The organism is Marimonas lutisalis (genome assembly GCF_005434965.1).
GTDB classification, from domain to species: domain Bacteria; phylum Pseudomonadota; class Alphaproteobacteria; order Rhodobacterales; family Rhodobacteraceae; genus Marimonas_A; species Marimonas_A lutisalis.
Genome location: NZ_SKCI01000001.1, coordinates 56281 through 113951 on the forward strand (window position 1 = coordinate 56281; position 57671 = coordinate 113951).

51 protein-coding genes, 2 tRNA genes and 2 pseudogenes (2 of these 55 only partly in view) are annotated in these 57671 nt (G+C 63.2%); 25 read left to right on the plus strand and 30 right to left on the minus strand.

Going from position 1 to position 57671, the window contains the following annotated elements; translation table 11 throughout:
• The 4 genes from hisD to E0501_RS21245 form a co-directional block, all read right to left on the minus strand.
• Positions 1-730, minus strand: the 5' portion of a protein-coding gene (hisD, locus tag E0501_RS00270; protein ID WP_137699365.1) for a histidinol dehydrogenase. It extends 575 nt beyond the left edge of the window; 730 of the gene's 1305 nt are visible here — the first part of the coding sequence; it begins with the start codon at positions 728-730; its stop codon lies off the left edge, out of view.
• Between the two features lie 314 nt (positions 731-1044).
• Complete coding sequence (locus E0501_RS00275) at positions 1045-1515, minus strand: DUF2948 family protein (protein ID WP_137699366.1); 471 nt, start codon at positions 1513-1515, stop codon at positions 1045-1047.
• On the minus strand, positions 1512-2780 hold the full coding sequence (gene murA / locus E0501_RS00280) for a UDP-N-acetylglucosamine 1-carboxyvinyltransferase (RefSeq protein WP_137699367.1): 1269 nt from the start codon (positions 2778-2780) through the stop codon (positions 1512-1514). Before murA ends, E0501_RS00275 begins: the two co-directional genes overlap by 4 nt.
• Before the next feature lies 1 nt (position 2781).
• On the minus strand, positions 2782-2940 hold the full coding sequence (locus E0501_RS21245; protein ID WP_170222757.1) for a hypothetical protein: 159 nt from the start codon (positions 2938-2940) through the stop codon (positions 2782-2784).
• A gap of 99 nt (positions 2941-3039) precedes the next feature.
• Between E0501_RS21245 and E0501_RS00285 the strand changes: the two genes are divergently transcribed.
• Positions 3040-3114 (plus strand) — tRNA-Thr (locus E0501_RS00285).
• Between the two features lie 132 nt (positions 3115-3246).
• Here the strand turns inward: E0501_RS00285 and E0501_RS00290 are convergent.
• Positions 3247-6468 (minus strand): efflux RND transporter permease subunit, encoded by a 3222-nt coding sequence (locus tag E0501_RS00290; RefSeq protein ID WP_137699368.1) that lies wholly within the window; start codon positions 6466-6468, stop codon positions 3247-3249.
• Between the two features lies 1 nt (position 6469).
• A complete protein-coding gene (locus tag E0501_RS00295) occupies positions 6470-7474 on the minus strand; it encodes an efflux RND transporter periplasmic adaptor subunit (protein WP_137699369.1) in 1005 nt (334 codons plus the stop codon).
• Between the two features lie 293 nt (positions 7475-7767).
• Here E0501_RS00295 and maiA point away from each other — a divergent pair, with 293 nt between their 5' ends.
• The 8 genes from maiA to E0501_RS00335 all read left to right on the plus strand — a co-directional run bounded on the left by maiA (position 7768) and on the right by E0501_RS00335 (position 16013).
• The gene (gene maiA, locus E0501_RS00300) at positions 7768-8415 is read left to right on the plus strand and encodes a maleylacetoacetate isomerase (RefSeq protein ID WP_137699370.1); all 648 of its coding nucleotides are present in this window, start codon (positions 7768-7770) and stop codon (positions 8413-8415) included.
• A 39-nt stretch (positions 8416-8454) separates the two neighbouring features.
• Complete coding sequence (locus tag E0501_RS00305) at positions 8455-9492, plus strand: TRAP transporter substrate-binding protein (protein WP_137699371.1); 1038 nt, start codon at positions 8455-8457, stop codon at positions 9490-9492.
• Positions 9493-9535: 43 nt separating this feature from the next.
• Positions 9536-10570 carry a TRAP transporter substrate-binding protein gene (locus E0501_RS00310; RefSeq protein WP_137699372.1) on the plus strand — a complete coding sequence of 345 codons (1035 nt, stop codon included), beginning with the start codon at positions 9536-9538 and terminating at the stop codon, positions 10568-10570.
• Positions 10571-10678: 108 nt separating this feature from the next.
• Positions 10679-11248, plus strand: a complete 570-nt coding sequence (locus tag E0501_RS00315) for a TRAP transporter small permease (protein ID WP_235857711.1) — start codon at positions 10679-10681, stop codon at positions 11246-11248.
• Entirely contained in the window at positions 11245-12567 is a 1323-nt protein-coding gene (locus E0501_RS00320; RefSeq protein ID WP_137699373.1) for a TRAP transporter large permease, read from the plus strand. The genes E0501_RS00315 and E0501_RS00320 overlap by 4 nt, the downstream gene beginning before the upstream one ends.
• A 128-nt stretch (positions 12568-12695) precedes the next feature.
• Positions 12696-13670: an SLAC1 anion channel family protein gene (locus E0501_RS00325; RefSeq protein WP_235857712.1), complete on the plus strand. Its 975-nt coding sequence runs from the start codon at positions 12696-12698 to the stop codon at positions 13668-13670.
• A gap of 41 nt (positions 13671-13711) precedes the next feature.
• Positions 13712-14773 (plus strand): dipeptidase, encoded by a 1062-nt coding sequence (locus E0501_RS00330; protein ID WP_137699374.1) that lies wholly within the window; start codon positions 13712-13714, stop codon positions 14771-14773.
• A 58-nt stretch (positions 14774-14831) separates the two neighbouring features.
• Positions 14832-16013 carry an amidohydrolase family protein gene (locus E0501_RS00335; protein WP_137699375.1) on the plus strand — a complete coding sequence of 394 codons (1182 nt, stop codon included), beginning with the start codon at positions 14832-14834 and terminating at the stop codon, positions 16011-16013.
• 426 nt (positions 16014-16439) lie between these two features.
• Here the strand turns inward: E0501_RS00335 and E0501_RS00340 are convergent, their stop codons facing one another.
• The 5 genes from E0501_RS00340 to E0501_RS00360 all read right to left on the minus strand — a co-directional run bounded on the left by E0501_RS00340 (position 16440) and on the right by E0501_RS00360 (position 21761).
• A complete protein-coding gene (locus tag E0501_RS00340) occupies positions 16440-17738 on the minus strand; it encodes a TRAP transporter large permease (RefSeq protein ID WP_137699376.1) in 1299 nt (432 codons plus the stop codon).
• 3 nt (positions 17739-17741) lie between these two features.
• Complete coding sequence (locus tag E0501_RS00345) at positions 17742-18275, minus strand: TRAP transporter small permease (RefSeq protein WP_193555864.1); 534 nt, start codon at positions 18273-18275, stop codon at positions 17742-17744.
• Between the two features lie 72 nt (positions 18276-18347).
• A complete protein-coding gene (locus tag E0501_RS00350) occupies positions 18348-19325 on the minus strand; it encodes a TRAP transporter substrate-binding protein (RefSeq protein WP_137699377.1) in 978 nt (325 codons plus the stop codon).
• 46 nt (positions 19326-19371) lie between these two features.
• Positions 19372-20637 carry an NAD(P)/FAD-dependent oxidoreductase gene (locus tag E0501_RS00355; protein WP_137699378.1) on the minus strand — a complete coding sequence of 422 codons (1266 nt, stop codon included), beginning with the start codon at positions 20635-20637 and terminating at the stop codon, positions 19372-19374.
• A complete protein-coding gene (locus E0501_RS00360; protein WP_137699379.1) occupies positions 20634-21761 on the minus strand; it encodes an enolase C-terminal domain-like protein in 1128 nt (375 codons plus the stop codon). The genes E0501_RS00355 and E0501_RS00360 overlap by 4 nt, the downstream gene beginning before the upstream one ends.
• 102 nt (positions 21762-21863) lie before the next feature.
• Here E0501_RS00360 and E0501_RS00365 point away from each other — a divergent pair, with 102 nt between their 5' ends.
• Entirely contained in the window at positions 21864-22757 is an 894-nt protein-coding gene (locus E0501_RS00365) for a LysR family transcriptional regulator (RefSeq protein WP_137699380.1), read from the plus strand.
• On the opposite strand, the gene E0501_RS00370 is transcribed toward E0501_RS00365, so the two are convergent.
• A complete protein-coding gene (locus E0501_RS00370; protein WP_193555865.1) occupies positions 22754-24451 on the minus strand; it encodes a thiamine pyrophosphate-binding protein in 1698 nt (565 codons plus the stop codon). The genes E0501_RS00365 and E0501_RS00370 overlap by 4 nt on opposite strands.
• 106 nt (positions 24452-24557) lie before the next feature.
• Here E0501_RS00370 and E0501_RS00375 point away from each other — a divergent pair, with 106 nt between their 5' ends.
• Both E0501_RS00375 and E0501_RS00380 read left to right on the plus strand, forming a co-directional pair.
• Positions 24558-25259, plus strand: coding sequence for a GntR family transcriptional regulator (locus E0501_RS00375; RefSeq protein ID WP_137699381.1), 702 nt, complete (start codon positions 24558-24560; stop codon positions 25257-25259).
• A complete protein-coding gene (locus tag E0501_RS00380) occupies positions 25256-25975 on the plus strand; it encodes an aspartate/glutamate racemase family protein (RefSeq protein ID WP_137699382.1) in 720 nt (239 codons plus the stop codon). Before E0501_RS00375 ends, E0501_RS00380 begins: the two co-directional genes overlap by 4 nt.
• A 53-nt stretch (positions 25976-26028) precedes the next feature.
• On the opposite strand, the gene E0501_RS00385 is transcribed toward E0501_RS00380, so the two are convergent.
• The 3 genes from E0501_RS00385 to E0501_RS00395 all read right to left on the minus strand — a co-directional run bounded on the left by E0501_RS00385 (position 26029) and on the right by E0501_RS00395 (position 29924).
• Positions 26029-27351 carry a DUF3326 domain-containing protein gene (locus E0501_RS00385; protein ID WP_161594515.1) on the minus strand — a complete coding sequence of 441 codons (1323 nt, stop codon included), beginning with the start codon at positions 27349-27351 and terminating at the stop codon, positions 26029-26031.
• A 4-nt stretch (positions 27352-27355) separates the two neighbouring features.
• Positions 27356-28543, minus strand: coding sequence for a type III PLP-dependent enzyme domain-containing protein (locus E0501_RS00390; protein WP_137699384.1), 1188 nt, complete (start codon positions 28541-28543; stop codon positions 27356-27358).
• Positions 28544-28967: 424 nt separating this feature from the next.
• On the minus strand, positions 28968-29924 hold the full coding sequence (locus tag E0501_RS00395; protein WP_137699385.1) for a LysR substrate-binding domain-containing protein: 957 nt from the start codon (positions 29922-29924) through the stop codon (positions 28968-28970).
• 130 nt (positions 29925-30054) lie between these two features.
• Here E0501_RS00395 and E0501_RS00400 point away from each other — a divergent pair, with 130 nt between their 5' ends.
• Complete coding sequence (locus tag E0501_RS00400; protein ID WP_137699386.1) at positions 30055-30687, plus strand: glutathione S-transferase family protein; 633 nt, start codon at positions 30055-30057, stop codon at positions 30685-30687.
• Between the two features lie 121 nt (positions 30688-30808).
• On the opposite strand, the gene E0501_RS00405 is transcribed toward E0501_RS00400, so the two are convergent.
• The 4 genes from E0501_RS00405 to E0501_RS00420 all read right to left on the minus strand — a co-directional run bounded on the left by E0501_RS00405 (position 30809) and on the right by E0501_RS00420 (position 34002).
• On the minus strand, positions 30809-31300 hold the full coding sequence (locus tag E0501_RS00405; protein ID WP_137699387.1) for a deiodinase-like protein: 492 nt from the start codon (positions 31298-31300) through the stop codon (positions 30809-30811).
• Positions 31297-31479 carry a hypothetical protein gene (locus tag E0501_RS00410; RefSeq protein WP_137699388.1) on the minus strand — a complete coding sequence of 61 codons (183 nt, stop codon included), beginning with the start codon at positions 31477-31479 and terminating at the stop codon, positions 31297-31299. The genes E0501_RS00405 and E0501_RS00410 overlap by 4 nt, the downstream gene beginning before the upstream one ends.
• A gap of 153 nt (positions 31480-31632) precedes the next feature.
• On the minus strand, positions 31633-32631 hold the full coding sequence (locus tag E0501_RS00415) for a homocysteine S-methyltransferase family protein (protein ID WP_137699389.1): 999 nt from the start codon (positions 32629-32631) through the stop codon (positions 31633-31635).
• Between the two features lie 87 nt (positions 32632-32718).
• Positions 32719-34002 (minus strand): FAD-binding oxidoreductase, encoded by a 1284-nt coding sequence (locus E0501_RS00420; RefSeq protein WP_161594516.1) that lies wholly within the window; start codon positions 34000-34002, stop codon positions 32719-32721.
• 129 nt (positions 34003-34131) lie between these two features.
• Here E0501_RS00420 and E0501_RS00425 point away from each other — a divergent pair, with 129 nt between their 5' ends.
• From E0501_RS00425 to E0501_RS00435, 3 genes are all read left to right on the plus strand, one after another.
• Complete coding sequence (locus E0501_RS00425; protein WP_137699391.1) at positions 34132-35316, plus strand: GlxA family transcriptional regulator; 1185 nt, start codon at positions 34132-34134, stop codon at positions 35314-35316.
• A 280-nt stretch (positions 35317-35596) separates the two neighbouring features.
• A complete protein-coding gene (locus E0501_RS00430; protein WP_161594518.1) occupies positions 35597-37507 on the plus strand; it encodes a BTAD domain-containing putative transcriptional regulator in 1911 nt (636 codons plus the stop codon).
• An 89-nt stretch (positions 37508-37596) separates the two neighbouring features.
• Positions 37597-37965, plus strand: a complete 369-nt coding sequence (locus E0501_RS00435; RefSeq protein ID WP_137699393.1) for a nuclear transport factor 2 family protein — start codon at positions 37597-37599, stop codon at positions 37963-37965.
• Between the two features lie 273 nt (positions 37966-38238).
• On the opposite strand, the gene E0501_RS00440 is transcribed toward E0501_RS00435, so the two are convergent.
• Positions 38239-38511 (minus strand): hypothetical protein, encoded by a 273-nt coding sequence (locus E0501_RS00440; protein ID WP_137699394.1) that lies wholly within the window; start codon positions 38509-38511, stop codon positions 38239-38241.
• A gap of 164 nt (positions 38512-38675) precedes the next feature.
• Between E0501_RS00440 and E0501_RS21790 the strand changes: the two are divergent.
• Positions 38676-39026, plus strand: a pseudogene (locus tag E0501_RS21790) (gamma-glutamylcyclotransferase); the annotation flags it as partial.
• A gap of 50 nt (positions 39027-39076) precedes the next feature.
• Here E0501_RS21790 and E0501_RS00450 read toward each other — a convergent pair.
• From E0501_RS00450 to E0501_RS00480, 8 genes and pseudogenes are all read right to left on the minus strand, one after another.
• Positions 39077-39201 (minus strand): annotated as a pseudogene (locus E0501_RS00450) (IS3 family transposase); the annotation flags it as partial.
• Positions 39198-39314 carry a DUF6538 domain-containing protein gene (locus E0501_RS21730; RefSeq protein ID WP_328591462.1) on the minus strand — a complete coding sequence of 39 codons (117 nt, stop codon included), beginning with the start codon at positions 39312-39314 and terminating at the stop codon, positions 39198-39200. The pseudogene E0501_RS00450 and the gene E0501_RS21730, both read right to left, overlap by 4 nt.
• Before the next feature lie 61 nt (positions 39315-39375).
• Positions 39376-39450 (minus strand) — tRNA-Phe (locus tag E0501_RS00455).
• Positions 39451-39528: 78 nt separating this feature from the next.
• Complete coding sequence (locus E0501_RS00460) at positions 39529-39723, minus strand: DNA gyrase inhibitor YacG (RefSeq protein WP_137699395.1); 195 nt, start codon at positions 39721-39723, stop codon at positions 39529-39531.
• The gene (locus E0501_RS00465) at positions 39720-40742 is read right to left on the minus strand and encodes a ribonuclease E/G (RefSeq protein WP_137699396.1); all 1023 of its coding nucleotides are present in this window, start codon (positions 40740-40742) and stop codon (positions 39720-39722) included. Before E0501_RS00465 ends, E0501_RS00460 begins: the two co-directional genes overlap by 4 nt.
• Positions 40739-41314 (minus strand): Maf family protein, encoded by a 576-nt coding sequence (locus tag E0501_RS00470; protein ID WP_137700794.1) that lies wholly within the window; start codon positions 41312-41314, stop codon positions 40739-40741. The genes E0501_RS00465 and E0501_RS00470 overlap by 4 nt, the downstream gene beginning before the upstream one ends.
• Before the next feature lie 68 nt (positions 41315-41382).
• Positions 41383-41601, minus strand: a complete 219-nt coding sequence (infA, locus tag E0501_RS00475) for a translation initiation factor IF-1 (protein WP_008186030.1) — start codon at positions 41599-41601, stop codon at positions 41383-41385.
• 82 nt (positions 41602-41683) lie between these two features.
• Positions 41684-42565, minus strand: coding sequence for a carbon-nitrogen hydrolase family protein (locus E0501_RS00480; protein ID WP_137699397.1), 882 nt, complete (start codon positions 42563-42565; stop codon positions 41684-41686).
• Positions 42566-42819: 254 nt separating this feature from the next.
• Between E0501_RS00480 and E0501_RS00485 the strand changes: the two genes are divergently transcribed.
• The 4 genes from E0501_RS00485 (at position 42820) to E0501_RS00500 (ending at position 48256) form a co-directional block, all read left to right on the plus strand.
• Positions 42820-44700 carry an acyl-CoA synthetase gene (locus tag E0501_RS00485; protein WP_137699398.1) on the plus strand — a complete coding sequence of 627 codons (1881 nt, stop codon included), beginning with the start codon at positions 42820-42822 and terminating at the stop codon, positions 44698-44700.
• A gap of 21 nt (positions 44701-44721) precedes the next feature.
• Positions 44722-45252: a CoxG family protein gene (locus E0501_RS00490; RefSeq protein ID WP_137699399.1), complete on the plus strand. Its 531-nt coding sequence runs from the start codon at positions 44722-44724 to the stop codon at positions 45250-45252.
• A gap of 182 nt (positions 45253-45434) precedes the next feature.
• The gene (locus E0501_RS00495) at positions 45435-47105 is read left to right on the plus strand and encodes a sulfatase-like hydrolase/transferase (RefSeq protein WP_137699400.1); all 1671 of its coding nucleotides are present in this window, start codon (positions 45435-45437) and stop codon (positions 47103-47105) included.
• Positions 47105-48256 carry a DSD1 family PLP-dependent enzyme gene (locus tag E0501_RS00500; protein WP_137699401.1) on the plus strand — a complete coding sequence of 384 codons (1152 nt, stop codon included), beginning with the start codon at positions 47105-47107 and terminating at the stop codon, positions 48254-48256. Before E0501_RS00495 ends, E0501_RS00500 begins: the two co-directional genes overlap by 1 nt.
• 27 nt (positions 48257-48283) lie before the next feature.
• On the opposite strand, the gene cueR is transcribed toward E0501_RS00500, so the two are convergent.
• Both cueR and E0501_RS00510 read right to left on the minus strand, forming a co-directional pair.
• Positions 48284-48679 carry a Cu(I)-responsive transcriptional regulator gene (cueR, locus tag E0501_RS00505; RefSeq protein WP_137699402.1) on the minus strand — a complete coding sequence of 132 codons (396 nt, stop codon included), beginning with the start codon at positions 48677-48679 and terminating at the stop codon, positions 48284-48286.
• A complete protein-coding gene (locus E0501_RS00510; protein ID WP_137700795.1) occupies positions 48676-51147 on the minus strand; it encodes a heavy metal translocating P-type ATPase in 2472 nt (823 codons plus the stop codon). The genes cueR and E0501_RS00510 overlap by 4 nt, the downstream gene beginning before the upstream one ends.
• 137 nt (positions 51148-51284) lie before the next feature.
• On the opposite strand from E0501_RS00510, the gene E0501_RS00515 reads away from it, so the two are divergent.
• From E0501_RS00515 to E0501_RS00530, 4 genes are all read left to right on the plus strand, one after another.
• Entirely contained in the window at positions 51285-51482 is a 198-nt protein-coding gene (locus E0501_RS00515; protein WP_137699403.1) for a heavy-metal-associated domain-containing protein, read from the plus strand.
• A 122-nt stretch (positions 51483-51604) separates the two neighbouring features.
• Positions 51605-54007, plus strand: coding sequence for a GcvT family protein (locus E0501_RS00520; protein ID WP_137699404.1), 2403 nt, complete (start codon positions 51605-51607; stop codon positions 54005-54007).
• Between the two features lie 344 nt (positions 54008-54351).
• Positions 54352-56205, plus strand: a complete 1854-nt coding sequence (locus E0501_RS00525; RefSeq protein WP_137699405.1) for an ABC transporter ATP-binding protein — start codon at positions 54352-54354, stop codon at positions 56203-56205.
• Positions 56202-57671 carry the 5' portion of an ABC transporter ATP-binding protein gene (locus E0501_RS00530; RefSeq protein WP_137699406.1) on the plus strand. Its footprint extends 375 nt past the window's final position, so the window shows 1470 of its 1845 coding nt (coding positions 1-1470); the start codon lies at positions 56202-56204; its stop codon lies beyond the right edge, outside the window. Before E0501_RS00525 ends, E0501_RS00530 begins: the two co-directional genes overlap by 4 nt.

The following is a 57671-nucleotide window of genomic DNA, read 5'->3' on the forward strand; positions in this document are numbered from 1 at the left end:
CGGCGATGACGAGGATTTCCGACGGGCCCGCGATCATGTCGATGCCGACGCGGCCGAAAACCCGGCGCTTGGCGGCAGCGACGAAGGCGTTGCCGGGGCCGGTGATCTTGTCGACGGGGCGGATGGTTTCGGTGCCGTAGGCCAGCGCGGCGATGGCCTGTGCGCCGCCGACGCGATAGATCTCATCGACGCCGGCCAGCCGTGCGGCCAGGATGACGAGCGGGTTCACCTGCCCGTCCGGCGTGGGGCAGGTGATGGCCAGCCGCCCGACGCCCGCGACCTTGGCGGGAATGGCGTTCATCAGCACCGAAGACGGATAGGAGGCGAGCCCGCCGGGCACGTAGAGACCCGCGGCGCTGACCGGGGTGAAGCGCCAGCCAAGCGTGGCGCCGGCTGCGTCCTGCCAGAGCGCGTCTTCGGGCATCTGACGGGTGTGATAGGCGCGGATGCGTTCGGCGGCGAGCTCCAGCGCCTCGGCTTCATGGGCGGGAACTTCGGCGCAGTACATCTCGATCTCGGCCTCGGAAAAGCGCATCGTGTCGGGGGTCAGCGCCAGTCGGTCGAATTTCGCCGTCAGGTCAATGAGCGCCTGGTCGCCGCGGGCACGCACATCGGCGATGATCCCGGCCACGATTTCATCGACATCGGCGCTGTCTTCGCGCTTGGCCGACAGGAGCGCGGCGAAAGCAGGTTCGAAATCGGCGGCGGTGGCATCGAGAAAGACGGGCATGGCGGGCACTCCTTGGATCGCGGTGAGTCATAGGCGGCGGCGCGGGCAGGCTCAAGGTACAAACCCCGCCCCCTTGTCGGCGCGCCCACCCGCCTACCCCGCGCCGGCAAGGGGGTGGGAGCCGGTCGCGCCCGCCCACGCAAGGGCACCGGGGCGCGTGGCGCGAGGGCATATGCCGTTCTTTCTTGGCAAAAATACTCATTGCCCCGGTCGTGCCGGGCTCCGCGCATAGGGGCGGGCGGCAGATTGCGGTCTGGCCTGGGCCGCGGCGCGAGCCGCGGCCCCGCCGCGACGCGCTTGCGCGGCGCAATACCTCAGTCTTCGGGATGCTGCGGCGCGTTGTGCGAGACGGCGCGGTAAGGTCGGGTGACATCCTTGAGACGGACTTCGAGCGCTTCGGCTTCGAGCCGCAGCGCACCGTCTCCGGCAAGGGTCAGCAGCACCGCGCCCGTGCCGTCCTCGCCGGGCGCCCAGTCGACCGACAGGAGCGACAGGATCAGGTCCTTGTCCGAGCGGTCGACGCCCTGGCTCAGCACCCTTTGCACGCCCTCGACCACCAGCAGGGATTGCACCCGCTCGGGTCCATGCCTGTCGCGGCCGCCGTCTTCCCAGCGGAAGCGGTTGAGAAGAATGGCAAAGCGCCGCTGGCGCGGCTGCCAGAGCATTTCGGTGATCGGGAACACGGCATCCTGCACCAGCGAGGATATCACCCGCAGGTCATCCGCATCCAGCGCGCCGAGATCCAGCGGCGCCTCGCGTCCGTCTTCGAAACTTGCGTCGCTCACTCGGCCTTCACCCTTTCGATCTTTGCGCCCACGCCTTCGAGCTTGCGCACCACATGCTCATATCCGCGGTCGAGATGGTAGACGCGGCTGACCACGGTTTCGCCCTCGGCCGCCAGCCCGGCGAGGATCAGCGACACGCTGGCGCGCAGGTCGGTGGCCATCACCGGCGCGCCCTTCAGGCGCTCGACGCCATGCACGGTGGCGGTGCCGCCATGCACTTCGATCTGCGCGCCCATGCGCATCAGTTCGGGTGCATGCATGAAGCGGTTTTCAAAGATTTTCTCTTCCAGCACCGAGGTGCCCTCGGCGGTGCAAAGCAGCGCCATCATCTGCGCCTGCAGGTCGGTGGGAAACCCCGGGAAGGGTTCGGTTGTCACGTCCACGGCGGCAACGCGGCCATTGCGGCGGCGCACCTTGAGGCCACGGTCGGTCTCGGTCACGTCGATTCCGGCCTGGTCGAGCTTCTCGACGAAGCTTTCGACGAGATGCAGCTTGCCGCCGAGGCATTCGACCTCGCCGCCGGCGATGGCGGGGGCCAGCATGTAGGTGCCCAGTTCGATCCGGTCGGTCACCACCGGGTGGGTGGCGCCCGACAGGCGGTCGACGCCTTCAATCGTGATCGTCGAGGTGCCATCGCCCTCGATCCGGGCGCCCATCTTGCGCAGGCAGGTGGCGAGATCGACGATCTCGGGTTCGCGCGCGGCGTTTTTCAGCACCGTCGTGCCCTTGGCCAGCGTCGCCGCCATCAGCACGTTTTCGGTGGCCCCGACCGAGGCGAAGGAAAACTCGACCGTGGCGCCCTTGAGCCCGCCCGGCGCCTTGGCATGCAGGTACCCGTCGCGCAGTTCGATCTCGGCGCCGAGCGCTTCGAGGCCGTGGATGTGCAGGTCCATCGGGCGGGCGCCGATGGCGCAACCACCGGGCAGCGACACCACCGCCTGCCCAAGCCGCGCCAGCATCGGGCCCAGCACCAGGTTCGAGGCGCGCATCTTGCGCACGATGTCATAGTCAGCGACGTGGTTCGTCAGGTCATGGCTGGACATCGCCAGAACCTGGCCGTCCTGCAGCGAGGTGACCTCGGCGCCAAGCGATTGCAGCAGGGTGGACATGGTGCGGATGTCCGAAAGCCGCGGCGCGTTGGTCAGCGTCAGCGGTTCTTCGCTGAGCAGCGTTGCGGGCATGAGCGTGAGGCAGGCGTTCTTGGCCCCGGCGATGGGAATTTCTCCGCTGAGTTCGCCGTTGCCGGTGACGATGATCTGGTCCATTTCAACTGCCCTCGTTCTTGCTGCCGCTGGTTTTTTCCCCATTGCGCGCACGGGCCTGGGCCTTGCGCCGGGCCATGTTGGCCTTGAGCGCGGCCTTGAGCCGGTCGTCGCGGCTTTCTTTCGGCGGCGTGCCTTTGGGGGGCGGTGATTTACCTGTCATGCAGACCTCATAAAGGAGGTGCGAAAAACAGTCCAGATTGGCCTTGCACAAGGGGCGATTTGCGTCTAATGACCGCCCACGCGTTCAGACGCCCAAGGCGCTGCTGTAGCTCAGAGGTAGAGCACTCCCTTGGTAAGGGAGAGGTCGAGAGTTCAATTCTCTCCAGCAGCACCATTTCTTTTCCCGCATAGAAAGCACCCCGGCGGCGTATCTTGGACCGCGCGGTTTCCGGTGATTTGCAAAGACGTAAACGCAAACGGCCCCGCTCGGCAGGGGCGAGGTCGTGGAGCGATTATTCTGCCGCGCTCAGGTCTTGAAGACGCGGTAGATCGCCGGGATTACCAGCACCGTCAGCAAGGTGGAGCTGAGCAGCCCGAACAGGAGCGAGATGGCGAGGCCCTGGAAGATCGGGTCTGCCAGGATCACCGCGGCGCCGATCATTGCCGCGATCGCCGTCAGCAGGATCGGCTTGAAGCGGATCGCACCTGCTTCGAGGATGATCTCGGTCATCGGTTTGTCCGCGGGGTCTTCGTGGCGGATGAAATCGACCAGCAGGATCGAGTTGCGCACGATGATGCCGGCGAGCGCAATGAAGCCGATCATCGAGGTGGCCGAGAAGGGTGCCGACAGGAGCCAGTGACCGCCGATGATCCCGAGGAAAGTGAGCGGGATCGGCGTAAGGATCACCAGCGGCAGGCGGAAGCTGCCGAACTGGGCGACAACGAGGATGTAGATGCCCAGAAGCGCCACGGCAAAGGCCGCGCCCATGTCGCGGAAGGTGATCCAGGTGACCTCCCATTCGCCGTCCCACAGAAGCGTCACGGCGCGGTCATCCTCGGGCTGGCCATTGAGGCGGATCGTGGGCTTGGTGCCCTCGTCCCACTCCATCTTGTCGATTTCCTCGGCCACGGCGAGCATGCCGTAGAGCGGCGCCTCGAACTCACCCGCCAGTTCGGCCATGACCATTTCGGCATAGCGGCCGTTGTGGCGGAAGATCGGGTGCGAGGCCTTTTCTTCGCGGATCTCGATCACATCGCCGAGTTCGACCACCCCGCGCGCGCCGGGCAGCACGTTGGCGGGGATGGGCGTAGACAGGAAGCGTTCGTCGACCACGCGGTCCGAGCGGTCGCGCTCGACCCGGATGGGGATCGGGCGGCGGCCGTCTTCGCGATGCGAATAGCCCACCGTCGCGCCGCCGTTGAGGATAGCGAGCGTATCGAACACATCCTGTTCCTGCACCTGGTGAAATTCGAGCTGGTCGCTTGAAATCGTCGCGCGCAGGCGGCGGGGCTGGGTGCCGAAGCTGTCGTCGACATCGACGATATAGGGCACGGCCTCGAACGCTTGGCGGACCTTGCTGGCCACCTCGCGGCGGGTTTCGCCGTCGGGGCCATAGACCTCGGCCAGCAGGGTGGCGATCACCGGCGGGCCGGGGGGCGGCTCGACCGTTTTCAGAACGGTGCCGTCGGGCACGTCAAGCTTCAGGATGCGTTCGCGGATTTCCAGCGCGATATCGTGGCTGGTGCGCTCGCGGTGGTGCTTGGCCGCGAGGTTGATCTGCACGTCACCCATCTGCGGCTGGTTGCGCAGGTAGTAGTGGCGCACCAGGCCATTGAAGTTGAACGGTGCGGCCGAGCCGGCATGGGTCTGGGTCGAGATCACCTCGGGGAGTTGCAGCACTTCGGCGGCGACGGCCTGCGCGACGGCGTCTGTCTCTTCGACGGACGAGCCTTCGGGCAGGTCGATCACGACACTGAGTTCGGACTTGTTGTCGAACGGCAGGAGCTTGACCGTCACGCCCTTGGTGTAGAGCAGGCCGAGCGAGCCGAAAGAGGCCGCCGCGGTGATCAACAGGAACATGAGCGCGCCGGTCTTGGTTTTCAGGACTGGGCGGGCCACGGCCGCGTAGAGCCGGCCGAGCGTGCCACCGGGGTGGCCGCCGAATTCGTCGTCATGGGCGTGGGCCGACATATCGGCCTTGCCTGCGAATTTCAGCATCAGCCAGGGCGTGATCATCACCGCAACGAAGAAGGAGAAGATCATTGCGGCCGAGGCGTTTGCCGGGATCGGCGACATGTAGGGGCCCATCAGGCCCGAGACGAAGAGCATCGGCAGAAGCGCCGCCACCACGGTGAGCGTGGCGACGATGGTAGGGTTGCCCACCTCGGCCACGGCGCGGATCGCCTTTTCGACGCGGCTGGCCTTGTCCTTCATCGCCCAGTGGCGGGCGATGTTCTCGATCACCACGATGGCGTCATCGACGAGGATACCGATCGAGAAGATGAGCGCGAAGAGAGACACCCGGTTGAGCGTGTAGCCCATGACGTAGGCGGCAAAGAGGGTGAGCAGGATGGTGACCGGGATCACCACCGCCACGACAATGGATTCGCGCCAGCCGATCGAGATGAGCACGAGGACCACGATCGACACGGTGGCAAGGCCAAGGTGGAACAACAGTTCGTTGGCCTTTTCGTTGGCGGTTTCGCCATAGTCGCGCGTCACTTCGAGCTGGATGGTCGAGGGGATCATCTCGGATTTGAGCATCTCGACGCGGTGCAGGATTTCCTCGGCCACGACGACGGCGTTGGCGCCGGCACGTTTCGCGATGGCAAGCGTCACCGCGGGGGTGCGGTGGATGTTGCCGTTCGCGTCCTTGATGACGTTGGCGACCATGTTGTCGGAGGTGTCGGGCACGTAGGAGACATCGGCCACGTCGCGGACATAGACCGGGCGGTTGTCGCGCGAGGTCAGCAGCAGGTTGCCGATTTCGGCCGGCGCCTGCAGCGTTTCACCGGCGACAAGCGCGATCTGGTCACCGTTGTCGCGGACATTGCCGGTGGAAAACGCCTTGTTGGCCATCTGCACCTTGCCGGCGAGCTGTTGCAGCGTCACGCCGTAGAGCGCCAGGCGCTCGGGGTCGGGGGCGATGCGGATTGCCTCGGGGCTGTCACCGACAAGGTAGGTGAGGCCCACGTTGTCGATCTTGGCGACCTCGACCTGCAATTCGCGGGCGATGCGGGTGATATCGTTGGCGTTCACGCCGGTTTCGCCGGGCTTCCCGGACAGCGTTAGCGAGACGATGGCCACGTCGTCGATGCCGCGGCCGACGATCAGGGGTTCGTCGATGCCGACCGGGATGCGGTCCATGTTCGAGCGGACCTTGTCATGCACGCGCAGGATGGCGGTGTCGGCCGAGGTGCCGACAAGGAAGCGCGCTGTGACCATGGCGTAATCGTCCATCGAGGACGAGTAGACATGTTCCACGCCGTTGATGCCCTGAACGATGGTTTCCATCGGTTCGGTCACCAGTTTCACCGCGTCTTCGGCGCGCAGGCCGGGGGCCTGGATATGGATATCGACCAGCGGCACGGAGATCTGCGGCTCTTCCTCGCGCGGGAGCGAAATGAGCGCGACGAGGCCCACCGCGAGCGCGGCGAGGATCATCAGGGGTGTCAGCGGAGACTGGATAAAGCCGCGGGTCAGCCCCCCGGCAATGCCGAGCGGTTTGGATTCGGGTGCGTCGCTCATCTCAGTGGCCCTCGCTCGGTGTGTATTCGGCCTCGACCGTGGGGACGATCACTTCGCCGGCCGAAAGGCCCGAAAGCACATCGACCATGTCGCGGCCGTCGATCACGTGATGTTCGCCCGGCACGATGGTACGCAGCGCGGTGTGATCGCCGGATTTTACGGTGACGAAATCGAGCCCCATGCGGGTGGCGACCATGTCGGCGGGCACGAGGAGCGCGCGGGTTTCGCCGACCGGAAGGCGGACGAGCACGCGCGCATCGACATAGCGCGCGCTCATACCCTCGACCTCGACATCGGAAATGACGCGGCCGTTTTCGATCTGCGGATAGACCTTGGCGAGCCGCCCGGTGCGGGTTTCGCCGGCCTCTTCGATCTGGATGTCGGCGCCTTCTTTCAGGAACGCGGCGTGGCGCTCGGGCACGGCAAGGCGCAGGAAGAAGCCGCCGCCGCCGATGATCGCCACAGGCTCGCCCGGCATGACAACCGAGCCAGTGGTGACAGGCACGTTGAGGACGCGGCCCGAGATGGGGGCGAGAACCGCGCCTTCGGCGGCGCGTTCCTCGACCACGCGTTTTTCGGCTTCGGTCGCCTCGATCTGGTTTTCCAGAACGTCGACCTGGGTGCGCAGGGCATCAAGCCGCTGCACGGTGGTGACGCCGCGCGCGAGCAGGTCTTCGCCGCGGGTCAGTTCGGTCTGGGCATTTTCAAGCTGGGATTTGAGGGCGCCGATCTGGGCCTCGATCGATTCGAGCTGAAGGGCGAGCTTGGCATCGTAGATCGTGGCGATCTGCTGGCCCTCGGTCACGTCGGTGCCCTCGGAAACGCTGATTTCGGTCAGGGTGCCGCCGATACGCGAGCGGGCCGGCACATTGTCGCGTGCCTCGACCTTGCCGAAGACGGCCTTCCATTCGGTGACGGTGGCCTGAACGACGGCCTCTTCGCCGTGGGCAGGGGTGATGAAGGGCAGCAGAGCCCCAATGACGGCGGCGAAAACGTTCATGCGCATGTGATCATGTCCCCGGTTGCGTGCGTGATGGCTAACATATGCAATTTTTGATATGTATTGCAAGCCCTGGTGTTGGATTGCTTGACCGACCGGTCGGTTTTATGTTTGATTAAATAATGCATGCTCAGTCGGGATGGCAGATTCGCAGAGTGTGTGGCCGAGGTAGTGTGCCACTTTTTTCATGGCGTTTACAAACACCGCCGAAAAATATATGTATGCTTACTAATATGCATCAGGGGAGGAGAGATGCGTAAGTCAGTTGGCACAGCGTGCGCGCGGGCAGGATTGCCCGCATGATGACATTTCACGGATATTTCCGCAGCTCTTCGGCCTATCGCTGCCGGATCGCCTTCAATCTCAAGGGCGTCGAGTATGAATTCCGGCCCGTGCACCTGAAGTCAGGCGCGCAGAAAGGCGAGACATACAAGGCGCTCAATCCACAGATGCTGGTGCCGACGCTGGAAACAGAAGGTGGTGACACACTGATCCAGTCGCTGGCGATCATGGAGTGGCTGGATGAAACCCACCCCGAGCCGCCGCTTTTGTCGCGCGATCCGATCACGCGGGCGAAGGAGCGCGGATTCTCGCAGGTGATCGCCTGCGAAATCCATCCGTTGCAGAACCTGCGGGTGCTGAAATACCTGGCCGAGGAACTGGATGCGGACGAAGACGCCAAGAATGCCTGGCTGAGTCGCTGGCTGACCGATGGGCTGGAGGCCTGCGAAGGCCTGCTGGCGCAGCGTGAGACGGCAACGCCGTTCTGTTACGGCGACGCCCCTGGCATGGCCGATATCTGCCTGGTGCCGCAGGTGTTTTCGGCCCAGCGGTTCAACATGGATATCAGCCACTTGTCGTTGGTGAACGAGATATATGCCAACTGCGCCGCGCTGGACGCGTTCGAGAAGGCGCATCCGAAAAACCAGCCGGATTTCGAAGCCTGACCTGTCAGAGTTTCAACGTCGCGCAAGGGAGGAGCCGACATGACCTTTTTGAAGAGTGTAATCCGCGGGGCCGCAATCGCCGCCGCATTGGGTATGAGTGGCCTTGCCGCGCAGGCGCAGGAGGTGACGTTGAAGCTGCACCAGTTCCTGCCGCCGCAGGCCAACGTACCGAAGCTGGTGCTGGATGTCTGGGCCGACAAGGTCGAGGCCGATTCGAACGGGCGCATCAAGATCGACCGCTATGCGGCGATGGCGCTGGGTGGCAAGCCGCCCGAACTGATCGACCAGGCGATCGACGGCGTGGCCGATGTCGTCTGGGCGGTCAATGGGTTTACCCCGGGCCGGTTCCCGCGCACCGAAGTGTTCGAGCTGCCTTTCATGATCACGGATGCACGCGCGGCATCGTCGGCCTATTGGCAGATGTTCGAAAAGCACATGAAGGACACCGATTTCCGGGATGTGAAGATCCTGGGCACCTGGGTGCACGGGCCTGGTATGCTGCATACCAAGCGCCCGGTGGAAAAGCCCGAGGATCTGAACGGGATGAAGATCCGCGGCGGATCGCGCATGGTCAACCAGCTTCTGGAACTGCTGGGGGCGACGCCCATCGGCATGCCGGTGACGGCGATTCCCGAGGGCCTGTCGAAGGGTGTTCTGGATGGCACGACGATCCCTTGGGAAGTGACGACGGCGCTGAAAGTCTCGGAGCTTGTCGGCAATCACACCGAGTTCGATGGTCCGGCGATCTACGACCTGACCTTCGTTCTGGCGATGAACAAGGCGAAGTATGACAGCCTGCCGGATGACCTGAAACAGGTGATCGACGCCAATTCGGGGCTGGAGTTTTCGATCTTTGCCGGTGGCGTGATGCAGGACAGCGACGGCCCGGCGCGACAGATTGCCGTGGACCGCGGCAACAACATCGTCACCATCAGCGCCGAAGAGGCGAAGAAATGGGAGGAGCTGGCGAAACCGGTCTATGAGAAGTGGATCGCAGACGTTAAGGAAAAAGGTATCGACGGTCTGGCGCTGATTGACGAGGCGCGGACCCTGATGGACGCCTACAAGGCGCAATAAACAGTAAGAAACGATAACCAACTGACAAAAGGGAGATGTCAGAATGATCACGAAACGTAAACTGATGGGCCTGGTGGCCAGCTCGGCCATGGCGATGGCCATGGGCACGGCGGCGATGGCGCAGGAGGTGACGCTGAAGTTTCACCAGTTCCTGCCGGCACAGGCCAACGTGCCGAAACTGGTGCTGACGCCCTGGGCCGAGCGCGTGGAGGAAGCCAGCGGCGGCAAGATCAAGATCGATCACTACCCGTCGATGCAGCTGGGTGGCAAGCCGCCTGAACTGTATGGTCAGGTGACCGATGGCGTCGCCGACATCGTGTGGACCGTTCTGGGCTACAGCCCGGGCCGTTTCCCGCAGTCGGAAGTGTTCGAGCTGCCGTTCATGATGACCAATGCCGAAGACACCAGCCGCGCCTACTGGAAATATGCCGTGGCCAACATGATGGACAAGGACTTCAAGGACGTGAAGGTTCTTGCCGTGCATGTCCATGGTCCGGGCCTGATCCACTCGAAGGAGCCGATCAAATCGGTCAAGGACCTGAACGGCGTGAAACTGCGCGCACCGACCCGTGTGACCAACAAGCTTTTCACCGCGCTGGGCGCCACGCCCGTCGGCATGCCGGTGCCGGCCGTGCCGGAAGGCCTGTCGAAAGGCGTGATCGACGCGACCGTCATCCCGTGGGAAGTGACCGGCGCGCTGAAAGTGCCCGAGCTGGTGAAGAACCACACCGAGTTCGGCGACGAGTCGCTTTATACGACCGCGTTTGTCATCGCGATGAACAAGGAAAAGTATGAAAGCCTTCCGCAGGAGCTCAAGGATGCGATCGACAGCCAGTCGGGCGAAGAGTTCTCGGCGCTGGCCGGCAAGCTGATGGAAGGTGCCGACGCACCGTCGCGCGAAGCCGCGGCTGCTGCAGGCAACAACATCATGACCCTGAGCGCCGAAGAGGTGCAGGAGTGGAAGGATGCCGCATCGGGCATTGAGGCCGAATGGATCAAGGAAATGAACGATCTGGGCTTTGATGGTCAGGCGCTGGTGGATCAGGCCAAGGCGCTGATCGCGGAAAACACCAAGTAAGAGCGAAAGCAGGTGGCCGCGGGAAAGAGCGCCCGCGGCCATCTGCACAAACAAAAACAAGCGCACCAGGCGCTGCGGGGAGGGCCGGATTTGCAGATACATCGCTATATGCTGCTGTTGGCGCGGGTGATGGCCACGCTGGGCGGGATCGTCCTGACGGCGCTGGTGCTGTTGACCTGCGTGTCGGTGCTGGGGCGCGGGATCAACACCTTCCTGCACTGGGACGTGATCCAGAACGCCATGCCGGGAATGGCGCAATGGCTGCTGGATACCGGCGTGGGGCCGGTGCTGGGCGATTATGAGCTGGTCGAAGCCGGGATCGCCTTTTCGATCTTTGCCTTCCTGCCGCTGTGCCAGATTACCGCCGGGCATGCCTCGGTCGATATCTTCACGTCGAAACTGCCCAAGCGGGCCAACCGCCTGATCCAGATGATCGTCGAGATCATCTTTGCCGTGGTGCTGATCGTGATCGCGTGGCGGCTTTACGAGGGGATGGCCTCGAAGATGCAGTATCGCGAGACGACGTTCCTTTTGCAGTTTCCGATCTGGTGGTCCTACCTGATCAGCCTGATCGCGGCGAGCGTCGCCGCTGTGGTGGGCATTTACATGGCCGTCGTCCGGATCGCCGAATTCCTGACAATGCGCACCATCGTGCAAGTGGCGGAGGTGGACCATTGACCAATCTCGAGATCGGCCTGACCTCCTTTCCCGTTCTCCTGCTGATGATTTTTCTGCGGGTTCCGATCGGGCTTTCGATGTTCCTGGTCGGGCTTTTCGGCCTTTACCTTGTCACCGGCGGCTGGACCGTCGCGCTGGCGCGACTAAAGACCGAGACCTATTCGACCTTTTCCAGCTATTCGCTGTCCATCGTACCGATGTTCCTGCTGATGGGGCATTTCGCGACGCTGGGCGGCATGTCGACGGCGCTGTTCAAGGCAGCCGAGAGCTGGCTGGGCCACAGGCGCGGCGGTGTCGCGATGGCGTCGGTCGGGGCCTGTGCCGGGTTCGGCGCGATCTGCGGGTCGTCGCTGGCCACCGCGGCCACGATGAGCCAGGTCGCCCTGCCCGAGCTGCGCCGCTACGGCTATTCCGGCGGGTTTTCGACGGCGACGCTGGCCGCGGGCGGCACGCTGGGCATCCTGATCCCGCCGTCGGTTATCCTGGTGATCTACGCGATCCTGACCGAACAGAACATCGCCAAGCTGTTCCTGGCGGCGTTCATTCCGGGCATCCTGGCCGCAATCGGATACATCATCACTATCTCGATCTATGTCCGAATTCATCCCGATGCCGCAGGCACGCGCGAACCGGTGCCCTATAACGAACGCATCCGGGCGCTGCTGGACGTATGGCCGGTGCTCTTGGTGTTCCTGCTGGTGGTTGGCGGCATCTATCTGGGCTGGTTCACGCCGACCGAGGGCGCGGCCGTCGGTGCGGCAGGCACAGGCCTGATCGCGCTGCTCAATCGTGGGCTGACGCTGCAGACGCTGGTTGAAAGCTTCATGGCGACGGGCCGGTCGACGGCGATGATCTTTTTCATCGTCCTGGGGGCCGCGTTCTACAACGGGTTCCTGGCGTTGACGCAGGTGCCGCAGGAACTGGCGCAATATGTCACCAGCCTGGGCTACAGCCCGTGGATGATCCTGACGATCATTCTGCTGCTCTACCTCGTGTTCGGCTGCGTGATGGACAGCCTGTCGATGATCCTCCTGACGGTTCCGATCTTCTTTCCGATCATCAGTCAGCTGGATTTCGGCCTGACGCCCGAGGAAGTGGCGATCTGGTTCGGGATCATCGTTCTGATCGTGGTCGAGGTGGGGCTCATTACGCCGCCGGTTGGGATGAACCTATTCGTCATCAACTCGATGGACCGCACCACGCCGATGGTCGCGACCTATCGCGCGGTGATGTATTTCGTCGCCTCCGATATCATCCGAGTGATCATCCTGGTGGCGTTCCCGTCGATCACGTTGTTCCTGCTGCGGGTCCTGCACTAATGGGGGTGGGGTGAAACCCCACCCTACGGCAGCGGGTTCCGGGGGCGCGGCAATGCGGCCTCTTGCAAACACATTCCATATATGAGATGTATTCGCGGAACATATTTTGACACCGAAAGGACGGGCCGATGACGGACGCAGCAATGGAATCTCCGCAACGTGGCCTGATGCACTATCCGGTGCCGCTTTTCGGTATGGTGATGGGCATGGCGGGCCTGACACTGGCGATGCACGCGGGCGAAAGCGCCTTCGGCATGGGATCGCAGATCTCGACCGGGCTTTATTTCTTTACCATGGCGCTTTTCGTGCTGATCGCGGTGGGCTATGCCGCGAAGGCCCTGAAATACCCGGGCGCCGTGGTGGCCGAGTGGAAACATCCGGTGCGGCTGTCCTTCTTTCCCGCGATCTCGATCTCGCTGCTGCTTCTGGGCACGGCGACGCTGAGCCGCAATGAGGGGCTGGCCGAAACGCTCTGGCTGGTCGGCATGGTGCTGCAATTCGTGCTGACCATCGCGGTGGTGTCGAACTGGATCGGCACGCGGTCGTTCCAGCATGGCATGCTGAACCCGGCCTGGTTCATACCGGCGGTGGGCAACGTGATCGTGCCGATTGCCGGCGTGCCCCTGGGCTATGTCGAAATCAGCTGGTATTTCATGTCCGTTGGCCTGATTTTTTGGCTGGTGCTGCTGACGTTGGTGATCAACCGGTTGATCTTTCACGATCCTCTGCCCGGGCGGCTGCAGCCGACGCTGGTAATTCTGATCGCACCGCCGGCCGTGGCCTTTGTCGCCTGGCTGCGCCTGACAGGCGAAGTCGATGCCTTCGCCCGCATCCTGATCAACGGCGCTTACCTCTTTACCGCGATCGTGCTGGTGCAGTTGCCCCGCATCGTGCGGCTGGACTTCGCGCTGAGCTTCTGGGCGCTGAGCTTCCCCTTCGCTGCGGCGACAATCGCGAGCTTCCTTTTCGCGCATGAAACGGGGTCGGCCACGCACCGGATGTTTGGTGGCATTCTTCTGGTCGCGCTGTGCATCATCATCGCAGCTCTCTTGCTGCGCACGTTGCGCGCGGCACTGGCCGGTAAGATTTGCATTCCGGAATAAGCCTTGGCAGGCTGGCCTTCTGATCTGACAGGAGGCCGCCCATGTCCGGTACTGCACAGGTGCCCGTATTCGACGGGCATAACGACATTCTTCTGAAGCTGGACAAGTCCGGGGGACGGGCCGCCTTGCCCGGGTTTGTCACCGGCATGGACAGCCACGTGGACATGCCCAAGGCGCGCCTGGGCGGGTTCGCGGGCGGTTTTTTTGCCATGTTCGTTCCGTCGCCGTTCGATTTCTCGGCGGCGATGGAGGAAATGAAAAAGTCAGCATACGACCTGCCGCTGCCCGATCCGGTGGCGCAGGAGGCGGCGCTGCCGGTGGTGATGCGCCAGGCCTCTCTCCTGATGCAACTGGAGGACGCGGGCGCAGTGAAGATCTGCCGCACTGTGGGCGAGATCGAGGCGACGATCGGCACCGGGCGGCTGGCCACCGTGCTGCACCTGGAAGGGGCCGAGGCGATTGATCCGGAGTTCCACGCCCTTGACGTGCTATACGCCGCTGGCTTGCGCTCGCTCGGACCGGTGTGGAGCCGCAACACGATCTTCGGCGAAGGGGTGCCATTCACCTTTCCCGCCTCGCCGGACATCGGCGGAGGCCTGACGGCGGATGGCAAGCGGCTGGTAAAACGCTGCAACGAGATCGGCGTGCTGGTGGACCTGAGCCACCTGAACGAGGCCGGCTTCTGGGACGTCGCCAAGGCAAGTGATAAGCCCCTGGTGGCCACGCATTCCAATGCCCACGCGCTCTGTGCCCATGCCCGCAACCTGACCGACCGGCAGCTGGATGCGATCGCCGAAAGCGACGGGATGGTGGGGCTGAATTTCGCCACCGCATTCCTGCGCGAAGATGGCGCCATGCGCCCCGATGTGCCGCTGGAGCAGATGATCCGGCATCTCGATCACATGGTTGCGCGCATGGGCGAGGACCGGGTGGGTCTGGGCTCGGATTTCGATGGCGCGATGGTGCCGGAGAAGATCGGCAGCATCGCCGGGCTGCCGCACCTGATCGCGGCGATGGAAAAGGCCGGCTATGGGCAGGAGTTGATCGAGAAAATCGCCTGGCGGAACTGGATGCGGGTGCTGGAAAAAACCTGGAGTGCTTGACGGAATCGGTTTTGCGTTTGCATGCTAACGATATTGGGCTGCAACGGAGGGCGCAGAGATGAGCGGCAAGCTGGTCATTCGCAATATCGGGCTGATCCTGTCGGGCAAGATGGAAGAGCCGATCCTGGACGGCGATTGCGTGATTGCCGAGGACGGCAGGATCACGGCCATCGGCTATGAAAAGGATCTCGATTGCGAGGGCGCCGAGACAGAGGTGGATGCCCACGGCATCACCATTGCACCGGGGCTGATCGACAGCCACGTTCACCCGGTGGTGGGTGATTACACCCCGCGCCAGCAGCAGCTGCACTGGATCGATTCCACCCTGCATGGCGGGGTGACCACGCTGATTTCCGCGGGCGAAGTGCATATGCCCGGGCGGCCCAAGGACGTGGTCGGCCTGAAGGCGATGGCGATCGCCGCGCAGCGCTGGTACGAAAATTTCCGCCCTTCCGGCATGAAGGTGATGGCTGGCGCACCGGTGATCGAGCACGGCATGGTGGAACAGGATTTCAAGGACATGGCCGATGCCGGGGTGAAACTACTGGGCGAGGTTGGCCTGGGAACGGTCAAGGATGGCAAGACCGCGCGCCAGATGGTCGACTGGGCGCGCAAATACGGCATCCAGTCCACGATCCACACCGGGGGCCCGTCGATCCCGGGCTCGGGGCTGATCGACGCGGACATGGTGCTGGAGACCGGCACGGACGTGATTGGGCATATCAATGGCGGGCATTCGGCGCTGCCGGACGACCAGATCATGTGCCTGTGCGAAAGCTGTACCGCGGGGCTCGAGATCGTCCATAACGGCAACGAGCGCGCGGCGCTTCTGACGCTGAACACGGCACGGGAACTGAAGCAGATGGACCGGCTGATCCTCGGCACGGACGGGCCGGCGGGCTCGGGCGTGCAGCCGCTGGGCATCCTGCGGATGGTGGCAATGCTGTCGAGCCTGGGCGATGTGCCGGCAGAGGTGGCGTTCTGCTTTGCCAATGGCAATACCGCGCGGCAGCGCGATCTCGAGCAGGGCATCATGGAGGTCGGTCGGCCTGCCGATTTCGTGCTGATGGACCAGGCCCAGCACGCGCCGGGCAAGACGATCCTAGAATCTGTGCAGCTGGGCAACCTGCCGGGCGTGGGCATGACCGTGATCGACGGTGTCGTGCGCTCGGGACGCAGCCGCAACACCCCGCCTGCGCAAACCCTGCCCGAGGTGACGAAGGGCGCGGCCCCCGCCTGAGCGTTCGATTGGGTTAATCCCGCCGCGGCGCGGCGAAAGCCGGGGGGTGATCCGCGGCTGTCCTCCGGCTGACATGCGTGCACCGCCGCAGCGCGGCAAATCTTTACGGTGTCTTCAGTTAACCGCGCGTGCGGTAGGCCGCCCCCCGGCACACGGCCCGCCCACCCACCCCCGTGCGCCGGGGGGCTTGGCGCGCCATGACAAATGGCGCGCGCGTAGAGAGGGCGGAGTTTGAGTATTTGGACCAAGAAAGAGCGAAGGTTCGGACAGCCCCATGTCTCTTTCTTGGTAAAAATACTCAATGGCCTGACCTGTCGGCCGGCGGCGCGGTGGAGGATCAGGCAGGCGGATGATGGCCTGGCGGGGCCGAGGCGCCAGCCGAGGCCCCGCCCCGCCGCGACGCGTGGAACACGCGGCGCAAAACCTCTACCTGAGATTCTGGGGCAGCCAGGTTGCGAGACCGGGGAAGGCAATCAGCACGAAGACCATCACCACCATGATCAGGAACATCGGGATCGCCGCGCGGGCGATGTAGTTCATCTCGTGGTTGGTCATGCCCTGCATCACGAACAGGTTAAAGCCGATGGGCGGGGTGATCTGCGCCATTTCGACCACGACGACGATGAAGATGCCGAACCAGATGAGGTCGATGCCTGCTTCGCGGATCATCGGTTCGACGACCGCCATGGTCAGCACGACCGAAGAGATGCCGTCGAGAAAGCAGCCGAGGATGATGTAGAACACCAAGAGCACCATCAGCAGCTCGAACCGGCTGAGCTCCCACCCGGCGATCAGGTCGGCCAGGGCGCGCGGCAGGCCGGTGAAGCCCATCGACAGCGACAGGAAGGACGCGCCGGCGAGGATGAGGGCGATCATCGCCGAGGTGCGCGTGGCGCCCATCAGGGACTCCGTAAAGGTTTTCCAGCTGAGCGAACCCTGTGTCGCGGCCAGGATCAACCCACCGATCACGCCGAAGGCCGCGGCCTCGGTCGCGGTTGCATAGCCGAGATACATCGAACCGATAACCACGAGGATGAGCGTAAGCACCGGGATGAGAAAGCGCGAGTTCTGGACCTTCTGGCCGAAGGTCATCTTGTCTTCCTTCAGCGGGTTCCAGTCCTTGCCGATCTTGGAATAGATCGCGACATAGCCCATGAACATCGCCGCCAGAACGATACCAGGCAGGATGCCGGCGAAGAAGAGCTTGGTGATGCTTTCGTTGATGGTGACGCCGTAGACGATGAGCGTGAGCGAAGGCGGAATCATCAGCCCCAGCGTGGCCGCGCCGGTCAATGTGCCGATGATCATTTTCTCGGGGTATTCGCGTTTTCGCAGTTCGGGGATCGACATCTTGCCCACGGTGGTGAGCGTGGCGGCCGAGGAGCCCGAGACGGCGGCGAAGACCGTGCAGCCGGCGATGTTGGTGTGCACCAGCCCGCCGGGTAGCGGCGCCATCCAGGGCGCCAGGCCCTTGAACATGTCTTCGGACAATCGCGTGCGGTAGAGGATTTCGCCCATCCAGATGAACATCGGCAGGGCGGTGAGGGTCCAGCTGGAGGAGGCCGACCAGATCGTTGTCAGCATCACGTCGCCCACGGGGCGGGTGGTGAAGAGCTCCATGCCCACCCAGGCCACGCCCATGAGCGCGAGGCCCACCCAGACGCCGGTGCCCAGAAGCGTGAACAGCACGAAGAGAAAGAGGATGATGATCGAGAGGTTTTCCATCGCTTATTCCCCCTGCGCCTGGTCTTCGAGATCGCGGGTGATGCGATGATCGCCGCGGAAAATGACATGGATGAGGTGATCGGTCAGCGCGATGGCCAGCATAATCGCGCCAAACAGCATCAGTGATTGCGGGATCCAGAGCGGGGTTTTGTCCTGGCCCTGGGAAATGTCGTTGAACTTCCACGACCAGTAGACGAACTTGCGCGCGTTCCAGACGAAATACCACATGGTGGCCGCGCCGATGCCGAAGCACCAGATTTCAAGCCAGCGGCGGACCTTGTCGGGCACGGCGTTGAGAAGGATCGAGACGCGGATATGGCTGCCGCGGTTGAGCGCGTTTGCGAAGGCGAGAAACGAGGCTGCGGCCATGGCGTATCCGGCATAGTCGGGAGCGCCGGGAAAGACCTCGCCGGTCCAGCGGGCGACCATTTGCAGGACGATCAGGGTAAGGATCGAGATCAGACAGAGCGCGGCAAGAACACCTGCGGCGAGATACATGAAATCGAGGCCTGAGCGGAGTGCGCGCAAGGCGGCCATGGCGGGTCCCCCTGTTGGTTTTTGTTGGTTGGAGCGGGCGGCTGTGGCCGCCCGCCCGGGTGTCGTGCGCGATTATTGCATCGAATTGAACGCGTCGACGATGGCCTTGCCGTCGTCACCGGCCGCTTCGAGCCATTCGTTGGTCATCGTGACGCCGATCTCTTTGAGCTCGTTCACCATCTTAATGGACGCGGGGCCAACCTTCATGCCGCCAGCGCGCAGGCCTTCGAGGGTGAACTGGGTGTATTCCTTGGAGCGATACCAGCCGGCGTATTCGGCCAATCCGGCGCAGCCTTCGATCACGGCCTTATTTCCGTCCGAGACGCCCGACCAGACATCGGAGTTCACGAAGACGTAGTTGCGCGGCAGCCAGGCATCGACTTCGTAGAAGTAGTTGAGCGATTCCCAGACCTTGCGGTCATACCCGGTGGAGCCGGAAGAAATCATCGCATCGGCGACGCCGGTGGCGAAGGCCTGCGAGATCTCGGCGGCTTCGATTGTCACCGGCAGCATGCCGGTCAGCTCGGCCAGCCGCGAGGTGGCGTTATTGTAAGAGCGGAACTTGATACCCTTCATCTCTTCCACCGAATTGACGGCGTTCTTGAAATAGAAGCCCTGCGGTGGCCACGGCACCGAGTAGAGCAGGGTGAGGTTCTGATCGGCCAGCACCTTTTCGATGGTGGGTTTGGCGGCATCCCAGAGCTTTGCCGCGTCGTCGAAAGACGTGGCGAGGAAGGGGATGGAATCGAAGCCGAAAATCGCGTTCTCGTTCTGGTGGCCCGAAAGCAGGCGTTCACCGATGGGGGCCTGGCCGGTCTGCACCGCGCGCTTGATGTCTGCGCCCTTGAAGAGCGAGCCCGAGGGGTGGGTGACGATTTCGATTTCGCCCTGCGTGCCGGTGGTGACGCAGTTGGCGAACTCGGCGCCGGTGGCCGAATGGAAGTTCGAGGCCGAATAGGCCATCGGCATGTCCCATTTCTCGGCCATGGCCGGAGCGGCGGCCGTCAGCGCGATGGCCGAGGCGGCGGCAAGTGTGGTGAGATGTTTCATCTTTTTCTCCCTGGTTGTGGTCCGGGTCGAGCCCGGGTTGGTTACGTTACTGAATGAAACGTGACGGGGAGTAGGCCTCCAAGTCAACATTCGGGGTCCGGTCTGAGAGGAGCCGGGCCAAGATTTGGCCGGTTTTCGGCCCGCCGGTAAGGCCGATATGGTGATGTCCGAAGCCGAGATAGGCGCCCTTGAGGCCCGGAACCGCGCCGATCGCGGGAATCGAATCGGCCGGGGCGGGGCGGTGACCCATCCATTCGGTTTCATGCGACCAGGTGAGCTGGGGCAGGATGCCCGCGAGCTGACGCTTGAGCAGGGCGATCGGTGCAGAGGACGCGGGCGCGTCCAGCCCGCCGAATTCGACGATGCCGGCCAGGCGCAGGCGGCCCTGCATCGGTGTCATGACGAATTTGCCCGCGGCGACCATGACCGGGGATTTCGGCATGACCGGGGGCTCCCACAGTTCGAGGTGATAGCCGCGTTCGGTTTCCAGCGGGATTGAGAGCCCGAGTTTCGCGCCAAGCTGTTTCGACCAGGCGCCGGTGGCGAGCACGGCGGCATCGCAGGCGATGGTTTCGGCGCCCGAGGAGGTTTCGGCGCGGACACCGGTGATCTGGCCGTTATCGCGCACGAAATCTGTGACGGTGGCGCGGATCATCCGGCCACCGTTGGCCACCACATGCGCGGCGAGGTCTTTGACATACTGGCCTGGGTCGGAGATGCGGCCGTGATCGCCCAGGCGGGCGGCAAAGCCGGCCTCGTCGGAAAAGCAGGGGTCGTAGGCTTGAAGCGCGTCGCGCTCCATCTCATCCCAGTGAAAGCCCAGATCGCGCCGGATGCCCCAGCCGAAGGCATCGCCCTCATAATGGGCGCGGTCGCGGTAGAGGAAGAGATAATCTGACGGCTCGATCCATTTCTCGGCCCCGGTGCCCTGCGCTAGGGCGAGGTGTTCATTGAGGCTGTCGCCCACGACGCCATGCACGGCCTGCGCGATGCGGCGCACGTCGGCGGCGTTGGCATGCGAGAGGTATTTCGCGAGCCACGGCGCGAGGCGCGGCAGGTAGCCCCATTTGAGAAAGAGCGGCTCGTTCCGGGAAAAGAGCATCTTCGGAGCTTTCTTCATCAGCCCCGGCACGGTGACGGGCACGACCGAACAGGAGGCGAGCACGCCGCCATTGCCGAAGGAGGTGCCTTCGCCGGCCTGCGCTTCGCGCTCGATCAGGATGACATTATGGCCGTCGCGCTGGGCCCAGATGGCGGTGGAGACGCCGACGATGCCCGCGCCGATGATGGCGATGGTCTTTTTCTCGGTCATGCGGGGCCCGCCTGTGCGTATCGGGCGATCCGGCCCATGTCGGGCCGCGCGCCGAGGCCGGGCGTGTCGGGCACGATCACCTGGCCGGCGTCGACCTGGAAGGGCATGTCCAGGATATCTTCGGCGAGGAAATAGGAGGCCTGGTAGAACTCGCACCCCAGCGTGATCGCCGGGGTAGCGGCAATCATGTGGGCACCGGCGAGATGGGCGAGGCCGCTTTCGAACATGTCGCCGCCATAGGCGGTGAGGCCGTTGGCGGCGGCGATGGCGGCGACCTGCTGGGCACGGGATAGGCCGCCGGATTTCATGATCTTGACCGACACGCCGTCGCAGATCCCTTCGGCGGTGGCGCGCATCATGTCCTCGGGGCCGAAAACGGATTCATCGGCCAGGAGCGGCACGTCGATCATGCCGCGCAGGGTGCGCATCAGGCCGAAATGGTGGGCGCGAACGGGTTGTTCGATGAAATCGGGCTTGAACTGCGCCACGTCGGTCACGCGCGCCGGGGCCTCATCCGGGGCAAGGCCCTGGTTGTAATCGACGCGCACCGAGAGCGAGGGGTAATCGCGGGCGATCTGTTCGAGGCGCATGATGTCGAAGGCGTGGTCGCGGAAGCCGGCCTTGAGCTTGATCAGGCCGATGCCGTCTTCGACCAGGCGGTCGAGAAGGGCGCGATCCTGTTCGAAATCGGGATTGGCGATGGATACCGAGAGCGGGATACGATCGCGGCATTTGCCGCCCAGGAAGGCATGGGCGGGCAGGCCGGTGATCTGGCCGGAAAGATCGAGAAGCGCGCTTTCAAGTGCCGCCTTGGCCTCGGTCGCGTGGGCGACGGCATAGAGCGCGTCGGCCATGATCGCGGCGCGGTCGGAGACGCGGCGGCCCAGCACCAGCGGGCGCAGGTAGCGGTCGAGCGCGGCGAAGCTGGCCTCGGGTGAGCCGGTGAAGACGGACCAGGGCGAACCTTCGCCCCAGCCCTGTGCGCCGCCTTCGGCGGTGAGCCGCAGGACCACGATTTCGCAGGTGTCTTCCACTGTGCCGATGCCGTGATCGCGCCGCGAGGTCACCGGCAGCGCCAGATGCCAGACATCGAACCCCGTGATTTTCTGGTCCAGTTCGGACAAACGACTCCCCCATTCCTTGGCACACAGGTTGCCGGGGTGCGTGCATCATTTCAAATAAGATGTTATGGGCAGGGTATAAGTTTTTTTGATGGAATCGCGCGCATGTCCCTGAGATTTCGGCAGTTGCAGGCATTTCACGCGGTGATCGAGACCGGCACGGTGACCGGGGCGGCGGCGCATCTGGGCATTTCGCAGCCCGGTATTTCCAACCTGCTGAGCCAGTTGGAACGGCAAACACAGCTGACGCTGTTCGAACGGGCGCGCGGGCGGTTGGTGCCGACGCCCGAGGCGGGCGTGCTGTTCCAGGAAATCGATACGGTGGTGCGGGGCCTCGATCACGTGGCACAGGCGGTGACCGATTTGCAGAACCAGAAGGCCGGGCAGCTGCAGGTGACCGCGCCGCACGCGCTGTCGATCGGGTTCATGCCGCGCGAGATCGCGCGGTTTGCCAGGGACCGGCCCAACCTGTCGATTTCCTACCAGGCGCAGTATTCGGCGCGGATCCAGGAATGGGTGCAGGCGGGTCTGTTCGAGATCGGCATCTGCGAGGTGCCGGTGCAGCGCGACGTATTCGAGGCCGAGGTGTTCCGGTTTGAATGCCTGTGCACGGTGCCGGACGGCAGCGACCTGGCCGCGCGCGAGGAGCTGACGCCGAAGGACCTGGATGGTTATCCCTTCGTGGTGATGGGGCCCGAGCACATGACCTATCGCCGGACGCGCGATGCGTTCGACCGCGCGGGCGCGGTGTGGAACCCGCGCGTGCACACCCATCTGCACCAGAACACGCTGAGCTTTGTCAAACAGGGGTTCGGCGCGGCGCTGGTTGATCCGTTTACCACCGCGTTCGATTTCGAGGGCGGGTTTGTGGCGCGCAAGTTCGCGCCGCAGGTGACACTGGACCTGGCGATCATCACGTCACGGCAGCGGCCGCTGTCGGTGGTAGGACAGGAATTCCTGACCCAGCTGAAAGAGAGCCTGGCGGATTACGCGGTTTAGGCGACCCATTCCGAAACGGGTGCCGCCGCTTCGGACAGCGACTGCGAGTGGATGTCGACCAGGCTTGGCCCGTCATGCGCCAGCGCCTTGGCCAGCACGGTGCGCAGGTCATCGGGATCGCGCACCGTCCAGGATTTGACGCCGAAGGCCGAGGCGACGGCGGCGTGATCGGTGCGGTTGAAATCGACGTTGTAGTAGCGTTCGCCAAAGCCCGATTTCTGCCCCGCCTTGATCCAGCTGAAGGTGGAATTCGAGAACACGATCGAGGTGATGGGCATGCGGTGGCGCACCATGGTTTCATATTCGCCACAGGCAAAGCCGAAGGAGCCATCGCCCATCACGGCGATGGTTTTCACATCGGGCCGGCCGACATGGGCGCCCATGGCCGCACCGATGGAATAGCCGAGCGCCCCGTGCGCGCGGTTGGTGATGAAATGGCGGCCTGCGCGGGGCCAGCGGTAATAGGCGCTGAAATAGGGGCAGGGGGTGCCGGGATCGGCGACGACGATGGCATCGTCATCGAGCACGTCCATGAGCGTGGCGATCACCGCCTCGGGGCGGATCGGGGTTTCGCGGCTGGCGGCGAGGGGGGCGAATTGCGCCTGTTTTGCGGTCCACGCCGCGGCGGCGCGGGTGGTGCCGTTCTGGGCAGTGCACTTGCGGGCTTCCAGCGCGTCGGCGAGAGCGTCGAGCGCTAGGCGGGCATCGGCGACGATCGACACGGCGGTGTCGTAGTTGGTGCCGGGCACGGCCGGATCGCTGTCGATATGGATGACGGTGGTACCTTTGGCCGGAGAGCGCCAGCGTTCGGTGGTGACCGAGCCCGCGCGGCAGCCGATGAAGAGCACCACATCGGCGGCGTCGACCGTGGCGCGCGTGGCGGGGATGCCGCCGTTGGAGCCGACGACGCCCAGGGCCAGCGGATCGGTTTCGGCAATGGCGCCCTGGCCCGAGACGGTGGTGGCGACCGGCATGTCGAGTGCGCGCGCGACGCGGGCGAGCGCGGTGTCGGCGCCCGCGATCACCGGGCCGCCGCCGCAGATCGCGATGGCGTTCTGCGCTTTGGCGAGGATCGCCGCGGCCTCTTCGATCGCGGCGGGATCGGGGGCCTGCCGGTCGGCGGGGAAATGGGTGTGATCGGGGTCGGCATATATCTCGTCGGCGTCGACCGGGGCCTTTTGCGTGTCGAAGGGCAGCGAGAGATGCACCGCGCCGGGGGTGCCGGTGGTCATCTGGGCAAACGCCGTGCGCAGCATGGCGGGCAGTTGCGCGGCATCGTCGAGCGAGGCGTTCCACTTGGTCAGCGGTTTGAAGAGCGCGGGCTGGTCAAGCTCGGTCAGGGGGTATTTGCCGCGCGAGGTGGTGGCGACGTCCGAGGTGATGGCGAGGATCGGGATCGAGCTTTCGTTGGCTTCGACCACGCCGGGCAGGATGTAGGTGGCGCCGCCGCCGGAAGGCCCTTCGCAGACGCCGGGTTTGCCGGTGACGCGGGCATAGCCATCGGCCATGTAGGCGGCATGGCGTTCATCGCGGGTGAGGAAATGGGTGATCTGGTGATCGAGCCGCGCCAGCGCGTCATAGAAGGGCAGGGTTGTATCACCGCAGAGCCCGAACATGTGGCGCACGCCGTAAGCTTCGAGCATGCGCACGAGCGCCTCGCCGCCGGTCATCTGGTTGTGTTGTGCGTCTCGCATGGCGGGGATCTCCGGGTTGGTATTTAGGCCTGTATACAGGTTTGCATATTGATTTCAAGCCCGGGGCATGGCATGCCGGAGCGCGACACGAGATAAGGGGAACGCCATGAGCGAAGGGCGCGTCGAGGACATTTACCGCTGGCTGAAGGCCAAGGCGGTTTCCTTCGAGGTAAAACCCGGGGACCGGATCAACGAGGGCGCGCTGGCGCGGGAGTTCGGGGTGAGCCGGACGCCGCTGCGCGAGGCGCTGAACCGGCTGGTGTCGGAGCGGTTCTTTGAATTCCGCGCGGGGCAGGGATTTTACTGCCGCGGATTGGAAGCGCAGGAGATTTTCGACCTGTTCGAGTTGCGCCGCATTCTGGAGATGGCCGCCGCACGGGCGGCCTGTGAGCGGGCCAGCGACGAGGGATTGCGCGGCTTGCGCGAGGAACTTTATGCGCGGGGGCTGGAGACGCAGGGACTGAGCGTGGCGGAGGCCTGTGCGCGGGACGAGGCGTTTCACGTGGGCATCGCGCGGTTGGCGGGCAATGCCGAGCTGACCGCGCAGCTGGAGCATATCAACGAGCGCATCCGGTTCATCCGCTGGATCGAGATGCAGGCGCGGGTGAAGAAATCGAAAAAGCAGCACATGGCGATCATGGACGCGCTGGAGGCGCGCAATGCGAACAAGGCGGCGCGGCTTCTGGGCGAGCATATCGAGAAGCGGATGGACCAGATCCTGGCCTCGGTCCGCGAGGGGATCGCCAACATCTATCTTGATGGCGGCGAAGTGTTGCAGGACCAGGTGCTGACAGAGGATGCGGCATGAAGGTGCAGGGCGGCAAGGCGGTTTACGGGGCCTCGGTCGGGATCCTGATGCTGGATGCGCGGTTCCCGCGGATCCCGGGGGATATGGGCAATGCGCTGACCTGGCCTTTCCCGGTGCACTACAAGGTGGTGCGCGATGCATCGCCCGACCGGGTGGTACGTCGCGGCGCGGAAGGGATGCTTGAGGCATTCATTGCCGCCGCGCAGGAGCTGGAGCGCGACGGGGTGGATGGGATCACCACGAATTGCGGGTTCCTGGCGCTGTTCCAGGAGGAACTGGCGGCGGCGGTGAGCGTGCCGGTGGTGACGTCATCCCTGATGCAGGTGGAACAGGTGAACCGGGTACTGCCCAGGGGGCGGCGCGCGGGTGTGCTGACGATTTCGGCCACGAGCCTGACACCGCTGCACCTGGAGCGCGCACGGGTGCCCGAAGGTACGCCGATCGGCACGACGGAGGGCGGGCGCGAGTTTACCCGCGCGATCCTGGACAATGAGGAGTTCCTGGACGTGGAGGCGGCGCGGGCCGACAATGTGGAGGCGGCGCTGGCCCTGCAGAAAGCCAATCCTGAGCTGGGCGCGATCGTTCTGGAATGCACCAACATGTCGCCCTATGCGCCCGATATCGCGCGGGCGACCGGCCTGCCGGTTTTCTCGATCGTGACGCTGGTGACGTGGTTCCGGCAATCGCTGGTGCCACCTGTCTTCGAATTGCGTTAGACGCGGTCCGCCTTGCATAGTTTGCGGCGACAGAAGACGCGAAACCGGTTTGCCTACTTCTGCCCGTAGACCTCAAGTGCGGCCTTGGCAAAGGGGCGGCGGGCCGAATACGGATCAAGCCCCTGGCGCAACGCGGCAATGACACCGGCGGCTTCCCAGTAATTGTCCACTTGGAAGAACTGGCCCGGCGCCCAGGGCATGTGGGTGAGATCGTTTTCGAGGATGTTTTCGTTTTCGCGCACGGCGATGACGGTGATGCCCTGCTTGAGCGCGGCGAGCGTCGGCAGGCCGATGCATTTGTCGGGAATGACGAGGCAGGAGATGTCCTCGGCCGTGATCGCGTCTTTGGGCCAGCCCTGCGCGGTGGGATGCACGATGCGGGGGCTTTGCCGCAGGCCCTTGAGCACGCATTGGAAGTAGGTCAGGGAAATCGCTTCGGCGGCCATGCGCGGATCGACCTGGCCCACCGACATGCGGGCGATCTCGAGGCTTTCGTCGATCGGGGCATGGGCCGTAGGCACATCAAAGAGGCTTGATACGGCGTGGGTGAAGATCGCCTCGACCCCGCCCCAGGGATTGATCATCTCGCCGTCGCTTTCAAAATACTCGGTGTGATACTGCACCGGCAGATCGATCATGGTGGCAAAGGCCACGGCGTCATAGGTGCCGGCACGTTCTTCCAGCAGTCGGCAGAGGTGGTCGACCCCTTCGACCATGCCCGAGGCACGGCCCGACGCGGTGTAAGTGGCCGAGAGCCGGACCGGCGGGTCGAGCAGGACGGTTGGGCCGGTGGTGAGCCCGAAGACGGCCCGGGCGGCGTTGACGGTGTTGATCGTGGAATCCCGCAGTTGGGGTTCGGGGTGGTTGTCCATCACCGTCAGCACCCGGTTGGCGCGCACCGGCTGAAGACCGATGGTGCCCATGAAAAGGCGGGATAGAACGCTGCCTTCGACGTAGAGCGCGTTTTCCGGCATCTCGTTCAGGTCGGAGGCGTTGACCACGTTGGGGTGCAGCAGGACCCGGTCGCAGAGCGTGGCGATCACGCGGGCGGCCGGCGTGGCGTCGCCCGCGTGCCCGCCGATGGTCGAGCCGATACCGGTGGGAACCAGGAAGGCGGCGTTGAAGCTGGAGCGGTTTTCCGGGCCGCGCTGGCGGAAATCGAAGATCGAGCCCAGCTTTTCGCGCTGGGCGTCACTGGCATCTTCGATCAGGCCGACTTCACAGTGACAGAAATCGGGGTCCGACTTGGTGACGACGAAGCGGTTGGCGATGCAGTTGGGGCCGAGCGCGTCGGCGACGCTGTCGGTGGCGGCAGCCAAAGGATCGTCGGAGGCGCACAGAGCGGGGATCCGGATGTCTTTTTCGTGGATTTTCATGGTGTCATACTCCGCATCTGGCCTTGAAATCTTCGAACTCATAGCGCCGTGACAAGGTGAAGCTGCCATCGGCGGCGTGCCAGTAGACCGAGGGCAGGTTCACCCCGTTGAACATGTGCGCCTTGACCATGCTGTAGGCGCCGGCCTCTTCCACGATGACCTGTGCGCCCAGTTCCAGCGGTTCGGCAAAGGCGTATTCACCGAAGATATCACCGGCGAGGCAGGTCGCACCGGCAAGGATGTATTTGTGGGGCTGGCCTTCCTTGTCACCGGCAACAGCGGGTTCGAACTGGAATTCGAAGCTTTCCGGCATGTGGTTCACGCTGGCATCGAGCACCGCGACCGTGGCGCCGCCGCTGGCGAACAGATCGACCACAGTGGCGACCAGGCGCCCGGAGTCGCGGATGATCGAGGTACCCGGTTCCAGAAAGACCTTGAGCCCGTATTTGGAGCGCAGGAGATCGACGGCCTGATCAAATGGCGCGTAGTTCGTGCCGGGCCGGAACATGTAGCCGCCGCCGAGGTTGATCCATTGGAGCTGCTCAAGCAGTGGGCCAATATAGCGGTCGAGCTGTTCGACGGTCAGACGCAGGTCATCGAAATCCGTCGACTCGGAATTCGAATGGATGAGCAGACCGGTCAACCCGTCGAGCCGCCGGGGCTCGTTCTTGCGCACTTCGCGTAGGTCCGACAGCGGCGCGCCGAGCTTGGAATGGCGGCGGCAGGGATCGAAGCGTTCATCCTGGATCAGCGAAATCTCGGGGTTGACGCGCAGACCGAAGGCGGCGCGCGTGCTGCCCGACGGTTTGAACCGGTCCCATTGCGACAGAGAGTTGAGCGAAATCATGTCCGACAGGGCCGCGAGCTCGTCGATCTCGGCAGGCACGATGGCGGGGGTGGTGAGGTGGATCAGGCCCTGCGGGCCAAGCACCTCGCGCGCGAGCCTGGCTTCGAAGAGCGAGCTTGCGTGCAGGCCTGCGGTGAAATCGGCGAGGCGTTTCAACGCCATGGGAAAGGCGCAGGATTTCATTGCGAAGAGCAGGTTTGCACCGGCCTGGGCAGAGGCATCGCGCGCCGCTGTCACATCTGTGACCAGGGTTTTTTCGTCAAAGACATAGGCCGGGGTTTCGACCGCACCGTGCGGAATCTGCCGCCCTTCCGGCGGTTTCGGGGGCACTAGGCTATCTGGCATGGAAATCGCTCCTGCTGATCCGCCGACTACGCGAGCGGCCGTTTCCTGAAACCTTTCTAGGAAGAACTTTCCGGCGGGTCGTTGATGTCGGTCAATTTTTCCGGTTGCCGGTTGGGGGGCATCTTGGACTGGGGGACGCCGGCGAGAGCGGCGACGGTGATCCTGTCGCCGATGGGAATGCACTGGACGCGCTGCGTGATCCGGGGATCAGCTCCTTGCCGGCACGGTGGCAGAGGCCAGATCCGTGGCGGAAAGGCTGCGTTATCAAGTCTCGTGAAAGCAAAAGCTCTAGGGCGTACCTTCGCAAACTGAGTTCATTTCTCGAATGTCATAAGCTTCGTTAGTCCCTGCCTAGATTGTGCTGGCTCCGTCGGCATTTTGGGCGTGCCGTGGTGCAAACATATTACGGCAACAGACGGGCAATCTAGCCGGACGCTCTTGAGCCTTGGGAAGCGAGGTATGCATCTAACTCACCGACGAAACGGTCTGATTTGTCTGCGATCCATTCGACGAATAGTGCCCGCAGATCAGAGTTCGCCCGGGATCGCGCCCATAGGAGTCGATAGGCGTACTTTGTCCTGCACATCATTGACGGGCCGAATGGCAGAATGAGCGCCCCAGCTTTCAACGCATGGAATGCCTCCACAACGCCGCAAAGCGCCAAACCCTGACCAACTGCCGCCGCTTGAAGCCCTGAACCTGTTTTCGAGATGCGTACACCATGGTTTAGATGATCGCGGTCAAACCCGAAGGCATCGCCCCATGCCTGGAAGTCCAGCCATCCCGGGTCCTTGGTGCGATTGGTGACGTGGATGAGCGGTACACCCTTTAGCGATCGCGCGTCCGGACCCAACCCGTGCTGGTCTGCAAAAGCGGGTGAGCATACTGGGGCAACAAAATCACCGAACAACACGCGTTCTTCCAATACAGTGTCACGGGTTGGACCGTATCTGATCGCAAGATCATAGTCTTCTCTCACCAAGTCGATATCGCGATTGGATGGGTCAAAGTAAAAGTCCGCATCCGGGTATTGCAGGTGGAACTCCACAAGCATCGGCGATAGCCAATTTTCCGAAAAGGACTCCGGCAGGGTAATGCGTAGACGGCCAGCCGCGTCGTTCGGCTTCAGTTGCTCAAATGCCTGGGCAAGCCTTGCAAAGCCGTCTTCTAATAAATCCTGAACCCGCAACGCACCCTCAGTTGGCTCGATGCCCGCGCTAGAGCGAATGAACAGACTTTTGCCGAGGTAAAGTTCTAGAGACCGAACCCTTTGCCCAACAGCAGCCGGAGTAATTCCAAGTTCGTTGGCGGCCAGTGAAAAGCTCCCATGCCGCAATGTAGCGTCCAGAGCGCGCAAAGCGTTCAAATGAGAAAGATGCATGCCGATAGCCTAAAGGTCTCCTTTAGTGCATCCAAACTAAATCACGCGTGCAAAGCGCGCGCACCCGCCCATACTAAGCATTGGGGCACAGGATGCCGCCACGAAAACGGAACCATTGGGAAGACGCGACATGTTCACGCTTTATTGGGAACATCTGGCAGGCTCGATTGTGGTGCAGGCCGTCCTTGAAGAAATTGGTGCAGAATATCGACTGCACTATGTGGACATGGGCGCTGACGCACATCGCGCCACAGATTTCCTGAGGCTAAACCCAACCGGCCGGATACCGGCTCTTGGCTACGCGGATGGCAGGACGATTGGAGAGACTGCCGCGATTGTTATGCTACTAGGCGAGATGTACCCTGAGACTGGGGTCACTCCGGCGCCCGGCGATGATAATCGTGGAGAGTTTCTGTTTTGGCTGAATGTCATGACGACCTCAGGTTACATGACTGCAGCACGCCTCGGGCACCCCGAGCGTTATGCGAACAGCAGCAAAGCGATTGAGGAAGTCGGCGCAAAAGCGTCTGTCGATTACGATGCCTTTTTCGATGTCATGGAAGAGGCTATTGCGGGCGGTCCTTACTTTATCGCGAGCGGTATGACCGCGCTGGATTTCTACGTCACAATGCTGACAGAGTGGCACGCCGACAAAAAGTCTCTCTTTAGTTCACGATCCAAGCTTGGTGCGCTTTGCAAGGCTGTGAACGAAAGCTGTTCCTACAAGGCAGCAATGAAGACACATGCACTGCCGCTGACCTGAAAATACAAGCGGTCAATCTCTGCGGTTTGCTCCAATAGCTGTTTGACGGACGAAGCAGCTTCATTTGACATTCCTTTTCCGCCTGGTGAGCAGTGCTCCCGATAAGGCAAGACTGGATGTTCTAAGGGCTTGTCGTGGCGTTTCTTAAGGCTGCTGCCCAATCCTCGAGATGACTATCGTGATATGGGCCTTGCTCAGACTTGAAGGTGACGACCCCTTTGGCGTCGAGAACATACAAGCGCTCGGGTGCTCCAGCATAACCTTCATTTATCCGATTGTCTGGCCAATCCAGGACCACTTGGCTGTGAAAACTGTAAGCCGTTCGCCAATCATGGGCCACCTTGGCTCGCTCATTCATATCTGATGGTTGAGCGTACATAATTCCGTCGGCACGGTTTGAGTTTGTGTTCCATCCGTCTGTCGGATGCGCTTCCAGAGTGTAAACGAAGACGAACTGAACTGAGTTTTCGAATTCGCCAATCAAATGTTTCATACGCTCGGATTGACGACGAAATATGGGACATGTGTAGCTGCCGAAAATCAACGAGACAGGCGCACCACGCAGACTAGACAACGTGAATAAATCGGATGAAACCCTTCCATCCCGTTTCAAAACGTTGCTGAAAAGTCAGGAGCCCTTTCACCTATGTTGGCTTGGCATCTCTCTTCCGCCGCCGCTGCGTTATCGAGATAGTCAAGAAAATCAGCTTTGCTTAGGCTCATCGCATCTTGGAATTCATCATCGGACATGCTGTCCATCTGATCACGCATACTGAATGCAATTTTGCTCATTTTTCTTCCTCCACCACGCCAAACCTACCACGCTTGGCCAAGAAGTCTGTAGCGGACGTTCGCTAGCTTCTTCAGTTACGACTGCTCAGCGGACGAAGCTGCCGTTCGCTGCGCGGCAGAAATAACGAGAATGTTGGACAACGGCTGTGTGGATTAACCTGTGGCGTTACCGGCTGCGGCCGCTTCTTCCAAATCCGGTGACCTTTCGAACGCTGCCTTTCTGACGGCCTTTACGTTCCTCGCGATTTCGGCAAGATGGCGGTGATCCGTACCGCAGCACCCGCCCCAAATATCCATCCACGGAAAACGTTCCGCTACCCCGCCCATTTGGCGGCCGAGTTCCACGGGGTCGCCGTCTTCAATGTGCCCGAGCTTGCACAGAGCAATTTTGTCCATCGCGGCGGCATTCGGGCGAATGCAGCGGAGCCGTTCCAGCCACGTTCCCGGCGCAAGCGCGGGCTCGAATTCAAGTGGATGCGAGCAGTTTATAGAATGCCATGCGACACCACCTGGCACCGCAGCGTCGACCTGAGTAACCGCCTCCTCGAGGGTTGGACCTGAGTTCCGACGGCTTTCGCTGTTCAGGCTCCATGAGACGGCGAGGGGTTGACCCAAGGCCTTTGCAGCGCGTGCCATCCCGATCACCTCGGGAATGTTTTTCTGCGTGGCCGCCCAGACCAGATCGACCTTGCCTTTGACGGTTTCGATTTGAACCGAATGGTAGTCCTCGGCCTCGGCTTCCGTAATGGCGCCGCCGGTGCTGTAGGCATCGCCGCGCGGGCCAAGCCCTTCGTTGATGCGGAAATCGGGAACCTGCCCGATGTAGGATTTTCGAAGCTCTTTGAGAAAGTCGATGCCCACAAGGGTCGCCTCCTTCAGCCCATCCTGCGACAGGCCGAGCTTGGCGCCCCAGTCAAGGCTTGCCCGGTAGCCGATCCAGCCAAGCAGCAGGCCAGTCTTCTCGGCAGCGGCAACATCGCAGACACGCTCGTAGATACCCCTGAAAATGGCGCGTTCTGCGGGATCTGAGAGGATCGCTAAGGCGGCGAAACAGGGCAGATCGATACCATGCAGATATAGGAGTTCGGTCTCGAACCCGCCCTCCGTCAGATAGATGAGATCATCATATGGGGTTGGATGGCTGAAAGACATGGACGTCTCCTCGGTTGGGTCCGAATACGGGCGGATTGGCGGAAACCTACGAGGCGGACGCCAATCCTGCCGATCTGACAGGCTTTACTATTGCGGTTCGATGTTCTGATTGAAACGGAACATGTTGCCCGGGTCGTACTGCGCCTTGATCCTTGCGAGACGGTCGTAGTTTTCGCCGAATGCCGCGCGGGTCAGGGCGCTGTCCTCGCCATGGCCGGGAAAGTTCAGGTAAGCGCGACCTTCATGGCCGAAAGGCTCGGCGCACGCCCAGCTGTCGCGAGCCCATGCGATATTCGCGTCGTCATCAGCGGCGTTCGCCCAGACGCCGTCAGCGGAATACATCCAGCCCATGGACCGGTCGCCAAAGGCCGTCGCGCCCGGCGGCACGGACCGGACCGCGCTGCCCATGTTCCACAGGGACGAAATCGTGTTGGGCGAAGGTGCACGCAGGGCGTTTTCCATGGCCAGATCGATCATTTCGTCAGGTAGATCGGTGAGATAGCGCGCCTTCCAGTAGCAGCGCATCTCGCCAAAGGGTGTTTGTGCGTCAAACAGTCTTTGGATGTCGTTATAGGGCATACGGCCAGAGAAATCCGTCACCAGGGGCCCCAGTTCGCGAAGCGGTTTGGCGAGAGCCTCGGCAGCATCCGGCGCACCTGTGGCGATACCTACGAGAGCGAAGACCTTCTTGCCCCATGCCTCGCGCGGGAAATCGTCGTCTTCCGGCACGGTCGAGAATTCGCAGATCATCGCGAGATCCTCATCATGTTGAGCGACGTAGTCGCGCCATGCGCGGATCGGTCCGGGGCCATCTTCGACCGCATAGATCGGAGCGATGAACAGAACCTCTGGGCCGACCGGATGCAGCGCAAATTCGAAGCGCACGACAACGCCGAAATTCCCGCCTCCGCCTTTCAACGCCCACAGCAGATCCGGATTTTCATCGGCGCTGGTGCGCACGAGTTTCCCCTCAGCGGTCACGACATCCGCTGCGACCAGATTGTCGATCGTCAGGCCGTGGCGCGCCCGCAAGTGGCCAAAACCGCCCGAGAGCGTGAGACCTGCCACGCCTGTCTCGGAAATCAGCCCGCCCGGTGTGGCCAGACCGAAGGCTTGTGTTTCCCGATCCACCTCCGCCCATGTCGCACCTCCCTCGACCACGGCGATCCGTTTCTGAGGATCGACATGGACCGTGCGCATCTGCGAGAGATCGATCATGATGCCGCTGTCGCACGCGGCGTGGCCGGCTACGTTATGGCCGCCGCCCCGGATGGACACCGGCAGGTCCAGGGCCGTCGCGAAACGCACCGCTTGAATAACATCCGCTGTGCCGCGGCACTGGGCGATAGCCGACGGGCGGCGATCGATCATCGCGTTCCACAACTGTCGAGCGGCATCGAAACCGGCATCTGCTTCTGTCAGAACGCGGCCTGCGAAATCGGATTTGAGGTGATCTATCGAAATTCTCTGGGCGTCCATTAGAGCCTCCCTGCGTTATGTATGGATCAACTATTGGACAGGGTTTCCAGCGAAGACAGTGGCAAAAAGGATGAAAACGTGCGAGATTTGACAATGGTACTCGCACATAACGACAGGACCGTGCCGAAAGTGACAGAGAACAGGAAATCCTCGCAGCGGCGTCCGAAGATTGTGCTGCTGGCTTCGCCCGAGACATCGGCCATGGTCCTCTACGGGCTTTACGATGTCTTAACAACCGTGGGGGGCGTCTATCCAGAACTGGTCAAGGGAGCGCCGGAGCGCGAGTTGCTTGAGGTGCAGATAGCGTCAGCGGACGGGCAACCTTTCAATTGCGTGGGCGACATTCCCGTAAAGCCTCATTTGAGCCTGAACGATCTTGCTACGCCCGGAAAACGCCCAGACGCGGTCATCGTCTGTGACATGTATGTGGCCGTCACAGCGGTGCCCACCGGCCGGTATCCAAGGGAATGCGCGTGGCTTCGTGAGATACATGCTGCGGGTGTTCTGGTGTCATCCGTGTGTTCCGGATCTTTGGTGCTTGCCGACTCCGGGATACTGGAAGGCCGCGAGGCGACGGCGCACTGGGCCTATCGGGACATGTTCCACCGGTATTATCCAAAGGTCACCTTCGTCGAGAACTCGGCTCTGTGCCTCAAAGCGGAAAGCGCCGGGATCGTCACCGCCGGGGCCGTAAGTGCCTGGCATGATCTCGCCTTCTATCTCATTGCACGCTTTTGCGGCTATCGGCACGCCGTCGATACCGCCAAGGTCTTTCTGATGACCGATCACGTCGAGGGGCAATCACCCTACGCGGTCATGACACGCCCGATGGAGGTCAAGGATGCTCTGATTGCAGAATGCCAGTCATGGATCGCTGAGAATTACGAATGCTCTAACCCAGTCGAGCGGATGGTCGAGCGATCGGGTCTCAGCGCCCGGACCTTCGCGCGCCGGTTCAGGTCAGCCACTGGCTACACTCCCATGGACTACGTGCAGGCGCTGCGCATCGAAGAGGCCAAGCAGGAGCTTGAACGCGACAACCGCCAGATCGATGATATCGCGACAGCGGTCGGCTACGAGGACAGTTCTTCCTTCCGACGGATTTTCAAGAAACGGGTTGGACTCAGCCCCGCTGCTTATCGAAAAAAGTTCCAGAATCTCGCAGCGCTGGCCAGCAAGTATTCCCCGGATACAATCCCGGTCTGATTTCCGGGATTAATAATAGGTATTCTCTGTGCGCCGAAAGTTGGCCGGGGACGCCATCGCACAAAATGCTGCGTCTTACGCTAAGGTCCGAGAAGGGCTCCTAGCGGCCCCCTACGGCAGTGCAGAGCATATCCCCGCTTCAAGGTTATCTGATGTCGGCTTCCTTTTGCACGGCATGACCGGCTCGCACCTGCGGAGAAAGTCCGCTTCCTGTCGACGAATTGCCAAACTGTAGAGAACAAGCAATGATTGGTTGCCTAAGTGGCAAGGATCAAAGCAGGTGCCAGACAGACGTTTATTTGCAAGGTTATGCGGGCTTCCGACCGTTGAATGGTCAGATGGCAAAGCCGTGCGTTTCCCAAGTAAACGCGGGCTGGCGCTTTTTGCATACCTCGCACTTAGACCAGGGGAACGCGTTTCTCGGGACGTTCTTGCAGACCTGCTATGGGCCGACCGAGATCCAAGTTCTGCGCGAACGGCGCTGCGCGGCACCATCTACGAACTCAAGCAAGCATTAGGGCCAGCGGCAGGCGAAGTGCTCGAAGTCAATCCCAGTCATCTCTCGATTGCCTCGGAAATGGTGGAGTCCGACGCTACAAGTGGTACGCCTCCGGGGGAAGCGCGCGAGTTTCTTTCAGGTGTTGAAATCGGCTCACCGGCATTCGGCGATTGGCTTGCAGAGACTCGCATACGGCTGTCCGAGGCCGCGAACGCTCAAGCTTTGGATACTGCTGAAGCCGCTCTTGCCGAAGGGAACGGCCAGCGCGCATTTGAAATCGCGACCGAACTCATCGCTTTGGACATATTCAACGAACCAGCGCACCGACTTTCGATGCGGGCCAAGGTTGCGCTTGGGCGACGGTCTGATGCACTTCAGGATTTCGATAAGTTGTGCATCTTTCTGGACAAAGAACTCGACGCTCAGCCTGACGTTCAGACGATGGACCTTAGTGAACACATCCGGCGTGGCGAAAGATTGCTGCCGCGGGAAAAGTTGCGGCGCCCTTCCGTGCCCTCGATTGCCGTTATGCCATTCGTCAACCGAACTGGCGCGAAGGAACAGAGTCACATTGTCGATGGCCTGTTTGAGACCATTGCAAGCGGCCTGTCACGCGACCATTCGCTTTTTGTGATTTCGACAGATTCGACAGCTAGTTACCGCACCCTACGAGTCAAACCGGCCGAAGTCGCGAGCGAGCTTGGCGTGCGTTACCTTGTCGAGGGACAGGTTCGAATGGACCGCGAACGAATGCGGCTTGATATCCAGCTCGTCGACGGTGTGCGCGGCGTGCTAGTCTGGAGCCAAAGTTACGATTGCGCTCGCCCCGAGCTGCTAGAGGTACAAGACGATATCGTTTCGCGTATCGTTGCCACGTTGCGTGGCTACAAAGGTGTCATACAACGTTCGGAACTGCGCCGGGCACGATCGAAATCCGAAGTTGACCTAACGGCCTACGACTTGCTGATGAAGGGCATGGCCCTGAAAGAACGTTTCCTCAAAGATGACATGCGCGCGGCTCGCGCTCTCTTCGAGCGTGCGGTCTCCATCAGCCCTACAATGGCGGCGGCGCATGGCTGGCTTGCATGGACATGGTTTTTCGAGGTCTACATGGGCTGGACCGATACGCCTGAGATTGCCCTCAACGAAACCTTCCGTGCTGCGCAGCAAGCGTTGGACCTTGATCCGGATCTGGACTTCGCTCACTGGGCAGTCGGTGCCGCGTACCTGGCTGCCGGGGACAATGAACACGCGTTGTCGGCGTTCAAACGTGCTTTGGACCTGAACCCCAACAATTCCGACGCAATGGCGAACATGGCATGGCCTCTGGTTTTCACCGGTCGGATTGCCGAGGCTCTTGAGAGTCTTCGTCAAGCCATGCGGCTCAACCCATTTTATCCCGAATGGTATCTGTGGGGTCTTGGAATGGCTCTTTATGCGCAGGGTGATTGCGCCGAGGCCGCGCACAAACTGTCGCAGATGAACCAACCCAACGATCATAGCCTCGCCTTTATGGTTGCCGCGTTGGCCGAGAGCGGCGCGGCTAACGAAGCAGCAAAAGCGCGGAACAGATTACTCTCCATTGCGCCGCATTTCCAAGTGGGGCGCTGTGTGGATGCGCTGCCTTTTTCTGATGCCTCTGTTGCTGATCGTCTGCGCGCGTCCTTGAAACAAGTGGGGTTACCAGACTGAATTTGTGACTGGACGGACGAGGTTCCGACGGTTTTCCGACGCTTGATTCGCAGATTGGCAGTCATGGTCAGAAAAAGGAGTACGGAACCATGCTACAGAACGACAAAGACGCCATCCAAGACGCAATCGGGCGCTATTTCGAAGGGATGAAAACCGCGGACATTGCTCTTCTGAAAAGCGCCTTTCACGAACATGCCAACTTTTTCGGCGACTTCGGGCCTGACCTCTGCGAAGCCCCGATCCAGGGGTTGTTCGATTGGGCTTCAACCGAATTGCAGCCCGGTCAAACCGGTCCCAATCATCGTATGGAGATCGATGATATCCGCGTATTGGGAAACGTCGCGGTCGTGCATTGCCGTGAGCTCGATTTTATGGGGGGCGACTGTGAAGAAGTCTTCACTCTGGTTAAGTCGGCCGGAGGTTGGCTGATTACCAACAAGTCCTGGGCGGATGTCTAGACATCACGCAGTTGCACGCAGAGAAACGTTTCGGACCGGGTCGGAATCAAGAAAGGCCCGGTTTGAGCTGCCCTCCCCCTCGGAAGCACGGAACCATGGAAAGCATTTGCGAACTGGCTGCTGGCCTTCGCACAGAACGTCGGAACTTTCCGTCTGAGGTTGCCAAAAAGCCGCGCCGCGGAAAAAGGCCCGCTCTGGGCTCAACGCCTTCGTTCGCTGCAGCATGGTTTAAGGGCTCCATTGCGGACAAACCCGACAGTCACCGCGCGAAACCTAGAAACGAGCAATGCCTTTTCTCAGCAAATCGTCGAGCTTTGGATCAAGAAAGATGTCGATGGCACCTGCCCTAAAGTCGGAAACGAACTTGGGTGTGAACGCGTTCAGTGTCTGAAGATGCTCGCGCGCCTTATCGTGCCGATTCAGCAATCCGTAGCATGCAGCCACCAACAAGCGGCGATAGGGAACGTTCGGCTGTGTTTCTATTGCGAGCTCACCCCAGTGAACGGCATCTTCAAGCTCATCCTCAGAGAAACTTGCCAAAGCCAATGCGAGGTATGTTACCTTCCCGAACAGACGAGCGCGGTCCTGTGCTGCTCCAGGATCCTCCGCATCATTACTACGAACAGACAGCGGCCGACCTGCTCTCCAGGCTTAATCCTCCCCGGCATGTTTGGGTCTTCGCGGCGGGTTCTCTGATTTGGAATCCGTGAATGGACGTGGCCGAACGCCGGGCCGCTCATGTAACGGGCTGGAGCCGTGCATTCTGCCTGTCTGACCGACGATTCCGGGGGTGTCCTTCCAAACCGGGGCTCATGATGGCGCTTGATCGCGGCGGTGCCTGTTCCGGCGTCGCTCTCAGAATGGACACCGGAGATCATCCGGAAGCTGCACTTGTGGATCTCTTGAAAAAAGAGCCGCCGGTTCCACCCGAGCTGGTTTCTGCCGAGACAGAAGCCGGGACGGTAGAAACCATCTTGTTTGCTGCCAAGCCTAGTTTCCCACTTTATCAGCCGGAACCGCCTGTCGAGGATCTTGCTGACATACTGGGTTCGGCCGTTGGCCATGTCGGAACGATGGCCGAATATCTGCTGAACACAGTGATTGAGCTGGAACGGGCGGGTCTGCGCTCAGACACTTTGAACTGGTCACGGACATGGTCGATACAGGCACGCCGACGAGCGGGGCTCAGAAGTTTCCCTTTGCGGCCTCCTTCAGGATCAGCTTGTCCAGTGTCAGAAGGCGATCCGGGGCGATATGTAGTGGTCCCTCAGCTCTTTCGGGACGCGGCGACTGAAATAGAAAACCCCGTCTTTCACGAAGGTAAACGGGCGCGAAATGGTCTCCGACATGGTCTACGGCTCCTAGCAGTGGCTAAAAGCTGGAGCAAAACCAATGGGTTAGCTTTGGAAGTGGTGCCCGGGGGCGGAATCGAACCACCGACACGAGGATTTTCAATCCACTGCTCTACCCCTGAGCTACCCGGGCACGGGAAAGCGAAAGCCGCTTTGGGTTGCAGCGTTCTAGACGCGGGCGGCGTTGGTGACAAGAGGGTTTTGCAAATTTTCAGTGGGGTTTGAGCGGACCCTCTGAAAGTGCTTTTTCCAGCTCTTCGACAGCCTCTTCGATATCGTCGGGATTCTCGGACGGGATGGCGTATCGGCCACCCAGCCAGCGCGCGAGGTCAAGGTCGGCACAGCGCTTCGAGCAGAAGGGGCGGTATTCGGGATCGGTGTCCGAGGAGCAGATCGGGCAGGTCATGGCAGAAGGTCGATGGTTGGAATGCGGGCGCGTTTGCGTTGAAGTTCATAGTGGCCGAGCGGCGTCCAACCTGCAAGCACGGTGTCGATGCCATCGGCCCGCAGCACACCGCGCAGTGCATTTTCGAAGGTGCGGCGCTCTTTCTTCGGCATCGGCGCCACGTCGAGAGTGATCTGGCCGCCCAGCCCGCGCAGGCGCAGTTGGCGGGGCAGTTCGCGCGCGGTGGCGAGGTTGGCCTTGAGGCCGGCGGCGAGCGAGGTATCGGCCCCAGTGTTCACATCAACGGCGACAAGCGCGCGGGTGGGCTCGATGAAAAGCGTGCCGCCGCCGGGCAGGGGCGCCTCGGCGGATTTGAGCGCCTCCAGCGCGTCGAGCACGCCGTGGCTGGCAAAGCAGCCCGCATCGGTGACCACTTCGGCAGGGTCGGTCCAGTCGCGCCAGGCCAGCGCGTGGGGGCCGTCGCCTTCGGCCAGGGTCTCGGCGCCGGTGCCGCTGTCGGCCATGACCTGGGTGGCAAAGCCCGCCATGGCGTGGATGTCCTCGGCGATCTCGTCGTCGGGGGCCTCGAGACAGGAGGAGCGCAGGATGAGGCCCATGTCACTGTCGCCCATCGTGTCGCGGGCGATAACCAGCAGCGCGTCGCGGCGGTCGTCATTGCGGATCCGGCGCGAGATGTTGAGACCGGGCGCGTCGGGCGTGACGATGGCGTAGCGGCTTTTGAACAGAATCCGATCGGTCACCGGAATCGCCTTGCCCGGTTCCGCATAGCCGGTGACCTGCACCAGTTTTTCCGCGCCGGGAGAGATTCCGCGAACCTGCCGCAGGAAGGCGTCCCCATCGGGCGTGGAGAAGAACATACCGCCCTGACCCTTAACAGGCCTTAACGCCACCGCGCGGTAGATCGTGCCCGGGCGCGGCACGTCGGCGTCGATCAGCAGGTCATCGAGTTTGCCATCCACCATGAGCGCCGCGGCCTCGCGGTTGCCAAGGTGATCGAGGAGAATCTGGCGGCCTTTCATGTGGATCTCCAGACAGGATAGCCCGCGGCCTGCAAAAGCTGCGCGGTTTCCGCCAGCGGCAGGCCGACGACGGCGGTGAACGAGCCCTGGATCCACGGGATCAGTGCGCCGGCCGGGCCCTGGATGCCATAGCCGCCGGCCTTGCCTTCCCAGTCGCCGGTGGCGAGATAGCCGTTCAGTTCGTCATCCGAGAGACGCTTCATCTTCACGGTGGTGACGACATCGCGTTCCCAGAGCCTGTCGCCGCGTTTGACTGCGACGGCGGTGATGACATTGTGACGGCGCCCCGACATGGCGACCAGAAATTCGGCCGCTTCGCCCGCGTTGACGGGTTTGCCCAGTATCCGGCGCCCGAGCGCCACGGTGGTATCGGCACAGAGCACGACATCGTCGGCGCCGGCCTGAACGGCGGCGACCTTTTCACGGGCCATGCGCGCGCAATAGGGGCGGGGAAGCTCGGACTTGAGGGGGGTTTCGTCGATCTCGGGGGGGCGGATATCGTCCGCCACGACCCCGATGGTTGCCAGCAGCTCTCGCCTGCGGGGGCTGCCCGATCCCAGGATAAGCTGCACTTTGTTCATTTGATTCCGTATCTTATCCGAAAACCGGTTTCCACTTTTCGGGATGCGGACATCGCCGCTTACTTGAAGCGATAGTTGATCCGACCCTTGGTCAGATCGTAAGGCGTCATTTCCACCTGGACCTTGTCGCCAGCCAGAACGCGGATGCGGTTCTTGCGCATCTTGCCTGCCGTGTGCGCGATGATCGTATGGCCGTTTTCCAGCTCGACCAGAAATGTCGCGTTCGGCAGGAGTTCCTTCACGACACCGGGAAATTCGAGCAGTTCTTCCTTGGCCATGTTCTCTCCTTCACTACACATCCCGCCTGACTGCGGGCGTCGCTTAAATGGGCCTGTTTGCGCCTTTTTTCAAGGAGATTCGTCAGGCCAGACGGGTTTTTGCCACCTGGCCAATACGCGGCACCTGTTCCTGCCAGTGGGCGAGGTTCAGGACATGGCCGTCGGCGCGGACCGCGCGAATGGCGTCGAGATTGATCTCGGCAATCGTCCAGCCGGGCTGGTCGAGCGTGCCGCAGGCGATCACGCCGGTAGGCGGAAAGCCCTTGTCTGGTGGGCCGAAAATACCGCCGGTGCCGGTGTTTTCCTCGACCGCGTAAAGCCGAGGTTCGGTGCCGATGAGCGACGACATGACGGTGACGCATTGCAGTTCGAGCGCGCGGGCCATCGACCCGATGCGCACGCGCCAGTAGCCTTCGAGCGCTTCGGTACAGGAGGGCACCAAGATGAGCTCGGCGCCGGCATCAGCGAGGGCCTTGGCCAGCAGGGGAAATTCGCTGTCATAGCAGATCAGCACGCCGATCCGGCCGAGCGCGGTGTCGAAAAGCTGCAAGGGGCCGCCGCCCTCGATGCCCCAGTCGTCGCGCTCGAAGCGGGTCATGATCTGCTTGTCCTGCCAGCCGACCGCGCTCGAGGGGGTGAAAAGCCCCGCGCGATTGACGGTCCTGTCGCCGTCGCGCAGCGGCGCCGAGGGCGACAGGATATGCACACCGCGCTCCGAGGAAAGTCTTGAAAACAAGGCGTTAGCCTGCTCGAGCCATTCCCCTACGGCGGCGATCGAGCCCTGGACGGAGCCCGCAGCCTCGGCGCCCGAGAGCGAGGCCAGTTCCATCGCGCCGTACTCGGGGAAGACCAGAAGATCGGCGCCCTGACCCACGGCCTCGGCGACCCATTGGGTGATTTTGGCCTCGTAGTCGGACCAGCCGGAAAGCCAGGAAAGCGGGTAAGCGGCGGTGGCGATCTTCATGGTTTGGTAACCCCGGGTTAATGGCGGCGTGCGCCCGAAAACAGGGGGGTGATTTGCGTGCACCGCCCGGCTGACATCCGGCTGCCGGGCAAATCGCCCGGCTGGCCGTCGCTTCCGGCCTTAACGCAGCGTACGCCGGGCCTGCAAGGGGCGATTGACGTGGCGCCACCCGCTCTTGCGCGACGGCGCAAAGACACCCACAATACCTGCGGATGAGTGCCCGCATGAACGGGTGCCGGGGAGGAGACTATTCAATGACGTTTGCCACGCTTCAGGACAGCATCGATATCACCAATGAAATGGCCTGGGAGGATCGCGACCTTCCCAAGACGGTCTACCAGATGCTGAAAACGACCACCGACAAGTTCGGCCAGCGGCCGGCGGTGAGCTATCAGCTTTTGTCGGGGCCCACCGACAAGGCCGAGACGATGACCTGGCAGGAGTTCCACGACAGGGTCTGCCAGGCGGCGAACCTGTTCCGCTCGCTCCGGGTGGGCAAGGATGACGTCGTCGGCATCGTCATGCCCAACGCCAACGAGACCGCGATCGCGCTGATCGGTGCGATGGTGGCGGGGGTCGCCAACCCGATCAACCCGCTGCTGGAACCCGAGCAGATCGGCGCGATCCTGCGCGAGACGGGCGCCAAGGTGGTGGTCACGCTGAAGGCATTTCCGAAGAGCGACATCGCCCAGAAGATGGCCGAGGCAGTGCGCCACGCGCCCGATGTGCACACGGTGCTCGAGGTTGACCTGAACCGCTACCTGACTCCGCCGAAAAGCTGGATCGTGCCGCTGGTGCGGCCGAAGAACCCCAACGATCACCACGCCGACCTGAAGAACTTCAACAAGGAGATGGCGAAGCAGCCCAAGACGCTGACCTTCGAGGATATTCCCGAGGATCGCGTGGCTGCCTATTTTCACACGGGCGGCACCACGGGCATGCCCAAGGTGGCACAGCACAAGTTCTCCGGCATCATCTACCAGGGCTGGATCGGGCATGAGCTGCTTTATACCGAGCACGACAGCGTGATGTGCCCGCTGCCGCTGTTTCACGTCTTTGCCTGTCACGTGATCCTGATCGCGATGATCAAGTCGGGCGCGCATGTGGTGTTCCCGACGCCGGCCGGCTATCGCGGCGATGGCGTGTTCGACAATTTCTGGAAGCTGTGCGAACGCTGGAAGACGACCTTCATCATCACCGTGCCCACCGCCGTGTCGGCGCTGATGCAGCGCAAGGTCGATGCCGACCTGAGCACGGTGAAGAACGCGTTTTCCGGGTCGGCGCCGATGCCGCTGGAACTGTTCAACCGGTTCACCAAGGCCACCGGTATCAACATCATCGAAGGCTATGGCCTGACCGAGGCCACGGTCCTGGTCAGCTGCAACCCGATCGACGGGGAAAAGAAGGTGGGCAGCGTCGGCATTCCCTTCCCCTATACCGATATCCGCATCTTCAAGGAGGCAGGCAACGGCCCCGAGGAATGCGCCACCGACGAGGTGGGCGAGATCTGCGTCTCGAACCCCGGTGTCTGGCCCGGCAACACCTACACCGAGACGGCAAAGAACGCCGATCTCTATTACCACGAGAAATACCTGCGCACCGGTGACCTGGGCCGGATCGACGCCGATGGCTACCTGTGGATCACGGGCCGGGCGAAGGACCTGATCCTTCGCGGCGGTCACAACATCGACCCGGCCGATATCGAGGACGCGCTGCTGGCGCACAAGGACGTGGCCTTTGCCGGGGCAATCGGCCAGCCGGACGCCCATGCCGGCGAGTTGCCCTGCGCCTATGTCGAGCTGGTCGAGGGCGGCACGGTGACCGCGGAAGAACTGATGGAACATTCCAAGGTGCATATCCACGAGCGTGCGGCCTACCCCAAACATGTCGAGATCCTGGGCGAACTGCCCAAGACGGCAGTGGGCAAGGTGTTCAAGCCCGACCTGCGCAAGATGGCGATCACCCGGGTCTACAACGCCGCGCTGGAAGAGGCGGGCGTTGCCGCGCGGGTGGTGTCGGTCATCGACGACAAGAAACGCGGGCTGGTCGCGCAGCTTGACGCCAGCGGCGCGAGCGACGATGACGTGAGCAACGTGCTGGGCGCGTTCACCCGTCCGTGGGAATGGGCCAGCTGAGCCGAAAAGAGGAGACCGGCCATGGAAATGAGTGACAGCCGCGTGATCGCTGCGCCGCGCGACGAGGTCTGGGACGCGCTCTTGTCGGCCGACGTGCTGAAGGAATGCGTGCCCGGCTGCCAGGAAATGTCGGGCAGCCCCGAAGATGGGTTCGAGGCGACGGTGGTGCAGAAGGTCGGCCCGGTGAAGGCCACCTTCAAGGGCTCGGTGACGCTTTCGGATATGGTCGAGGGCGAGAGCCTGACGCTGTCGGGCGAGGGCAAGGGCGGCGCGGCCGGCTTTGCCAAGGGCGGCGCCAAGGTGCGGCTGGAAGATGGCGAGGAGGCCGGCACCACGGTGCTGCACTACGATGTCGAGGCCAAGGTGGGCGGCAAGCTGGCGCAGCTGGGCAGCCGGATCATCGACGGCTTTGCCAAGAAGATGACCGACCAGTTCTTCCAGCGCTTCGCCGACGCGGTCGAAGGCCCCGATGACGAGGCCGAGGCGGACGCGGCCCAGGCCGAGCACGAAGGCAAGAAAAAGGGCTGGTTCCACCGGCTGCGCAAGGGTTGATCCGGTCGGCGCGGCCGAAGCCACGGACGCTCCGCGGGGAGTATTTGGGGCAAGATGAAGGGCCGGGCTTTCATTCGGCTTCATCTTGCGGAAAATACTCCCGGGGGGAGGGTGACAAAATCCTGAAGGGATTTTGCACCTGGGGGGCAGCGCCCCCCTGATCGAGGGTTCGAGGAGGCGACATGGCGCGTGCGAAGAATATCCTGTTCATCATGTTCGACCAGCTGCGCTGGGATTACCTGAGCTGTTACGGCCATCCGCATCTGCACACCCCCAACATCGACGCGCTGGCGGAAAAGGGCCTGCGGTTTACCCGCGCCTATATCCAGTCGCCGATCTGCGGCAGTTCGCGGATGAGCACCTATACCGGGCGGTATGCGTCCTCGCACGGGGCCACCAACAACGGCATCCCGCTCAAGGTGGGTGAGGAGACGATGGGGGACCACCTGCGCCGCGCCGGCATGGGCTGCTACCTGGTGGGCAAGACGCATATGCGCGCTGATGTCGAGGGCATGAAGCGGCTGGGCCTTGCGCCCGACACGATCATCGGGGCGCGCGTCAGCGAATGCGGGTTCGACGTGTTCGAGCGCGATGACGGGATGCTGCCCGAGGGGCCGGATGGATCCTATGACCCGGATGGCGCGAAGGAATACAACAAGTGGCTGAAGGCCAAGGGATACGAGAGCGACAACCCCTGGCACGACTTTGCCAACTCGGCGCTGGACGAGGACGGCAACGTGCTGTCGGGCTGGTTCCTGAAACATTCGCCGATGGCCGCCAATATTGACGAGGAAGACAGCGAGACGCCCTACCTGACCGGGCGGGGCATCGACTTCATGCAAGAGGCCGAGGGGCCGTGGTGCTGCCACCTGAGCTATATCAAGCCGCACTGGCCCTATATCGTGCCCGAGCCCTATGCCAGCATGTATGGCCCCGAGCATGTGCTGCCGGTCAATCGTTCGGACGCAGAGCGCCAGAACGCGCATCCGGTGATGAAGGGCTTCATGGATACCAAGGTAGGCCAGGCGTTTTCCCGCGACGAGGTGCGCGACGCGGTGATCCCGGCCTACATGGGGTTGATCAAGCAGGCCGATGACCAGATGGGGCGGCTCTTTCGGTGGATGGAGGAGACCGGCCGGATGGCGGACACGATGATCGTGCTGACATCCGATCACGGCGATTTCCTGGGCGACCACTGGATGGGGGAAAAGACCTTCTTCCAGGATGCGAGCACCAGGGTGCCGCTGATCATCTATGATCCGAGCGACGAGGCGGACGTGACGCGCGGCACGGTCTGCGATGCGCTGGTCGAGGCGATCGACCTGGCGCCGACCTTCGTCGACGTGGCGGGAGCCGAGGTGCCCGATCACGTGCTTGAGGGCGAGAGCCTGTTGCCCATCCTTCACGGACAGGCGCGCGAGACCGCGCGGCAATACGTGGTCTGCGAATACGACTATTCCGGCGCGCCGGTGGCGGCGCTGATGAACGCCGATATCGACGATGCGCAGCTTTTCATGGTCGCCGACAAGTGCTGGAAACTGGTCCATGCCGAGGGCGGGCACCGGCCGATCCTGTTCGACCTGGCGAACGACCCCGACGAGTTGGTCGACCTGGGCGACAGCGCCGAGCATGAAGACGTGATCGACGCGATGTATGCGCGGCTCTTCGAATGGGCGCGGCGCCCGGCGCAGCGCACGACCGTGTCGCGCGAGACGCTGATGGCGATGCGCACGAAAGGCCGGGGCAGAGGCATCGTGATCGGTGTTTACGACGAGGACGAGACGCCCAGGGAACTGACGGTGAAATACCGCGGCCGGAAGGTGAAGCCGTGGCGGGAGATCAAGGGGGCCTGATGAGGTTCGAGGGCATGGAGGTCGGCTTTGACATTCCGGCGCTGCCGGGGATGGATGCGGCCGACGTGGTGACGCCCTGCCTGATCGTCGATCTGGATGCGCTGGAGCGCAACATCCGAAAACTGGGCGATTATGTGCGTGAGAACGGCATGCGCCTGCGGGTGCATGGCAAGATGCACAAATCGGTGGACGTGGCAAAGCTGCAGATCGAGATCGGCGGCGCGCGCGGCGTGTGCTGCCAGAAGGTGAGCGAGGCCGAGGCCTTTGCCCGTGGCGGCATCCCCGACATCCTGGTGTCGAACGAGGTGCGCAACCCGGTGATGATCGACCGGCTGGCGGCGCTGCCCAAGCTGGGGCCGAGCGTATCGGTCTGCGTCGATGAGCTGGCCAATGTGGTCGAGCTGTCGGCGGCGGCCGAGCGGCACGGCACCGAGCTGGGCGTGCTGGTCGAGGTGGATTGCGGCGGCGGGCGCTGCGGGGTGGAAACCCCCGGCGCGGCGGTGGAGATTGCCCGCGCGGTGGTGGATGCCGGGGGCCTGCGCTTCGAGGGGGTGCAGGCCTACCAGGGCGCGATGCAGCACCTGGAGACCTGGGAGGCCCGGCGCGAGAAGCTGGAAGCGGCGATTGCCATCACGCGCGGGGTGGTCGATGCGCTGACGGCGGCGGGGTTGCCGCCCGACGTGGTGACGGGGGGCGGTACCGGCAGCTATCCGTTCGAGACGCAGTCAGGGCTCTATACCGAGCTGCAATGCGGCTCTTACGCCTTCATGGATGCCGATTACGGGCGCATCCGTGGCGCCAATGGCGAGCGGATCGACGCGGGCGAGTGGGAGAACGCGCTTTTCGTGCTGAGCGCGGTGATGAGCCATGTAAAGCCGCACCAGGCGGTGGTTGATGCCGGGCTGAAGGTGATGACGTTCGAGAGCGGGCTGCCGCTGGTCTTTGGCCGTGACGACGTGAGCTATCGCGGTGCCTCGGACGAGCATGGGGTCGTCGACGATCCGGGCGGGGTGCTGAAGGTGGGCGACCGGCTGCGGCTGGTGCCGGGGCATTGCGACCCGACCTGCAACCTGCATGACTGGTATGTCGGCCTGCGCGGCGGCAAGGTCGAATGCGTCTGGCCGGTGTCGGCGCGCGGCAAGGCGTGGTGACGTGCGCCCGGCCCTGACGCGCGGCGATCAGGTTTCGGCCGGGGTGGCCAGATCGGCGAGGATCGGGCAATCGGGGCGATCATCGCCGTGGCAGGCCTTGACCAGGTGGCTGAGCGTGTCGTGCATCTGTTGCAGTTCGGCGATCTTGGCCTCGATCTTGTTCAGGTGTCCGCGGGCTAGGGCCTTCACATCGGCGCTGGCGCGGCTTTGATCCTCGTAGAGCGCCAGAAGTGTGCGGCAATCCTCGATCGAGAAGCCGAGGCTGCGCGCACGCCCCAGGAACGACAGCTTGTGCAGGTCGCTTTCGCGGAAGCGGCGGTAGCCGTTTTCGGCGCGTTTCGGGGTGATCAGCCCGATATCCTCGTAATAACGGATGGTTTTGGCGGGCAGGCCCGAGAGACGGGCGACATCACCGATATTCATGCGTGCACTCCTACCTGAAGGACGGGTCGGACGCGGCGCAGGCGCAGCGCGTTCGACAGGACAAAGACCGAGCTGAGCGCCATCGCGCCCGCACCCAGCATCGGCGAGAGCTGCCAGCCGAGTGCCGGGTAGAAGAGCCCGGCGGCAACGGGGATCAGCGCGGTGTTGTAGGCAAAGGCCCAGAAGAGATTCTGGCGGATGTTGCGCATCGTGCGGGCCGAGACGTGGAAGGCGTTGACCACGCCCTGCAGGTCGCCGGACATCAGCACGACATCGGCGCTTTCGATGGCGACATCTGTGCCGGTGCCGATGGCGATGCCGATATCGGCAGCGGCGAGCGCGGGCGCATCGTTGATGCCGTCGCCGATGAAGGCGAGCTTGCCGCCCGCGTCGCGCAGCGCGTCGAGCGCCTTGACCTTGCCGCGCGGCAGCACCTCGGCGACGACGTGGTCGATGCCGGTTTCGCGGGCGATGGCATCGGCGGTGGCCTGGTTGTCGCCGGTGATCATCGCGGTTTTCAGCCCCATGTCGTGCAGCGCCGCGATGGCCGCGCGTGTTGTCGGCTTCAGCGGGTCCGAGACGGCGAGCGCGGCGGCGATCTGTCCGCCGATGGCGATGTAAAGCGGTGTCTTGCCGTCCCGGGCCAGCCCGGCCGCGGTGTCGGCAAGCGGGCCGAGGTCGATCTTCTGGCGGGCCATCATCCGGTCGGCGCCGATCAGAACCTCGCGGCCTTCGACCGTGGCGCGCACGCCGAAGCCGGTTTGCGAGCGGAAACCCTGCGCATCGGGCAGGGCGCCGCATTCCGCGCGGGCGGTGGCGGCGATGGCGCGGGCGATGGGGTGTTCGGACTGCGCCTCGACTGCGCCGGCGGTGCGCAGGATGCCGAACCTGTCATAGTCGGAGGCCGGCACCAGATCGGTCAGCTCGGGGCGGCCCGCGGTCAGGGTGCCGGTCTTGTCGAAGGCCACGACCGAGGCGCCCTGGAGCGCCTGCAGCGCGTCGCCCTTGCGAAAGAGCACGCCCAGTTCGGCGGCGCGGCCGGTGCCCACCATGATCGAGGTGGGTGTGGCCAGACCCATGGCACAGGGGCAGGCGATGATCAGCACCGCGACGCCCGCCACGAGCGCGTGGCTGAGCGCCGGGGTGGGGCCCAGAAAGAGCCAGATGAGCGTGGTCAGGGCGGCGATGCCCATGACCACCGGCACGAACCACAGCGTGATCCGGTCAACGAGGCCCTGGATCGGCAGCTTGGCGCCCTGTGCCTCTTCGACCATGCGCACGATCTGCGAAAGCGTGGTGTCGGCGCCCACGGCGGTGGCGCGGAAGCGGAAGGCGCCTTCGCCGTTCACCGTGCCGCCGGTGACGCGGTCACCGGAGTGTTTCTCAACCGGGATCGGCTCACCGGTGATCATGGATTCGTCCACGTGGCTTTCGCCCTCGGTGACCTCGCCATCGACGGGGATACGCGCGCCGGGGCGGACGAGCACGATGTCACCGGTGGTGACCAGGGCGGCGTCGATCTCCACCTCCTCGCCGTTGCGCAGCACCAGCGCGGTGCGGGGCGAGAGGCTGAGCAGTTTGCGGATCGCTTCGCCGGTGCGGCCCTTGGCGCGGGCCTCGAGGTAGCGGCCGACGAGGATGAGCACGACGATCACCGCCGCGGCCTCGAAATAGACGGCGCGGCTGGCGGCGGGCAGGGCCGCGGGCAGGAATGTGGCGACGCTGGAAAAGCCCCAGGCCGCGAGCGTGCCGACGGCGACGAGGCTGTTCATATCGGGCGCGCCGCGCAGGAGAGACGGAACCCCCTTGGCATAGAAGCGGCGGCCCGGAAAGATCAGCACCAGCGTGGTGAGCAGGAATTGCAGCACCCACGAGGTTTGCTGCCCGATCGTGGCCATGACCCAGTGGTGGAAGGACGGGATCAGGTGCCCGCCCATCTCGATGACGAAGACCGGCACGGCAAGGATGGCGGCAATCAGCACGTCGCGCCTGAGCACGGCGGCCTCGGCTTCTTTGCGGGCGCCCATGTCGGCGGTTTCGGTGGCGTCGCGCAGGCGCGCGGGATAGCCGATTTCCGCGCTGGCGCGGACCAGGTCGGCGGGCGCAAGCATGCCTTCGAGATAGGTGACAGTCGCGGTTTCCGAGGCGAGGTTGACATTCACGTCGGTCACCCCCGGCAACGCGGCAAGCGCAAGATCGACCCGGCCCACGCAGGAGGCGCAGGACATATCCTGGATGTCCAGCGTGACGGTGACGCGGCGCGCGGGATAGCCCGCGGTATCGAGCGCGGCGGCGATGCGCGCCGGATCGGCGGGCGCGGCGTAATGCAGCGTTGCGCTTTCACTGGCGAGGTTGACCGCGACATCCGCCACGCCGTCGACCTCGCGCAGCGCCTTCTCGGCCCGGCCCACGCACGCGGCGCAGGACATGCCATCAATCGAGAGCTTCAGATCATTGAGCGCGGTCATCGCGGTCTGCCTTTCCAATTCTGAACGCTACATAAGGCTTCCATTCACTGGAAGGTCAAGAGTGCGATGCCTTCCCCCTTGACTATGCCGCGCGGGAAGGGTGCAGATTGCGCGCAATTGAGTTGAGGAGACGCGACATGGCACGTTTCAGCGTACCAAACATGAGCTGCGGGCATTGCACGGCATCGATCGAGGACAAGATCCTGGATGCCGATGAAGGCGCCGATGTGACCTGTGACCTGGAGAGCCGCACTGTCGAGGTGGACAGTATCCTGGACGAGGCGGCGCTCGTGGCTGCGATCAAGGCCGCGGGGTTCGAGGCGACGGCGGCCTGATCTTCGGGCCTGAATCCCCGCGAATTTGTCGTTTTCAGACAATTCCGCTTCGGCGGCGCCGGTTGACGTGCGGGGAGTGCCCTTTCTAGCCTTGGCGCACGAAGCCAAAAGGGAGAAGGGCCATGAAATCGCATTACCGGGTTGTCGTGATTGGCGGGGGCGTCGTGGGCGCGTCGGTGCTGTATCACCTGGCCAAGTTCGGCTGGAGCGATGTCTGCCTGCTGGAACGCTCGGTCCTGACCGCCGGGTCGAGCTGGCACGCGGCGGGTGGCATTCATGCGCTCAACGCCGATCCCAACATGGCGGCGCTGCAGGCCTATACGATCGACCTGTTGTCGGAAATCGAAAAGGAAAGCGGCGTCAATATCGGGCTGCACATGACCGGGGGGCTGACGCTTGCCGGCACGCAGGACCGGTGGGACTGGCTGCAGGCCAATTACCGCGTGTTCCAGTCGATCGGGATCGAGGATTGCGAGCTGCTGACCCCGGAAGAGGCGCAGCGGCGCTGCCCGATCATGTCGACCGAGGGGATCCTGGGCGCGATGTGGGCCGACCGCGAGGGCTATATCGACACCACCGGCACGGTGCACGCCTATGCCGTGGCGGCGAAAAAGCGCGGGGCCGAGTATTTCGAGCATACCAAGGTCGAGGCGCTGGAGCAGACCGCCGATGGCTGGAAGGTGGTGACCGACAAGGGCACGATCACCTGCGAGCACGTGGTCAACGCGGCGGGCCTCTGGGCGAAACAGGTGGGCCGGATGGCCGGGATCGAACTGCCGGTGAGCCCGCTCAAGCACCACTACCTGGTTTCCGAGAGCATTCCCGAGATCGAGGCGCTGGATTTCGAGGTGCCGATGACGGTGGATCTGGAGGGCTTCACCTATCTTCGACAGGACCAGAATGGTGTTCTGCTGGGAATTTACGAGGTCGACCACGAGCACTGGGCGATGGATGGCGCGCCGTGGGATTACGGCATGGAGCTGTTCCAGGAGCAGACTGACCGGATCGAGCACGAGCTGATCTGCGGGTTCGAGCGTTACCCGGTTTTGCAGAAGGCGGGCGTGAAGACCTGGGTCAACGGCGCCTTTACCTTCAGCCCCGATGGCAATCCGCTGGTCGGGCCGGTGCCGGGCAAGCGCGGCTACTGGTCGGCCTGCGCGGTGATGGCGGGGTTCCTTCAGGGTGGGGGCGTGGGCAAGACGCTGGCCGAATGGATGATCCACGGCGAACCCGAGGCCGACGCCTGGCCGATGGACGTGGCGCGCTATGGCGATTTCGCGCAGAACAAGCGCTATATCCGCGAAACCACCGGGCAGTTCTATTCGCGGCGTTTCGTGATGACCTATCCCAACGAGCAGCTGCCCGCGGGCCGGCCGCTGAAGATGGCGCCGGCGCATGACGCGATGAGCGCGGCGGGCTGCAAATGGGGGGTGAGCTGGGACCTGGAGGTGCCGCTCTATTTCGCGCCCGAGGGGTTCGAGGAGACGCCGACGCTGCGGCGGTCGAACGCCTTTCCGATCGTTGCCGAGGAATGCAAGCACGTGCGGACGGGCGTGGGGCTGATCGATATCACCGGGTTCTCGCGCTATGAGGTCTCGGGGCCGAAGGCGCAGGCCTGGCTGGACCGGATGATGGCGAGCAAGCTTCCGGGCCCGGGCCGCGCGCGGCTGGCGCCGATGTTGGGCGAGACCGGGCGCCTGAAGGGCGACCTGACGGTACTGAACTGGGGGGACGGCACCTATTGGATCATGGGATCCTATTACCTGCGGGCCTGGCACATGCGCTGGTTCAACGACCACCTCGAGGATGGCGTCGAAGTGCGCGACCTGGGCGAGGAGATCTGCGGCTTTGGCCTGGCCGGTCCGAAATCGAGGGCGGTGATCGAGAAACTGGCCGAGCAGGAGATCGGCGACCTGCCCTTCATGGGCTGCCGCGAGGTCGATATCGGGCTGGTGCGCGCGCGCGTCGCGCGGATGAGCGTGACCGGCGAGCTGGGCTATGAGATCAACTGCCGCTACGGCGATCACGTGGCGCTGCGCCGGATGCTGCTGGAGGCGGGCGCCGAAGAAGGTATCCGCGAGTTCGGCTTCAACGCGATGCTGTCCTTGCGGCTGGAAAAGAGTTTCGGCATCTGGTCGGCGGAATTCACCCAGGGCTATACGCCGGGGATGACCGGCATGGATCGCTGGATCGACTGGTCGAAAGACTTTGTCGGCAAGGAAGCGGCCCTGGCCGAGCGCGACGGCAACGGCCCCGACAAGGTGCTGGCGACGCTGGAGATCGAAGAGGGCGATTCGGATGCGAGCGGGTTCGAGCCGGTCTGGCAGAACGGCGCACGCGTGGGTTTTGTCACTTCGGGCGGCTATGGCCATACGTTGGGCAAATCACTGGCGATGGCGCTGATCGATCCGGCCTGTACCGCAGAGGGCACCGAACTGAGCGTGCATGTGGTGGGGGTCGAGCGCAAGGCACGGGTGATCGCATCCTCGCCGCATGACCCAGAGGGAAGCGCGATGCGCGGCTGACGGCCCGCCCCCTCGGGCGGACGCCCACCCACCCGCCCCGTCCGGCCGAGGGGGCGGGTGGCAGGATGGCCGGCGGCGTGCCGCCCTGATGCGTCGGAGTCGAGTATTTATTGCCAAGAAAGACCGTGCAAACTCGTGCAATGATCCAGCTCTTTCTTGGTGAAAATACTCATTGCGGGACCTGCCGGCAGGCCCGGCGTCAAAGGATCGGGCCCGTGGGGAATGGGTGGCGGGGCCGAGGCCCCGCCCCGCGGCGACGCGCGGCACGCGCGGCGCAAAACCTGACCGGCGCTTGCATCCGCCGGTGAAACCCTATTGCATGGCGCGGGCAAGGAGCCCGTTTCATGTTCCGCTTTTTCGAAAACCTTGTTGATCCCTACTGCGCCTATCCTCAGGAGGATGTGCCGCCGCGCACGCTATGGCGCTTCATGGCGCGTTATGCCGAGCCGTTCCGGCGGGTGTTCTGGATCACCGGGATGTTGTCCGTGGTCGTCGCGGCGGTCGAGATCGCGCTGATCTACTACATGGGCTGGATCGTCGACGTGTTGCAGGGTGACCCGGGCACGGTCTGGGCCGAGCATGGCTGGACACTGATCGTGCTGGCGGTTTTCGTGGTGGTGCTCAGGCCGCTGATCCAGGGGATCGACGTTCTGTTGCTGAACAACGCGATCATGCCGAATTTCGGCACGCTGATCCGCTATCGCGCCCATGCGCATGTGATGCGCCAGTCGGTGGGCTGGTTCGAGAATGATTTCGCCGGCCGCATCGCCAACCGCATCATGCAGACCCCGCCCGCCGCCGGCGAGGCGGTGTTCCAGATTTTCGACGCGCTGACCTATGCCACCGCCTATGTCGTGGGGGCGGTGATCCTGCTGGGCCAGGCCGACATCAGGCTGGCTGTGCCGCTGGTCGGCTGGCTGGCCGCCTACGGCCTGCTGATGCGCTGGACGGTGCGGCGGGTTGGGCCCGCGTCGAAACGTGCCTCGGACGCGAGAAGCGCTGTCACCGGCCGCGTGGTCGACGCCTATACGAACATCCATTCGGTCAAGATGTTCGCGCATACCGACACGGAAATGAACTATGCCCGCGAGGCGATCGAGCATGCGCGCGAGACCTTCCAGGACGAGATGCGGATCTACACAAGGATGGATGTGGGGCTAGTGATCCTGAACGGGCTCTTGATCGTCGGCGTGGTGGGCTGGGCGGTGGCGCTGTGGATGGGTGGCGCGGCCAGCGTGGGTGTCGTGGCCGTGGCCGCCGCGCTGACGCTTCGGCTGAATGCGATGACCGGCTGGATCATGTGGGCGATCACAAGTTTCTTTCGTCAGCTGGGCGTGGTGGCGGAGGGCATGGAGACCATCGCCCAGCCGATCGACCTGGTGGATGCACCGAATGCGAAGCCGTTGCAGTTGACCGAGGGCAGCATCGAGATTGATGCCGTCAGCCATCACTATGGGCGCGGCGCGGGCGGACTGGACAAGGTGAGCCTGCGCATCCGCCCGGGCGAGAAAGTGGGGCTTGTCGGGCGGTCGGGCGCGGGTAAGTCGACGCTGGTGAAGCTCTTGCTGCGCTTCTATGACGTGGAAGGCGGGGTGATCCGCATCGATGGGCAGGACATCGCGCAGGTGACGCAGGACAGCCTGCGCGCGCAGATCGGCATGGTGCAGCAGGACAGCGCGCTGTTGCACCGCTCGGTGCGCGACAACATCCGCTATGGCCGGCCCGAGGCCAGCGAGGCCGAGATCATCGAGGCCGCGCGCCAAGCCGAGGCGCATGACTTCATCCTTGATCTGGAGGACCCGCAGGGCCGTAAGGGATATGACGCCCATGTGGGCGAGCGCGGTGTGAAGCTGTCGGGCGGGCAGCGCCAGAGGGTGACGCTGGCACGGGTGATCCTGAAGGATGCGCCCATCCTGCTTCTGGACGAGGCCACCAGCGCATTGGACAGCGAGGTGGAGGCAGCGATTCAGGAAACGCTTTACGGCATGATGGAAGGCAAGACGGTGATCGCGATAGCGCACCGCCTGTCGACCATTGCCCATATGGACCGGATCGTCGTGCTGGATGCCGGCCGGATCGTGGAAGAGGGCCGCCATACCGACCTGTTGGCGCAGGGCGGGCTATACGCGCAGTTCTGGGCGCGGCAGTCGGGCGGGTTCCTGGGCGAGGATGCGGGCGACGGCGAGGCGGCGGAATGAGGACAGGCCGATATGCCAGGTGGTTCGCCGGTCTGATCGACCCCGAACGTGGTGCCGAGAGCCCGCCGCCCAAGCGGCTCGGCGCGTTTTTCCGCTGGGCGCTGGCCGGGGCGTGGGGGCCGATCCTGCTGGCGACGGCGCTGTTTGCGGCAGGGGGCCTGTTCGAGGCGGTGGTGATGGTTCTCTTGGGGCGGATCATCGATGCGACGGTGGCGGTCGAGGGCGATTTCTGGCGCGCGCATGCGGGGCTTTTGCTGGTCTCGGTCGTCGTGTTGCTGGTGCTGCGGCCGGTTTCGTTTTTCCTGGCGTCGAGTTTCCAGTCGATCGCGGTGATGCCGAACCTGTTCGGGCAGGTGATGGCGCGGCTGAACCGGCACACACTGGGCCAGTCGGTGAGCTTTTTCGACGATGATTTCGCAGGCCGCATCGCGCAGAAGCAGATGCAGACGGCCAATGGCATCGTGTCGGTCGTTCAGGAGACGGTAAACGCGATCAGCTTTGCCAGTGCCGCGGCGCTGGGCATGCTAGTGGTGACCGGGTTTGTTGACCTGGGGATGACGCTTGTTCTGCTGGGGTGGCTGGCGGCCTATGTGCTGCTGTTGCGCCATTTCCTGCCCCGGATCCGGGTGCGCTCGGCGGCGCGGGCGGCGGCGCGGGCGCAGGTAACCGGGCAGATCGTCGACACGGTAACCAACATCAAGACGGTGAAGCTTTTTGCCCATGATGCGCATGAGGACCGCGCGGCGCTGGAAAGCATCGCGCAGTTCCGGGGCCGTGCGGTGCATTGGGCCGAACTGGCGGTCTGGTTCCGGTTTCTGCTCTTTCTGCTGGCGGGTCTGCTGCCGGTGTCGATGGTGGGATACGGCCTGATGCGCTGGGATGCCGGCGCGGTCACGAGCGGCGATCTGACCGCGATTGGCGGCATGGCCATCCGGCTGGCGCAGATGACCGGCTGGGTCAGCTGGACGCTGATGACGATCTATGCCGATCTGGGCGAGGTCGAAGACGGGATGCGCACGCTGAGCCCTGAACACGGGCTGGTGGATGCGCCGGATGCGCAAGAGCTGGTCGTGCGGGACGGCGCGATTGCTTTTCGCGATGTCGGGTTTGCCTATGGCCGCGCGGTTGGCGGGGTGAGTGACCTGAACCTGCAGGTTCGTCCCGGCGAGAAGATCGGCATCGTTGGCGCGAGCGGTGCGGGCAAATCCACGCTGGTGGCGTTGCTCTTGCGGCTTTACGACACCGAGGAAGGGGTGATCGAGATCGACGGGCAGGACATTGCCAAGGTGACGCAGGCGAGCCTGCGCAGCCAGGTGGCGATGGTCACCCAGGATACGGCGATGTTCAACCGCTCGGCGCGCGACAACATCCTTTATGGCCGGCCCGACGCCAGCGAGGACGAGATGCGGGCCGCGGCGAAGAAGGCCGAGGCCGATACCTTTATCCACGAGTTGGAGGATGCCCAG

Coding starts and splice junctions, on each gene's coding strand:
- murA (WP_137699367.1), bottom strand. CDS start 2,780: ATGGACCAGATCATCGTCACCGGCAACGGCGAACTCAGCGGAGAAATT.
- E0501_RS21245 (WP_170222757.1), bottom strand. CDS start 2,940: ATGACAGGTAAATCACCGCCCCCCAAAGGCACGCCGCCGAAAGAAAGC.
- E0501_RS00290 (WP_137699368.1), bottom strand. CDS start 6,468: ATGAGCGACGCACCCGAATCCAAACCGCTCGGCATTGCCGGGGGGCTG.
- E0501_RS00295 (WP_137699369.1), bottom strand. CDS start 7,474: ATGCGCATGAACGTTTTCGCCGCCGTCATTGGGGCTCTGCTGCCCTTC.
- maiA (WP_137699370.1), top strand. CDS start 7,768: ATGATGACATTTCACGGATATTTCCGCAGCTCTTCGGCCTATCGCTGC.
- E0501_RS00305 (WP_137699371.1), top strand. CDS start 8,455: ATGACCTTTTTGAAGAGTGTAATCCGCGGGGCCGCAATCGCCGCCGCA.
- E0501_RS00310 (WP_137699372.1), top strand. CDS start 9,536: ATGATCACGAAACGTAAACTGATGGGCCTGGTGGCCAGCTCGGCCATG.
- E0501_RS00315 (WP_235857711.1), top strand. CDS start 10,679: ATGCTGCTGTTGGCGCGGGTGATGGCCACGCTGGGCGGGATCGTCCTG.
- E0501_RS00325 (WP_235857712.1), top strand. CDS start 12,696: ATGACGGACGCAGCAATGGAATCTCCGCAACGTGGCCTGATGCACTAT.
- E0501_RS00330 (WP_137699374.1), top strand. CDS start 13,712: ATGTCCGGTACTGCACAGGTGCCCGTATTCGACGGGCATAACGACATT.
- E0501_RS00335 (WP_137699375.1), top strand. CDS start 14,832: ATGAGCGGCAAGCTGGTCATTCGCAATATCGGGCTGATCCTGTCGGGC.
- E0501_RS00340 (WP_137699376.1), bottom strand. CDS start 17,738: ATGGAAAACCTCTCGATCATCATCCTCTTTCTCTTCGTGCTGTTCACG.
- E0501_RS00345 (WP_193555864.1), bottom strand. CDS start 18,275: ATGGCCGCCTTGCGCGCACTCCGCTCAGGCCTCGATTTCATGTATCTC.
- E0501_RS00350 (WP_137699377.1), bottom strand. CDS start 19,325: ATGAAACATCTCACCACACTTGCCGCCGCCTCGGCCATCGCGCTGACG.
- E0501_RS00355 (WP_137699378.1), bottom strand. CDS start 20,637: ATGACCGAGAAAAAGACCATCGCCATCATCGGCGCGGGCATCGTCGGC.
- E0501_RS00365 (WP_137699380.1), top strand. CDS start 21,864: ATGTCCCTGAGATTTCGGCAGTTGCAGGCATTTCACGCGGTGATCGAG.
- E0501_RS00370 (WP_193555865.1), bottom strand. CDS start 24,451: ATGCGAGACGCACAACACAACCAGATGACCGGCGGCGAGGCGCTCGTG.
- E0501_RS00375 (WP_137699381.1), top strand. CDS start 24,558: ATGAGCGAAGGGCGCGTCGAGGACATTTACCGCTGGCTGAAGGCCAAG.
- E0501_RS00380 (WP_137699382.1), top strand. CDS start 25,256: ATGAAGGTGCAGGGCGGCAAGGCGGTTTACGGGGCCTCGGTCGGGATC.
- E0501_RS00385 (WP_161594515.1), bottom strand. CDS start 27,351: ATGAAAATCCACGAAAAAGACATCCGGATCCCCGCTCTGTGCGCCTCC.
- E0501_RS00390 (WP_137699384.1), bottom strand. CDS start 28,543: ATGCCAGATAGCCTAGTGCCCCCGAAACCGCCGGAAGGGCGGCAGATT.
- E0501_RS00395 (WP_137699385.1), bottom strand. CDS start 29,924: ATGCATCTTTCTCATTTGAACGCTTTGCGCGCTCTGGACGCTACATTG.
- E0501_RS00400 (WP_137699386.1), top strand. CDS start 30,055: ATGTTCACGCTTTATTGGGAACATCTGGCAGGCTCGATTGTGGTGCAG.
- E0501_RS00410 (WP_137699388.1), bottom strand. CDS start 31,479: ATGAGCAAAATTGCATTCAGTATGCGTGATCAGATGGACAGCATGTCC.
- E0501_RS00415 (WP_137699389.1), bottom strand. CDS start 32,631: ATGTCTTTCAGCCATCCAACCCCATATGATGATCTCATCTATCTGACG.
- E0501_RS00420 (WP_161594516.1), bottom strand. CDS start 34,002: ATGATCGATCGCCGCCCGTCGGCTATCGCCCAGTGCCGCGGCACAGCG.
- E0501_RS00425 (WP_137699391.1), top strand. CDS start 34,132: ATGGATCAACTATTGGACAGGGTTTCCAGCGAAGACAGTGGCAAAAAG.
- E0501_RS00435 (WP_137699393.1), top strand. CDS start 37,597: ATGCTACAGAACGACAAAGACGCCATCCAAGACGCAATCGGGCGCTAT.
- E0501_RS21730 (WP_328591462.1), bottom strand. CDS start 39,314: ATGTCGGAGACCATTTCGCGCCCGTTTACCTTCGTGAAAGACGGGGTT.
- E0501_RS00460 (WP_137699395.1), bottom strand. CDS start 39,723: ATGACCTGCCCGATCTGCTCCTCGGACACCGATCCCGAATACCGCCCC.
- E0501_RS00465 (WP_137699396.1), bottom strand. CDS start 40,742: ATGAAAGGCCGCCAGATTCTCCTCGATCACCTTGGCAACCGCGAGGCC.
- infA (WP_008186030.1), bottom strand. CDS start 41,601: ATGGCCAAGGAAGAACTGCTCGAATTTCCCGGTGTCGTGAAGGAACTC.
- E0501_RS00480 (WP_137699397.1), bottom strand. CDS start 42,565: ATGAAGATCGCCACCGCCGCTTACCCGCTTTCCTGGCTTTCCGGCTGG.
- E0501_RS00485 (WP_137699398.1), top strand. CDS start 42,820: ATGACGTTTGCCACGCTTCAGGACAGCATCGATATCACCAATGAAATG.
- E0501_RS00490 (WP_137699399.1), top strand. CDS start 44,722: ATGGAAATGAGTGACAGCCGCGTGATCGCTGCGCCGCGCGACGAGGTC.
- E0501_RS00495 (WP_137699400.1), top strand. CDS start 45,435: ATGGCGCGTGCGAAGAATATCCTGTTCATCATGTTCGACCAGCTGCGC.
- E0501_RS00500 (WP_137699401.1), top strand. CDS start 47,105: ATGAGGTTCGAGGGCATGGAGGTCGGCTTTGACATTCCGGCGCTGCCG.
- cueR (WP_137699402.1), bottom strand. CDS start 48,679: ATGAATATCGGTGATGTCGCCCGTCTCTCGGGCCTGCCCGCCAAAACC.
- E0501_RS00510 (WP_137700795.1), bottom strand. CDS start 51,147: ATGACCGCGCTCAATGATCTGAAGCTCTCGATTGATGGCATGTCCTGC.
- E0501_RS00515 (WP_137699403.1), top strand. CDS start 51,285: ATGGCACGTTTCAGCGTACCAAACATGAGCTGCGGGCATTGCACGGCA.
- E0501_RS00520 (WP_137699404.1), top strand. CDS start 51,605: ATGAAATCGCATTACCGGGTTGTCGTGATTGGCGGGGGCGTCGTGGGC.
- E0501_RS00525 (WP_137699405.1), top strand. CDS start 54,352: ATGTTCCGCTTTTTCGAAAACCTTGTTGATCCCTACTGCGCCTATCCT.